Origin of the sequence: Streptomyces dioscori, from assembly GCF_003024195.1 — a bacterium.
Classification (GTDB): Bacteria; Actinomycetota; Actinomycetes; order Streptomycetales; family Streptomycetaceae; genus Streptomyces; species Streptomyces dioscori.
In genome coordinates, this window is the sequence record NZ_KZ679040.1 from 345,603 (window position 1) to 403,133 (window position 57,531).

Annotated in this window: 49 protein-coding genes (2 of these 49 running past the window's edge); 28 read left to right on the plus strand and 21 right to left on the minus strand. The window is 70.4% G+C overall.

Annotation, left to right across the window (positions count from 1 at the left end; all coding sequences use genetic code 11):
- Nucleotides 1-971, minus strand: partial view of an ArnT family glycosyltransferase gene (locus C6Y14_RS09510; protein WP_107016101.1) — the start only. 1,363 nt of this gene lie to the left of the window's left edge; only the first 971 of its 2,334 coding nucleotides appear in the window; the start codon lies at nt 969-971; its stop codon lies beyond the left edge, outside the window.
- 186 nt (nt 972-1,157) lie between these two features.
- Between C6Y14_RS09510 and C6Y14_RS09515 the strand changes: the two genes are divergently transcribed.
- From C6Y14_RS09515 to C6Y14_RS09525, 3 genes are all read left to right on the plus strand, one after another.
- Nucleotides 1,158-2,411, plus strand: a complete 1,254-nt coding sequence (locus C6Y14_RS09515; RefSeq protein WP_107016429.1) for an AAA family ATPase — start codon at nt 1,158-1,160, stop codon at nt 2,409-2,411.
- Entirely contained in the window at nt 2,411-3,088 is a 678-nt protein-coding gene (locus C6Y14_RS09520) for an RloB family protein (RefSeq protein WP_107016102.1), read from the plus strand. The genes C6Y14_RS09515 and C6Y14_RS09520 overlap by 1 nt, the downstream gene beginning before the upstream one ends.
- A 137-nt stretch (nt 3,089-3,225) precedes the next feature.
- Nucleotides 3,226-6,600, plus strand: coding sequence for an N-6 DNA methylase (locus C6Y14_RS09525; RefSeq protein ID WP_107016103.1), 3,375 nt, complete (start codon nt 3,226-3,228; stop codon nt 6,598-6,600).
- Here C6Y14_RS09525 and C6Y14_RS09530 read toward each other — a convergent pair.
- Nucleotides 6,581-6,838, minus strand: coding sequence for a DUF397 domain-containing protein (locus C6Y14_RS09530; protein ID WP_107016104.1), 258 nt, complete (start codon nt 6,836-6,838; stop codon nt 6,581-6,583). The two genes, C6Y14_RS09525 and C6Y14_RS09530, sit on opposite strands and share 20 nt — an antisense overlap.
- On the minus strand, nt 6,831-7,625 hold the full coding sequence (locus C6Y14_RS09535) for a helix-turn-helix domain-containing protein (RefSeq protein WP_107016105.1): 795 nt from the start codon (nt 7,623-7,625) through the stop codon (nt 6,831-6,833). The genes C6Y14_RS09530 and C6Y14_RS09535 overlap by 8 nt, the downstream gene beginning before the upstream one ends.
- 162 nt (nt 7,626-7,787) lie before the next feature.
- On the opposite strand from C6Y14_RS09535, the gene C6Y14_RS09540 reads away from it, so the two are divergent.
- The 6 genes from C6Y14_RS09540 (at nt 7,788) to C6Y14_RS09565 (ending at nt 15,627) form a co-directional block, all read left to right on the plus strand.
- Nucleotides 7,788-8,123, plus strand: coding sequence for a hypothetical protein (locus C6Y14_RS09540; protein ID WP_107016106.1), 336 nt, complete (start codon nt 7,788-7,790; stop codon nt 8,121-8,123).
- A gap of 29 nt (nt 8,124-8,152) precedes the next feature.
- A complete protein-coding gene (locus C6Y14_RS09545; RefSeq protein WP_107016430.1) occupies nt 8,153-8,464 on the plus strand; it encodes a hypothetical protein in 312 nt (103 codons plus the stop codon).
- An 89-nt stretch (nt 8,465-8,553) separates the two neighbouring features.
- Nucleotides 8,554-9,636 (plus strand): esterase-like activity of phytase family protein, encoded by a 1,083-nt coding sequence (locus tag C6Y14_RS09550; protein WP_107016107.1) that lies wholly within the window; start codon nt 8,554-8,556, stop codon nt 9,634-9,636.
- Between the two features lie 103 nt (nt 9,637-9,739).
- Nucleotides 9,740-13,477, plus strand: coding sequence for an ABC transporter ATP-binding protein (locus tag C6Y14_RS09555; protein ID WP_225890982.1), 3,738 nt, complete (start codon nt 9,740-9,742; stop codon nt 13,475-13,477).
- 196 nt (nt 13,478-13,673) lie between these two features.
- Nucleotides 13,674-14,057, plus strand: a complete 384-nt coding sequence (locus C6Y14_RS09560) for a hypothetical protein (protein ID WP_404828746.1) — start codon at nt 13,674-13,676, stop codon at nt 14,055-14,057.
- 118 nt (nt 14,058-14,175) lie between these two features.
- Complete coding sequence (locus C6Y14_RS09565; protein WP_107016110.1) at nt 14,176-15,627, plus strand: S28 family serine protease; 1,452 nt, start codon at nt 14,176-14,178, stop codon at nt 15,625-15,627.
- A gap of 79 nt (nt 15,628-15,706) precedes the next feature.
- On the opposite strand, the gene C6Y14_RS09570 is transcribed toward C6Y14_RS09565, so the two are convergent.
- From C6Y14_RS09570 to C6Y14_RS09590, 5 genes are all read right to left on the minus strand, one after another.
- The gene (locus tag C6Y14_RS09570) at nt 15,707-16,345 is read right to left on the minus strand and encodes a hypothetical protein (protein ID WP_107016431.1); all 639 of its coding nucleotides are present in this window, start codon (nt 16,343-16,345) and stop codon (nt 15,707-15,709) included.
- 273 nt (nt 16,346-16,618) lie between these two features.
- Nucleotides 16,619-18,436 carry a glycoside hydrolase family 3 protein gene (locus tag C6Y14_RS09575; RefSeq protein WP_107016111.1) on the minus strand — a complete coding sequence of 606 codons (1,818 nt, stop codon included), beginning with the start codon at nt 18,434-18,436 and terminating at the stop codon, nt 16,619-16,621.
- A 712-nt stretch (nt 18,437-19,148) separates the two neighbouring features.
- Complete coding sequence (locus tag C6Y14_RS09580) at nt 19,149-19,961, minus strand: sugar phosphate isomerase/epimerase family protein (protein ID WP_107016112.1); 813 nt, start codon at nt 19,959-19,961, stop codon at nt 19,149-19,151.
- Nucleotides 19,962-20,151: 190 nt separating this feature from the next.
- Nucleotides 20,152-21,090 carry a bifunctional helix-turn-helix transcriptional regulator/GNAT family N-acetyltransferase gene (locus C6Y14_RS09585; protein ID WP_107016113.1) on the minus strand — a complete coding sequence of 313 codons (939 nt, stop codon included), beginning with the start codon at nt 21,088-21,090 and terminating at the stop codon, nt 20,152-20,154.
- A 722-nt stretch (nt 21,091-21,812) separates the two neighbouring features.
- Entirely contained in the window at nt 21,813-22,865 is a 1,053-nt protein-coding gene (locus C6Y14_RS09590; protein ID WP_107016114.1) for a LacI family DNA-binding transcriptional regulator, read from the minus strand.
- A 478-nt stretch (nt 22,866-23,343) separates the two neighbouring features.
- Between C6Y14_RS09590 and C6Y14_RS09595 the strand changes: the two genes are divergently transcribed.
- The 3 genes from C6Y14_RS09595 to C6Y14_RS09605 all read left to right on the plus strand — a co-directional run bounded on the left by C6Y14_RS09595 (nt 23,344) and on the right by C6Y14_RS09605 (nt 26,548).
- Nucleotides 23,344-24,495 (plus strand): Gfo/Idh/MocA family protein, encoded by a 1,152-nt coding sequence (locus C6Y14_RS09595; protein WP_107016115.1) that lies wholly within the window; start codon nt 23,344-23,346, stop codon nt 24,493-24,495.
- Nucleotides 24,492-25,670, plus strand: a complete 1,179-nt coding sequence (locus tag C6Y14_RS09600; RefSeq protein WP_225890983.1) for a dihydrodipicolinate synthase family protein — start codon at nt 24,492-24,494, stop codon at nt 25,668-25,670. Before C6Y14_RS09595 ends, C6Y14_RS09600 begins: the two co-directional genes overlap by 4 nt.
- 80 nt (nt 25,671-25,750) lie before the next feature.
- Complete coding sequence (locus tag C6Y14_RS09605; RefSeq protein ID WP_107016433.1) at nt 25,751-26,548, plus strand: sugar phosphate isomerase/epimerase family protein; 798 nt, start codon at nt 25,751-25,753, stop codon at nt 26,546-26,548.
- Between the two features lie 90 nt (nt 26,549-26,638).
- On the opposite strand, the gene C6Y14_RS09610 is transcribed toward C6Y14_RS09605, so the two are convergent.
- The 6 genes from C6Y14_RS09610 to C6Y14_RS09635 all read right to left on the minus strand — a co-directional run bounded on the left by C6Y14_RS09610 (nt 26,639) and on the right by C6Y14_RS09635 (nt 33,541).
- Entirely contained in the window at nt 26,639-27,349 is a 711-nt protein-coding gene (locus C6Y14_RS09610; protein ID WP_107016116.1) for an AAA family ATPase, read from the minus strand.
- A gap of 243 nt (nt 27,350-27,592) precedes the next feature.
- Nucleotides 27,593-27,985, minus strand: coding sequence for a D-ribose pyranase (gene rbsD / locus C6Y14_RS09615; RefSeq protein WP_107016117.1), 393 nt, complete (start codon nt 27,983-27,985; stop codon nt 27,593-27,595).
- Nucleotides 27,982-28,887 (minus strand): ribokinase, encoded by a 906-nt coding sequence (locus tag C6Y14_RS09620; RefSeq protein ID WP_107016118.1) that lies wholly within the window; start codon nt 28,885-28,887, stop codon nt 27,982-27,984. The genes rbsD and C6Y14_RS09620 overlap by 4 nt, the downstream gene beginning before the upstream one ends.
- A gap of 40 nt (nt 28,888-28,927) precedes the next feature.
- Entirely contained in the window at nt 28,928-30,916 is a 1,989-nt protein-coding gene (locus C6Y14_RS09625) for an ABC transporter permease/substrate-binding protein (RefSeq protein WP_107016119.1), read from the minus strand.
- The gene (locus tag C6Y14_RS09630) at nt 30,906-32,489 is read right to left on the minus strand and encodes a sugar ABC transporter ATP-binding protein (RefSeq protein WP_225890984.1); all 1,584 of its coding nucleotides are present in this window, start codon (nt 32,487-32,489) and stop codon (nt 30,906-30,908) included. The genes C6Y14_RS09625 and C6Y14_RS09630 overlap by 11 nt, the downstream gene beginning before the upstream one ends.
- Entirely contained in the window at nt 32,486-33,541 is a 1,056-nt protein-coding gene (locus C6Y14_RS09635) for a LacI family DNA-binding transcriptional regulator (protein WP_107016120.1), read from the minus strand. The genes C6Y14_RS09630 and C6Y14_RS09635 overlap by 4 nt, the downstream gene beginning before the upstream one ends.
- Nucleotides 33,542-33,747: 206 nt before the next feature.
- Between C6Y14_RS09635 and C6Y14_RS09640 the strand changes: the two genes are divergently transcribed.
- From C6Y14_RS09640 to C6Y14_RS09650, 3 genes are all read left to right on the plus strand, one after another.
- On the plus strand, nt 33,748-34,944 hold the full coding sequence (locus C6Y14_RS09640) for a helix-turn-helix domain-containing protein (protein WP_199854685.1): 1,197 nt from the start codon (nt 33,748-33,750) through the stop codon (nt 34,942-34,944).
- Nucleotides 34,941-35,483: a hypothetical protein gene (locus tag C6Y14_RS09645; RefSeq protein ID WP_107016121.1), complete on the plus strand. Its 543-nt coding sequence runs from the start codon at nt 34,941-34,943 to the stop codon at nt 35,481-35,483. The genes C6Y14_RS09640 and C6Y14_RS09645 overlap by 4 nt, the downstream gene beginning before the upstream one ends.
- 236 nt (nt 35,484-35,719) lie before the next feature.
- The gene (locus C6Y14_RS09650; RefSeq protein ID WP_107016122.1) at nt 35,720-36,223 is read left to right on the plus strand and encodes a hypothetical protein; all 504 of its coding nucleotides are present in this window, start codon (nt 35,720-35,722) and stop codon (nt 36,221-36,223) included.
- A gap of 63 nt (nt 36,224-36,286) precedes the next feature.
- Here the strand turns inward: C6Y14_RS09650 and C6Y14_RS09655 are convergent, their stop codons facing one another.
- On the minus strand, nt 36,287-36,478 hold the full coding sequence (locus C6Y14_RS09655) for a hypothetical protein (RefSeq protein WP_107016123.1): 192 nt from the start codon (nt 36,476-36,478) through the stop codon (nt 36,287-36,289).
- A gap of 11 nt (nt 36,479-36,489) precedes the next feature.
- The gene (locus C6Y14_RS09660) at nt 36,490-37,341 is read right to left on the minus strand and encodes a helix-turn-helix domain-containing protein (protein ID WP_107016124.1); all 852 of its coding nucleotides are present in this window, start codon (nt 37,339-37,341) and stop codon (nt 36,490-36,492) included.
- A gap of 262 nt (nt 37,342-37,603) precedes the next feature.
- On the opposite strand from C6Y14_RS09660, the gene C6Y14_RS09665 reads away from it, so the two are divergent.
- From C6Y14_RS09665 to C6Y14_RS09685, 6 genes are all read left to right on the plus strand, one after another.
- Entirely contained in the window at nt 37,604-38,047 is a 444-nt protein-coding gene (locus tag C6Y14_RS09665; protein ID WP_225890985.1) for an ATP-binding protein, read from the plus strand.
- Between the two features lie 154 nt (nt 38,048-38,201).
- Nucleotides 38,202-39,071 carry a hypothetical protein gene (locus C6Y14_RS44020; protein ID WP_159074204.1) on the plus strand — a complete coding sequence of 290 codons (870 nt, stop codon included), beginning with the start codon at nt 38,202-38,204 and terminating at the stop codon, nt 39,069-39,071.
- Nucleotides 39,038-40,726, plus strand: coding sequence for an outer membrane protein assembly factor BamB family protein (locus C6Y14_RS44025; RefSeq protein WP_159074205.1), 1,689 nt, complete (start codon nt 39,038-39,040; stop codon nt 40,724-40,726). The genes C6Y14_RS44020 and C6Y14_RS44025 overlap by 34 nt, the downstream gene beginning before the upstream one ends.
- A gap of 161 nt (nt 40,727-40,887) precedes the next feature.
- Nucleotides 40,888-41,685, plus strand: coding sequence for an SAM-dependent methyltransferase (locus C6Y14_RS09675; RefSeq protein WP_107016127.1), 798 nt, complete (start codon nt 40,888-40,890; stop codon nt 41,683-41,685).
- 97 nt (nt 41,686-41,782) lie between these two features.
- Nucleotides 41,783-44,056, plus strand: coding sequence for an SF1B family DNA helicase RecD2 (gene recD2 / locus C6Y14_RS09680; protein WP_107016128.1), 2,274 nt, complete (start codon nt 41,783-41,785; stop codon nt 44,054-44,056).
- 541 nt (nt 44,057-44,597) lie between these two features.
- Nucleotides 44,598-45,887: a citrate synthase gene (locus C6Y14_RS09685; protein WP_107016129.1), complete on the plus strand. Its 1,290-nt coding sequence runs from the start codon at nt 44,598-44,600 to the stop codon at nt 45,885-45,887.
- Between the two features lie 685 nt (nt 45,888-46,572).
- On the opposite strand, the gene C6Y14_RS09690 is transcribed toward C6Y14_RS09685, so the two are convergent.
- Nucleotides 46,573-48,942, minus strand: coding sequence for a heavy metal translocating P-type ATPase (locus C6Y14_RS09690; RefSeq protein ID WP_107016130.1), 2,370 nt, complete (start codon nt 48,940-48,942; stop codon nt 46,573-46,575).
- An 85-nt stretch (nt 48,943-49,027) separates the two neighbouring features.
- Nucleotides 49,028-49,267, minus strand: coding sequence for a heavy-metal-associated domain-containing protein (locus C6Y14_RS09695; RefSeq protein WP_107016131.1), 240 nt, complete (start codon nt 49,265-49,267; stop codon nt 49,028-49,030).
- 151 nt (nt 49,268-49,418) lie between these two features.
- Here C6Y14_RS09695 and C6Y14_RS09700 point away from each other — a divergent pair, with 151 nt between their 5' ends.
- Nucleotides 49,419-50,453, plus strand: a complete 1,035-nt coding sequence (locus C6Y14_RS09700; protein WP_107016436.1) for a zinc-dependent alcohol dehydrogenase family protein — start codon at nt 49,419-49,421, stop codon at nt 50,451-50,453.
- A 213-nt stretch (nt 50,454-50,666) separates the two neighbouring features.
- Here the strand turns inward: C6Y14_RS09700 and C6Y14_RS09705 are convergent, their stop codons facing one another.
- Nucleotides 50,667-50,867, minus strand: coding sequence for a helix-turn-helix transcriptional regulator (locus C6Y14_RS09705; protein ID WP_107016132.1), 201 nt, complete (start codon nt 50,865-50,867; stop codon nt 50,667-50,669).
- A gap of 285 nt (nt 50,868-51,152) precedes the next feature.
- Between C6Y14_RS09705 and C6Y14_RS09710 the strand changes: the two genes are divergently transcribed.
- The 3 genes from C6Y14_RS09710 (at nt 51,153) to C6Y14_RS09720 (ending at nt 53,774) form a co-directional block, all read left to right on the plus strand.
- Entirely contained in the window at nt 51,153-51,821 is a 669-nt protein-coding gene (locus C6Y14_RS09710; protein ID WP_199854686.1) for a TetR/AcrR family transcriptional regulator, read from the plus strand.
- 7 nt (nt 51,822-51,828) lie between these two features.
- Nucleotides 51,829-52,650: an SDR family NAD(P)-dependent oxidoreductase gene (locus C6Y14_RS09715; RefSeq protein WP_107016134.1), complete on the plus strand. Its 822-nt coding sequence runs from the start codon at nt 51,829-51,831 to the stop codon at nt 52,648-52,650.
- Between the two features lie 83 nt (nt 52,651-52,733).
- Nucleotides 52,734-53,774 (plus strand): NAD(P)-dependent alcohol dehydrogenase, encoded by a 1,041-nt coding sequence (locus C6Y14_RS09720; protein WP_107016135.1) that lies wholly within the window; start codon nt 52,734-52,736, stop codon nt 53,772-53,774.
- A 46-nt stretch (nt 53,775-53,820) separates the two neighbouring features.
- Here C6Y14_RS09720 and C6Y14_RS09725 read toward each other — a convergent pair whose 3' ends face one another.
- Nucleotides 53,821-54,324: a putative immunity protein gene (locus C6Y14_RS09725; protein ID WP_107016136.1), complete on the minus strand. Its 504-nt coding sequence runs from the start codon at nt 54,322-54,324 to the stop codon at nt 53,821-53,823.
- Nucleotides 54,321-54,959, minus strand: coding sequence for a TetR/AcrR family transcriptional regulator (locus C6Y14_RS09730; RefSeq protein WP_107016137.1), 639 nt, complete (start codon nt 54,957-54,959; stop codon nt 54,321-54,323). The genes C6Y14_RS09725 and C6Y14_RS09730 overlap by 4 nt, the downstream gene beginning before the upstream one ends.
- A 180-nt stretch (nt 54,960-55,139) precedes the next feature.
- Here C6Y14_RS09730 and C6Y14_RS09735 point away from each other — a divergent pair, with 180 nt between their 5' ends.
- The 3 genes from C6Y14_RS09735 to iolD form a co-directional block, all read left to right on the plus strand.
- Nucleotides 55,140-55,910 carry an SDR family NAD(P)-dependent oxidoreductase gene (locus C6Y14_RS09735; RefSeq protein WP_107016138.1) on the plus strand — a complete coding sequence of 257 codons (771 nt, stop codon included), beginning with the start codon at nt 55,140-55,142 and terminating at the stop codon, nt 55,908-55,910.
- 180 nt (nt 55,911-56,090) lie between these two features.
- Entirely contained in the window at nt 56,091-57,065 is a 975-nt protein-coding gene (iolC, locus tag C6Y14_RS09740) for a 5-dehydro-2-deoxygluconokinase (protein WP_107016139.1), read from the plus strand.
- A gap of 372 nt (nt 57,066-57,437) precedes the next feature.
- A protein-coding gene (gene iolD, locus C6Y14_RS09750; protein ID WP_107016140.1) for a 3D-(3,5/4)-trihydroxycyclohexane-1,2-dione acylhydrolase (decyclizing) crosses the window boundary here: on the plus strand, nt 57,438-57,531 show its start. The gene runs 1,802 nt beyond the window's last position; the window shows 94 of its 1,896 coding nt (coding positions 1-94); it begins with the start codon at nt 57,438-57,440; the stop codon falls past the right edge of the window.

Sequence of the window (57,531 nt, forward strand, 5' to 3'; positions counted from 1 at the left end):
AGGAGCCAGGAGATCTGGCCGCCCAGCACGTCGTTGAACATGCGGCCGATCCCGGCGGTGCCGGAGAAGCCGCCCCCGCCGCCCCCTCCGCCCCCGCCGCCGTTGCCCTCGCCGCCGAGGACGCGGCCGAGGCCGTTGTAGCCCATGATCAGGTCCCAGGCGGTGCCGTCCGTGGAGCCGCCGATGTACGGCCGCTCGGAGGCGGGCACGAACGACACGGCGGCGGCCCACCAGAAGCTGGACACGGCCAGGGCGACAGCGGAGACGGCGAGGTTGCGTACGCGACGGAGGAGGCCGCCCCGGGCCGCGTACAGATACACGGCGAAGACGGCAGGGAGGGCGATGTACCCCTGGAGCATCTTGGTGTTGAAGGCGAACCCGAAGCACACGGCCGCGCCGACGAGCGGCAGCAGCTTGCCGTTGCGAACGGCGCGCAGGGCGAGGGCGGCACCTCCGACCATGAGCAGGACCAGCAACGTGTCGGGGTTGTTGTCGCGGTTGATGGCGACGGTGATCGGGGTGAGTGCGAGGACGAGCGCGGCGACGGCGGCCGGGGCGTGGCCCCAGACCCGCTTGACGGACGCGTGCAGGATCCAGATCGTGCCGAGGGCGGCGGCGACCAGCGGCAGCATCATCTGCCAGGTGCCGTACCCGAAGACGCGGCACGACAGGCCCATCACCATCAGGACGAAGGGCGGCTTGTCCACGGTCATGAAGTTCCCGGCGTCCAGCGAGCCGAAGAACCACGCCTTCCAGCTCTGCGTGCCGCTGAACACGGCGGCGCTGTAGAAGCTGTTCAGGCTGGAGGAGGAGAGGTTCCAGGAGTACAGCACGCCGGCCAGGACGAGGATCGCGGCCAGCACGGGCAGCGACCAGCGGGGCGCCTTGTCGGGCCGCGCGACCGGCTCGTCGGGAGGCGTCGAGGCGACGGCCTCGGGGGCGTGGGGGTACGGATCGGTGGCAGATGTCACGAGGTCATCGTGCGGGGCCGGTTTTGGCGGGACCTGTGCTGAACCTGGGCCTCACCTGTGAGCGGGGATCACTCGTTTGGCCGCCCGCCGCCTCCGGCGGACGATATGTTTCCCAAGGCCACAGCCATCCCCGGCCAGGCCACTGTCGGACCCGGCGACTACCCTGAGCCCGGAGAGGAGGACAGCGTGCTACTGAGGTTCCGTGTTGCGAACGTACGGTCGCTGCGTGATGAGCAGGAGCTGTCCTTCGTCGAGTCCGAGGACGAGGCGAGTGGGGCAGTTCGGCCGGTGGAGCTGGCCGGCGACCGGTCGGTGGGCGTGCTACCGCTGATCGGCATTTTCGGCGCCAACGCATCGGGAAAATCGAATGTGCTGACCGCGATGGTCGACATGCGTACCGCTGTCCTCAACTCCTACGCCCGCTGGGCTTCGTACGACGGCATTCCGCGCTCTGTCTTCGCACTCGACCCGAAAGGGCACAGCGAGCCGAGCTTTTTCGAGGTTGATCTCGTCATGGACGGCGTGCGCTGGACGTACGGATTCGAACTCGGCGGAACCCGCGTCGAAGCCGAATGGCTGCACAGTTATCCACGTGGTCATCGGCAGGTGTGGCTCGACCGCGATGCCTCCCGGGCAGAGGTGTACGAATGGCCGGGAAGCCGGGTCAAAGACCGGGCGCAACTCGTGCGGCGCACTCGACCGAACGCCTTGCTGCTCTCCACCGCGGGGACGGACAACCACCCGCAGCTGTCCCCCCTCTTTCACTGGTTCCGCCGCAACCTGTGGCTGATCAATCCTGAGGACGAACGGGGGCAGCGCGAAGCGTTCACCAGACAGGAACTCTCGGGAGCGCGGGCGCGCCGCATCGAGGAACTGTTGCGGGTGGCCGACCTCGGCATCACGGGCACCGAACTCGTCGATGACGGCAAGGGCCGGTCGACGGTGAAGCTGGTCCACCGCTCGACGACGGGCGAGGTTGCCTTCGACTGGCAGGCGGAGTCACTCGGCACCCGTTCCTGGTTCGCTCTGCTCGGCCCGTTGCTCCTGGCGCTCGACGAGGGCGCGGTACTGCTGGTCGACGAGCTGGACGCGAGCCTGCATCCGCGGTTCGCCGCCGAAGTCGTCCGACTCTTCCACGACCCCTACAGCAACCCCAATGGCGCGCAGTTGGTGTTCACCTCACACGACCCGTCGGTGCTGACCACGCCGAGCGGTGGGCGACTGCTGGAGCCCGGTCAGGTATGGCTGACTGAGAAGGACAAGGATGGGGCGACGGATCTCTATCCGCTGACAGCGGCGTCCCCGGGGGAGGGCGAGGACCTGATGAAGTCGTATCTCGCCGGGGCCTTCGGCGCGGTCCCGTCTCTCATGGAGGGGCAGATCGCCCGACGGCTGCTGGCCGCCGGTGAGTACGCCGAGGACGAGGTGGAACAGGTCTGATGGCGAGGACGAGGGGGAAGGACTCACTGGGTCCGGCACAGCGCCGCGGGCGGCGTAAGAGAGTCGTCCATGTCTTCACCGAAGGGCTGGTCACAGAACCCTCCTACATCGAGATCGTCAAACAGCACGGCGTCCCGGCTGACCCCGCGATGACCGTGGAGGTGCGCATCGCGAACGCCTCCGCCCCTGGCTCGCAGCGCAAGCCGCTCAAACTGGTAGAGGCAGCTGTCCGGCTGATGCGGGACGAGCAGCGGCAGGCGAAGCGCAGCGGACTGGAGAAGAAGTACCTGCCGCAGGTCTGGTGCGTCTTCGACCGGGACGAGCACGAGGGCATCGAGACCGCGTTGAAGCAGGCGCGGGAGGGTGACGTCAGAGTCGCCTTCTCCCATCCCTGCTTCGAGGTCTGGCGGCTGCTCCACCACAAGTCGGTCACCGGAACGTTCGCAGGGGTGTGCGGCCAGGTGACGGTGAGACTGCCTTTCGCGAAGACTCCGAAGGACGCGTCGAACATCAAGCTGGTGCTGCCGCACCAGGTCACCGGCGGCTACCTGGACGCCAGGAAGCGTGCCCTCCAGATGAACGCGCAACACGGTGACCACGTGGCTCTCGTCAACCGCGATCCGTACACCGACGTGCACGAATTCGTGGAGCAGGGGCTCGGAATCGCCTCGTACTGACCTACTTCTGCTCACCTTGGGCCGCTGTGCTTTCGGCGGACGTGAATCCCGGCCGACACCGGCAAGCGGATTTCGGCGGGAGCCGCAGCGGCCATAGGGTTCCTACGTCACTCGTCAGGTCGTAGGGAGTCGTTTACGTGGCCAAGCTCACGCTCGCGCAGTTGGAGCGGCATCTGTTCGCCGCAGCGGACATCCTCCGGGGGACGATGGACGCCTCCGAGTACAAGGACTACATCTTCGGTCTGCTGTTTCTGAAGCGGGCCAACGACGAGTTCGAGGCGGCGCGGGACGAGATCAGGGAGTACGCGGGCAGGGAACTGGGCCTGTCCGACGAGACGCTGCCCGGTTTCCTTGAGCAGGAGTCCGAGTACAGCGAGCGTGATGTGCTCTTCGTGCCGAAGAACGCCCGCTGGAAGTGGATCTCCTCGGCCACCCACAACATCACCGAGGACCGGCTGCGTCCGGCCCTGCAGGCGCTGGAAGGCCAGAACGCCAAGCTCCGGGGCCTCTTCGACCACCTCGACTTCAACCGCATCGGGGGCTCTGGAGCGGCTGCGGGCGCGGCCAAACTCGCCGACCAACGGCTGAAGTTGCTCATCGCACACTTCGGGCGCATCCGGCTCCGTACGAACGATTTCGAGTTCCCCGACCTGATCGGTGCCGCATACGAGTACCTGATCAAGGAGTTCGCGGACTCGGCCGGCCGCAAGGGCGGTGAGTTCTACACCCCGCGCGCGGTGGTCCGCATGATGGTCGAGTTGCTGGGCCCTCGGCAGGGGATGCGGATCTACGACCCGTGCGTCGGCTCGGGCGGCATGCTCATCCACGCCAAGGAGTACGTCGAGGAGCACGGCGGCGACACGTCGGACATGTTCTTCGCCGGCCAGGACGCGAACAGCGGCTCCTGGATCATGTCGACGATGAACATGGTCCTGCACGGGGTGCGCCGCTTCGACCTGCACACCGGTGACACGCTCGCCGAACCGGCACATGTGCCGAGGTCGGACGCGGACCGCTTCGACGGGGTGCTCAGCAACCCGCCGTTCTCCATGGACTACGTGCTCAACGATCTGGCGCACGGCGCGCAGCGCACGACGTATGGGGCGACCAGCGAGCGCGGCAAGGCCGACCTGATGTTCCTCCAGCACATGCTGTGGGAGACGAAGCGCGAGGGCCGCGGCGGCATGGTCATCACCGTCATGCCACACGGCGTACTGTTCCGCGGCGGCGGCGAGCAGGCGATCCGTACGAAAATGCTCGACGAGGATGCGGTCGAGGCGGTCATCGGCCTCGCTCCGAACATCTTCTACGGCACCGGCATCCCGGCCTGCATCCTGGTACTGCGCCCGCCGGGGAAAAAGGACCCGAAGCGGGCGGGAAAGGTGTTGTTCGTCAACGCGGACCGCGAGTTCCATTCGGAGCGGGCGCAGAACGTACTGCTGCCGGAGCACGCCGAGAAGATTACGTCGGCGTTCCACGAGTACGCGGAGGTGTCCAGTTTCTCGCGTGTGGTCAGCCGTGAGGAACTGCGGGCCAACGACGACAACCTCAACATCCGCCGCTACGTGGACAACACGCCGCCGCCGGAGCCGCAGGACGTGCGGGCGCACCTGGTGGGTGGCGTGCCGCGTGCGGAGATTGAAGCGAAGAAGGAACTGCTCGACTCGTACGAGCTCGTGCTGACCGACCTGTTCGTGGAGCGGGACCCGGCCGACGAGAAGTATGTGGACTTCCTGCCAGAGGGGCAGAGGCCGGATGCGGCGCGGCTGGGGGAGCTTGCCCGCCCGCGTGAGGACGCGTTGCGGACGGCGTTCGATGAGTGGTGGGCCGCCGAGGCGCGGCAGTTGGAGGCGGTCGCGGCTACGCCGGAGCGGTTGGCGGACCTGACGCCTTCGGAGCGCAAGGCCGCGCTGATGGCCGTGCGCGGCTCGCTGATCGGGTCGTTCGTGGAGCAACTGCGAGGGGTTGGCCTGCTGGACCGGTACGCGCTGGCGGGAGCGGTGGCGGGTTGGTGGTACGAGGCCAAGTACGACCTCCTCGCGCTGTCTGAGAACGGGTTCGCGGGCGTCGTGGACGGGTGGGTCGAGAACGTCGAGACGATGCTCGCACCTGAGCAGGACCCGAAGACACGGAAGTTGCGGAAGCGGACGGCTGCCGAGCGGCGGCAGGCGTACGACCACAAGGTTGTTGCGGCCATCGCGCCCGACTTCCTGGAGGAGCTGGCGGCGGCGGCCGCGCAGGATGCGGAATTGGACACGCTATGGAGAGAGCTCAATTCGGCGGCACGTGACGAAGGCGAAGGCGATGGCGACGAGGAGGAGGACCGTGATATTTCTGCACGGGAGAAAGTCTCGTTGCATGCACAACATAGAGCGGAACTGACGCGGCTAAATAAGGAACGCGTGAAAGTCAGGAGCATGATCGCGCGTCTTGAGACGGACTTTTGGTCCTCGCCCCCGAGGCAGACGGCGACTGAGGAGGAGACCGCACTCTCACGCCTTCAACGGGCGCGCGACGGGCTGGCTGCCGAAGGTGGGGAGCGGCGGGTGGTCCTGGAGGTTCTTCGGCACGGGCTGAGGAGCAGGCTCGACGCCCTTGTCCGGTACCGGCGCAGCGAGTTTGCCCGCGCTTATGATGGCTTGTGGGGGAAGTATGGGCTGTCCTTCCAGGAGATCGAGCACCAGCTGACGGGAACCGCACAGGGCGCCGCCGCGAGCAACCCTTGGTCGCAGCGGAGCGCATGGGAGATGATGGCGGACAGTGCAAGCGTTCTGGCCGACCGAAACGCTGTCGCCGAACTCATCCACTCTTTGATCGAGGCCGAGAAAGCTGTAGAGGCTGCGCTGGCAAAAATGAGCGTAGACGAAGTGTTGCTGTTGCTGCCGATGGTTGCCCCTGGCGGGGCGGAGCAGGCGCAGCGTCGTCCGTTGCGTGCGGTCGTCGCATCAGTGCGAGCTGGACGAGTCTCTGGCTCGAAGGAGCACTCTGGAGTGCCCGTTCTTCGCCCGGTCGACCTGACCGATCGCGAACTCGGGCAGCCTGAATACCGGTCGACCGCAGCCAAACTCGTGTTGCGTCCGGAAAACCACGAGGAAACGCTGGATACCGAAGACGTTCTGCTGGCCGCCGTGGATTCGGGAGGGCCAATATTTCGCGCCGCAGTCTGGCGGGGGGAGCGAGCGCATGCGACGTACAGCCATAACGTCATCCGTATCAGGCTCGATACCAATCACCTTGCCGCCGATTACTTCGTAGCCTGGTTGCTGCTCCCCGCAATCCAGAAGCGCATTTTCGCGGTAGCGAGGACGTACTCTGTGAGAGGTATCCACGGCATTGATCAGGTCCGGCTTCTCGACGTTGACATAGAAGTGCCGAGCATGACGGACCAAAAAGAATTCACCCGACGCCTGGCTATAATGAGCCGGGAAAGGCAGGTGCGTCGTGCTCAGCTAAAGAAACTTCGCCGTGTGAAGGACATCTTGGTGGAGAACCTCACTGGTTCAGGTGGGTGATCGGCCGCGAGGTTGGTGCGATCCGAAGGTCCGCCCGCCTGATAGCTGCGAGGAAGTGCGACCAACCCTCGGGGGAGAAGATCAGCGCGGAGCCGTGGGGTGTCTTCGAGTCCCGCACGGGAACGCCAGCCGGGTGACCGTCGAGGACTTCGAGACAGCTGCCGCCCTCGCTGTTGCTGTACGAGGACTTGCGCCAGCCTCGCAGGGGCGGGATGCCGGTGGTTATCCGGTCAGTCATGGTGTTCGTAACCCTTCGCTGTCGCCCTCAGCAGGGCCAATGACTCCGTGAGCGGCATCGCGTCGCTCAACGCGAGAGCGTAGCGGTGGTCCAACTCGCGTACCACGGAGGGCGAGTCGTGCAGCTTGCCCATGTGGAAGCCCTCGCTGTACGCCACCGGCGGCTGGTCCTCGAAAGACATGATGCTGAGCATGCCCTCCATCAGCGGATGGGACCCCAGGACGAACGGCACAACGTGCACGCGGACCCGTTCGCTCTCCACCAGGTGGACGAGGTGGCGGAGCTGCTCCGCCATGACATCCGGGCCGCCCACGACGCGGCGTAGCACGGCCTCGTCGAGCAGGACCCAGACCACCGGGCTCACCGGGTCCGTGAGGATCTTGGCGCGCTCAAGGCGTGTGACAACGAGCCTGTCACATTCCTGTTCACCCACCGGAGGGAACGACGTGCCCAGAACCGCACGTGCGTACCTTTCCGTCTGGAGGATGCCCGGGACGAACGACAGGGCGAACTCCCGGATCATCACCGCCTGTTGTTCGAGCAGGCGGGCCGCCTCGAAGTAGTCGGCGACCGCCGCGTCCTCGGCCGGCAGGAAGCTGCTCAGCACATTTCCCGTGTTCAGGACCCTGTCGAGCCGCCGCGCGTCCTCCTTCGTCGGAATACGACGCCCCGCCTCGATGTGCGAGATGTGCGAACGCGTCATCACCGCCGCGTCCGCCAACTCCTGCTGCGTCAGCCCCGCCGTCTCGCGCTGCTGCTTGAGCCAGTCACCGTACGTGCTGGTCATGGCCACTCCTTTGTGACAAATGCCTGGTCACATCGCACCCCCTGGCGAGGCTAGCCGAGCAGGCGTCACGCTGTGACGAGTTCGCTACACACAGCGATACCCCCGCGACCGTGCGACCGGTCCGGGGGCGTGGTCACCAACCCGGACAAGGAAGTTGATGACGTGAAGCACCGTATCGGCCGGCTCGTCGAGCCGTTGCTGCGATTGCTTTTTCCGGGCAAGGGGCGCCATCGGCTGCCGGCGGTCGGGGTGACGTCCGGGCGCGGCCGTCACCGCGCTCCCGCGGGCGCGCAAGGGGCGACGGCCCACCGCGTCGGCTGTCGCCCCCTGCGCGGCGAGGACCACGTGATGGTCCGCCCCTACCTCGTGGAGCACGAGCAGCACGTGCGACGCGAAGAAGCACGGCAGCAACGGGCCCGCCGACGCGAGCTGTGGCTCGCAACGCGTGGCGTCGACATCGGGCCCCGGCTGATCCACGGCGTGGAGGTGTCCGCGTGACCGGCGACCGGACGGGAACGGCCCCGTCGATGCGGCTGCTGCCGTGGGCCGGTGACGACGGCAAGCCCTGCTATCTCATCGGGGACGGGAAGGGCCACCTCTCCCGTACGGCAGACCGCATCGAGAGCCTTCAGCTCGGTATGTCGGCCGGTCTCCTCGATCACGCGGCCGACCTGCTCGCCGACCGCCGGGCCACCGCCGATCAACTCCGCTACCTGGCCGCCCGCCTGGCCGAAGCGCTGACGGACGTGCACCGCATCGCGGAGAGCCGGGGCGCCCGTGTTCCTCCGCCCCTCCATGCGGACGCCCGCGACGGCGCAGGTCACCCACACATCGAGTGACTGGCCCCGGTGGCCGGATTCAGCCCACTTCGGCGAAGGTTCACGGCCCGTACCCTTCCCCTCAACCGGCCTCCCCCTACCGTGACGCCATGCGTCTGAGATCCGTACTCGCTCCCCTCGCAGCCACCCTCACCGCCGGCCTGGCGGCGGCCACGTGCGTCACCGCCGCCGGGCCCGCCACGGCCCACAGCGGTCCCGCCGACCCGCCGCGCGGCCACGCCTGCTCGCCCGCAGTCTCCATCGAGCGTTTCTCCGACGCCCTCGACAAGACGACGTACGAGGGCACGTTCGTCGGTAATTTCTCCGCGCTGGCCGTGGACCGCGACGGGGCGATCGCCGCGCTGTCCGACCGGTCCTCGCTCTTCACCCTCGACCCGAAGACCCTGAGCCCACGCTCCGTCGTCCCGCTGGCCGACGAGGGCGGGGCCGCGCTCGACTCCGAGGGGCTCGTCGTCGACCGCGACGGCACCCGGCTGGTGTCGTCCGAGACCGAGCCGTCGGTACGCCGGTACGGAAGGGACGGCACCCTTCTCGGGCGCCTCCCCGTGCCGGACGCCCTGCGCGTCGCCCCGGCCGGCCGCGCCACCTCGAACCAGACCTTCGAGGCGCTGACCCTCCTGCCCGGCGGCCGAACCCTGCTGGCCGGCATGGAGGGCTCCCTCTCCGGCGACACCCTCGGCGTCGTACGCCTCCAGACCTGGCAGCGCCAGAGCGGCCAGAGCGGCCACGTGCACCGCGACTTCCGGCTGGCCGCCCAGTACGGCTACCGCACCGACACCGGTCTCGGGCTCGTCGAGGCCGCCGCGACCCCCGACGGCCGCCTCCTCGTCCTGGAGCGCGGTTTCACCGTGGGCGTCGGCAACACCGTCCGCCTCTACCTGGCCGACCTCCGCCGCGCCACGGACACCTCCCGCATCGATACCTTGACCGGCACTCTGACCGGCCATGACGGCGTACGCCTCGTCCGTAAGACCCTCCTCGCCGACCTCGCGGACTGCCCCTCCCTCGGCGCGACCGCCAAGCAGCCGCAGCCCAATCCGCTGCTCGACAACATCGAGGGCATGGCCGTCACCGGCACCACCCGGGGCGCCCTGCGTGTCCTCCTCGTCAGCGACGACAACCAGGGCGCCACCCAGACCACCCGCTTCTACTCCCTCCGGGTGCGCCCCTGATCCCTCCGCGCACGCCCCCGATTGTTGCGGAGGGATGAAATCCGCTTCGATCCGTGTTGGTGCCTTCCGGACGATCAGGGCCGGACGAGGGAAGGCATCAGGAGTGACAACGCAGCGGGGATGGGCACGGCGGCTGGCCGGGTACGCGTGGCGGTACCCGAAGGACGTCGTGCTCTCGCTGGGCGCCTCGCTCGTCGGCATGGCCGTGATGGCGCTCGTGCCGCTCATCACCAAGGTGATCATCGACGATGTCGTCGGGGACCACAGTCGCGACATGGGCCCCTGGGCCGGCGCGCTCATCGGCGCCGGCGTTCTCGTCTACGTCCTCACCTACATCCGCCGCTACTACGGCGGCCGGCTCGCGCTCGACGTCCAGCACGACCTGCGCACCGACATGTACGAGACGATCGTCCGCCTCGACGGCCGACGCCAGGACGAGCTGTCGACCGGCCAGGTCGTGGGCCGCGCGACCAGCGACCTCCAGCTCATCCAGGGCCTGCTCTTCATGCTCCCGATGACCGTCGGGAACGTCCTGCTCTTCCTGATCTCGCTCGGCATCATGGCCTGGCTGTCCCTCCCGCTCACCCTGGTCGCGCTCGCCGTTGCCCCCGCCATCTGGTTCATCGCCCGGCGCAGCCGCTCCAAGCTGCACCCGGCGACCTGGTACGCGCAGGCGCAGGCCGCCGCGGTGGCCGGTGTCGTCGACGGCGCGGTCAGCGGCGTACGGGTGGTGAAGGGCTTCGGGCAGGAGGATCAGGAGACCGGGAAGCTCCGGGAGATCGGGCGGCGGCTCTTCGCGGGGCGGCTGCGTACGATCCGGCTCAATTCCAAGTACACCCCGGCGCTCCAGGCCGTTCCGGCGCTCGGGCAGGTCGCCATGCTGGCGCTCGGCGGCTGGCTGGCGGTGCGGGGTGAGGTCACCCTCGGTACGTTCGTCGCCTTCTCCTCCTATCTCGCCCAGCTCGTGGGGCCCGTGCGCATGCTCGCCATGGTCCTCACCGTCGGCCAGCAGGCCCGCGCCGGCGCCGAGCGCGTACTGGAGCTGATCGACACCCGGCCGTCGATGGAGGACGGCACGAAGGACCTGCCGGCCGACGCGCCCGCGACCGTCGAGTTCGACGGCGTGTCCTTCGCCTACGACGACGACCGCCCGGTCCTCGACGGCCTCAGCTTCGAGATCCGCGCCGGCGAGACCCTCGCCGTCGTCGGCTCCTCCGGCTCCGGCAAGTCCACGGTCTCCCTGCTCCTGCCCCGCTTCTACGACGTGACCGGCGGCGCGGTCCTCATCGGCGGCCTCGACGTGCGCGAGCTGACCCTCGACTCGCTGCGGGCCGCCATCGGACTCGTACCCGAGGACTCCTTCCTCTTCTCCGACACCGTCTCGTCCAACATCGCGTACGGCCGCCCCGAGGCCACCCGCGAGGAGATCGAGACCGCCGCCCGCGCCGCCCAGGCGCACGGCTTCATCTCCGCGCTGCCCGACGGCTACGACACCAAGGTCGGCGAGCACGGCCTCACCCTCTCCGGCGGCCAGCGCCAGCGCGTCGCCCTGGCCCGCGCGATCCTCACCGACCCGCGCCTGCTGGTCCTCGACGACGCGACCTCCGCGGTCGACGCCAGGGTCGAGCACGAGATCCACGAGGCCCTGCGCGGAGTCATGGCGGGCCGCACCACCCTCCTCATCGCCCACCGCCGCTCCACCCTCAACCTCGCCGACCGCATCGCCGTCCTCGAAGACGGCCGACTCGCCGACCTCGGCACCCACGAGGAGCTGACCGGGCGCTCGCCGCTCTACCGCCGACTGCTCACCGACCCGGACGAACTGGGCGGAACCTCGCCCGGCCACCCCGAGCTGACCTGCCCGCCGTCCTGTCCGCCCGAGGACACGTCCGTACGGGACGAGCTGGACGCCGAGTTCGACGCCGAGCGCGGTGTCACCCCGCGCCTGTGGACCGGCGACCGCGAGCCGAAGGACACCGCGCTGGCCGGGATGCCCGCGACCCCCGGCCTCCTCGCCCAGGTCGACGCCCTGCCGCCCGCCACCGACACCCCCGCCATCGACGAGGCGCGCGCGGTCACCCCGGAGGAGTCCTACGGGCTGCGGCGCCTGCTGCGGGGCTTCGGGCTGCCTCTCCTCGTCAGCCTCGGGCTCGTCGCCGTCGACGCCGGCATGGGCCTGCTGCTGCCGGTCCTGATCCGGCACGGCATCGACGAGGGCGTCTCCGAGATGGCGATCGGCGGGGTGTGGGCGGCCTCGGTGATCGCCCTGATCAGCGTGTTCGTCCAGTGGGCGGCGCAGATCGGCGAGACCCGGATGACCGGCCGCACGGGCGAACGGGTCCTGTACTCGCTGCGGCTGAAGATCTTCGCGCAGCTCCAGCGGCTCGGGCTCGACTACTACGAGCGCGAGCTGACCGGCCGGATCATGACCCGGATGACGACGGACGTGGACGCGCTGTCCACCTTCCTCCAGACGGGCCTGGTCACCGCCTTCGTCTCGGTCGTCACCTTCTTCGGCATCATGGCCGCGCTGCTCGTCATCGACGTACAGCTCGCGCTCGTCGTCTTCCTGACGCTGCCGCCGCTGATCGTCGGCACGTTCTTCTTCCGCAGGTCCAGCGTGAAGGCGTACGAACTGGCCCGTGAGCGGGTGTCCGTGGTGAACGCCGACCTCCAGGAGTCGGTGTCGGGGCTGCGGATCCTCCAGGCGTTCCGGCGCGAGGGCTCGGGCGGACGGCGCTTCGCCGAGGGCAGCGACAGCTACCGCCAGGCGCGGATCCGCGGGCAGTGGCTGATCTCCATCTACTTCCCGTTCGTGCAGCTGCTGTCCTCGGTGGCCGCCGCCTCCGTGCTCGTCGTGGGCGCCGGGCGCGTCGACGCGGGCACCCTCACCACCGGCGCGCTGGTGGCCTATCTCCTCTACATCGACCTGTTCTTCGCCCCCGTGCAGCAGCTGTCGCAGGTCTTCGACGGCTACCAGCAGGCGACCGTCTCCCTCGGCCGGATCCAGGAGCTGCTCCAGGAGCCGACGTCGACGAAGGCCGCCGCCGAGCCCCTTGAGGTGCTGTCCCTGCGGGGCGAGATCGCCTTCGAGGACGTCGACTTCGCGTACGGGCCCACTGGCGAAGGTGAAGCGGAGGAGGCGCTCAGCGGGGTGCGGCTGAGCATCCCCGCCGGGCAGACCGTCGCGTTCGTCGGCGAGACCGGCGCGGGCAAGTCGACCCTCGTCAAGCTGGTGGCCCGCTTCTACGACCCCACCGGCGGCCGGGTCACGGTCGACGGCACGGATCTGCGCTCGCTGGACCTGACCTCGTACCGGCACCGTCTCGGCGTCGTCCCGCAGGAGGCGTACCTCTTCCAGGGCACCGTCCGCGACGCCATCGCGTACGGCCGTCCCGACGCCACGGACGCGCAGGTGGAGGCGGCGGCCCGCGCGGTCGGCGCGCACGACATGATCGCCACGCTGGACGGCGGCTACCTCCACGAGGTCGCCGAGCGCGGCCGCAACCTCTCGGCCGGCCAGCGCCAGCTGATCGCGCTGGCCCGCGCCGAACTCGTCGACCCGGACATCCTCCTCCTCGACGAGGCCACCGCCGCGCTCGACCTGGCCACCGAGGCCCAGGTCAACCAGGCCACCGACCGCATCGCGGGCCGCCGCACGACCCTGGTCGTCGCCCACCGGCTGACCACCGCCGCGCGGGCGGACCGGGTCGTGGTGATGGCCGACGGCCGGGTCGCGGAGGACGGCACCCACGACGAACTGCTCGCCCTCGACGGCCGGTACGCGCGGCTGTGGCGGACGTTCGTGGGGGAGCCGGACCCGGTCCGCAGCGCCACCTGACAGCTCCGGATGTCCGGCGAATGTGCCATGAACACGCAAAAAAGCCGCAACCGACGGGTAGGGCAACCGTTCCCCGTACGCCATGCGTCCGTACAGCAGTACGTCAAAGCGCCGTGCGTCGAAGCGCAGTAGGTCGAAGCGCGATAGGTCGAAGCAGGCATCAGTCGTCGGGGGCCGTGGAGGGACACCAGTGGACATGGGCGCGATACGCCGACGCCTCACGCTCGGTACCGCCGTGCTGACGGCGTCCGGACTGCTGGCCCTCGCGGGCCCGGTGGGCGAGGCCTCCGCCGCGTCCCCGTGCGCCGGGCGGAAGGTGCGCACGCTGCCCTTCTCCACCGGCCACGTGGACGTCCACAAGAAGCGCGGTTACGTGTGCGCGGTGACCTACCCCAAGAAGGTGGGCGCCCGCCGCTACATGATGGTGAGCGTGCAGGCCCGGGGGAGCGAGCGCGTGCCGAACGCGGGCCGGTTCGTGCGGTACGCGGGTCCGGTACGGGTGCACGCCGGGCACCGCTGCGTACGGATCAAGGGGGCCGTCGGCTCGGGCTCGGTCAGCACGGGCTGGATCCTCTGCTGAACCCCCAAGTCGTGCAGTCTTCGTACCGACCTGACGGTAATGTCCACAACATCCCCTGGTGTGGCAGCTGTTGCTGAGCTAAGTTCCGGCGGACATCTGCGTATTCAGGGGAGAACGCATGCGCAAGACGCTCAGATGGCTGTTGTCCCTCACGGTGCTCATAGGCACCGTGAGCACGGCCGGGGCGGCCACCGCCGCCCAGCCGGACGCCGCCACCGCAACCCACGTCGTCACGGACGAGTCGGCGGACATCAAGGACCGCCTCCTCGCGATACCGGGCATGAGCCTGATCGAGGAGAAGCCCTACACGGGCTACCGCTTCTTCGTCCTCAACTACACCCAGCCGGTCGACCACCGGCACCCGTCCAAGGGCACCTTCCAGCAGCGCATCACCGTGCTGCACAAGGACACCGCCCGTCCGACGGTCTTCTACACCGGCGGCTACAACGTCTCCACGACGCCGAGCCGCCGCGAGCCGACCCAGATCGTGGACGGCAACCAGATCTCGATGGAGTACCGCTACTTCACTCCGTCCCGGCCCGCGCCGGCCGACTGGTCGAAGCTCGACATCTGGCAGGCGGCCAGCGACCAGCACCGCATCTTCAAGGCCCTCAAGCCGGTCTACGACAAGAAGTGGGTCTCCACGGGCGGTTCGAAGGGCGGCATGACCGCCACCTACTTCGAGCGCTTCTACCCGCGTGACATGGACGGCGTCGTCGCGTACGTCGCCCCCAACGACGTGGTGAACAAGGAGGACTCGGCGTACGACCGGTTCTTCGCCAAGGTCGGCACCAAGGAGTGCCGCGACCGGCTGAACGCGGTGCAGCGCGAGGCTCTCGTCCGCCGGACCGCGCTGGAGAAGAAGTACAAGGACGTGGCCGCCGCCGAGGGCTACACCTTCAACACCATCGGCAGCCTGGACCGGGCGTACGAGGCGGTCGTCCTCGACTACGTGTGGGGCTTCTGGCAGTACAGCCTGCTCGCCGACTGCGACACGATCCCGGCGGACGCGAAGAACGCCACGGACGACGAGATCTGGACGTCCATCGACACGATCTCCGGCTTCTCGTTCTACACGGACCAGGGCCTGTCGCCCTACACGCCGTACTACTACCAGGCGGGCACGCAGCTCGGTGCGCCGACCATCGTCTTCCCGCACATCGAGAAGAAGTACATCCGCTACGGCTACCAGCCGCCGCGGAACTTCGTGCCGCGCGACATCGAGATGAAGTTCCAGCCCGGTGTCATGCGCAGCGTCGACTCCTGGGTCAAGCACAACGCGAACCACATGCTGTTCGTGTACGGGCAGAACGACCCGTGGGGCGCCGAGCCGTTCCGCCTCGGCAAGGGTGCCCGTGACTCGTACGTCTTCACGGCCCCGGGTCTGAACCACGGCGCCAACGTCGCGGGTCTCGTCCCCGACCAGAAGGCGCTCGCCACGGCCCGCATCCTGGAGTGGGCGGGCGTCGCCACGGCCGCGGTCCAGGCGGACCCGGAGAAGGCGAAGCCGCTGGCCAAGTACGACTCGAAGCTGGACAAGCGCACGGTCGAGCGTCAGCTCCGCCCGTAGCGGTTCCGGTCACGCATTCGGTGCCGCGCCCGTCCGTCGAACCCCCGGGCCACGAGCCTCCGGGCTACGAGCCTCCGGGCTACAACGGGCGGGCGCAGCCCACCGGATACGGTCCGCCGAGCTGGACGTACAGCTCGGTGGACGCGGGGCAGTCGGAGCGCCGCTCCACGGCCCCGGTCACCTGGTACTCGGGGGCCCTGCCGCCGTTCTCGCCCTCGCCCTCGCTGTCGCACGAGGTCTCGCGGACCTCGCCCGCGCCCGCGCTGTAGACGCAGTCGCCGACGATCGTGCGCGGACCTCCGCCGCCGCCCGGGTCGCCGGGGTGCGGGGGCTCCAGGTTGCGCATACAGGCGTACCCCTGCGGGACCGCGCCGTCGCCGTCCTCGTCGGCGGAGGGCCGCTGCTCACTGATGTGCAGCACGAAGTCCGTGGTGGCGGGGCACGGCGGCCCCTCGCCCGCCCTGCCGTCGTGCCGCGCGATCACGCGCGCCGCCGCCCTCTCGCTGGTGCACGGCACCTCGGTGAACGACTCGCGCCCGAACGAACTGCACTCGTCGATCCCGAGGAACACCACCCCGTACCCCGAGGCCCGGGTCGGCACCGGAGCGGGAGTCGTCCGCCGCGCATCACCGTTCCCGTCCCCGTCGCCGCCGCCCCCGGACGGCTGCTGGCACCCCGCGAGAACCGCCAGCACCAGCATGAGCAGCGCGCACAGCATGGCCGCCGTCGCGTCGGTCGAGCTCGCGTGGGTCGACCTCGCGTCGGCGGACCTCGCGCGGTGTGCGCCCGCGCGATGTGCGCCCGCGCCGCGTGCGTCGCGCATGGCAGCTCCCCCCCGATCATCCCCAGCCCAGCGTGACCCGCCGGGGCGGACCCCGCCAGGCGTACCGGACGCTTTGCGTCACTTGGGGATGCGGAACGGGGCGCACGTCGTAGGCCCGGTACGCCAGGCCGGGGCGCGCGCCCCGATGCGGGGGCCCGGGTGGGGGCCTCAGTACGTCAGGCCGTGCCCCACGGGATACAGGACCACCGCCGGATCGTCCGCGCGCTGCACCGGCACCGGCAGTCCGCCGCGCGGGCCGACCCGTCCGGCGAGCACCCGTACCGCTGCGCGCAGCTCGACGTCCGTCCAGGAGTACGACGCCAAGTAGGCCTTGACGTCCGGCAGTTGCGCCACGTCGTACGGGTTGCGGATGGCGAGCGCGACCACCGGGCGGCCCGTGGCGAGGAGTTGGTTCACGAGGGCGCGCTGCGTCGAGGCCGCGGTGACGTTGTACGTGCCCACGAGTACCGCGTCCACGTCCTGGGCCGCCGCGACGGCCTTCGCGATGGTCGCGGCCGAGGGTGCCGTGCCCGTGGACAGCACGGTCGGGGTGAACCCCAGCTCGGTGAGGGCGTTCGCCAGGACGGTCGTCGGCGGGCCCGTGGTGCCGGACGGCGAGGCCGGATCGGCGCCGACGACGAGCACCTTCGTGTGCGTACGCCGTGACAGCGGCAGCAGCCCGCCGGAGTTGACCAGCAGAGTCGTCGTCCGCTCGGCGACCCGGTCCGCGGATTTCAGATGCGAGGGAATCCCGACCGTCCGGTCGACCCCCCGCCCCGTGACGTACGGGTCCTTGAACAACCCCAGCTTCGCCTTCAGCCGCAGGACGCGCAGGATCGATTCGTCGAGGCGGGCCTCCGTCAGCTCGCCGCCGCGGACGGCCGCCAGGACGGCGTTCCAGGCGATGTCCAGCTTCGGCGGGTTGAGGAGCTGGTCGACACCGGCCTTCAGCGCGAGTACGGGCACACGGTCGTCGCCGTACTTCGTGCGGACGCCCTCCATGCCGAGCGAGTCCGTCACCACGACCCCGTCGTAGCCGAGCTTCTCGCGCAGGATGCCGGTGAGGATCGGACGCGAGAGGGTGGCCGGATCACCGGCCGGGTCGAGCGCCGGGACCATGATGTGCGCGGTCATGATCGAGTCGATGCCGGCGGCGATCGCCGCCTTGAACGGGGGCGCGTCCAGCTCGGCCCACTGCGCCTCGGTGTGCTCGATGACCGGGAAGCCGTAATGGCTGTCCGTCTCGGTGTCGCCGTGCCCCGGGAAGTGCTTGGAGGTGGCCGCGACCCCGGCGCCCTGATAGCCCTTCACCTGCGCGGCGACCAGACCCGCCACGGCCTGGGGGTCGGCGCCGAAGGAACGTACGCCGATGACCGGGTTGGCCGGGTTCACGTTCACGTCGGCGACCGGGGCGTAGTCCTGCAGGATGCCCATCGCGCGCAGCTCCGCGCCGGCGATGCGCCCGGCGGTACGGGCGTCGGTACGCGAGCCCCCGGCGCCGAGTGCCATCGCACCGGGGAAGAGCGTCGCGGGCGTGCCCACCCGTGCCACTATCCCGTGCTCCTGATCGGTGGAGACGAGCACGGGCAGGCCGCGGGGCTGTCCCAGCGAAGCCTTCTGGATGCCGTTGCTCAGGTCCGCGATCTGGTGCGGTTCGCGGGTGTTGTGCGCCCACCCGAAGTAGATGATCCCGCCGACGCGGTACTTGGCGATCAGCTCGGCGGCCGTCCGTACGCCGATCTCCGCCAGGTTCGCGTCGACGTCGGCCTGGTCGGGCTCGGTCGCCGAGTGCCCGTACACCCGCATCACGAAGAGCTGCCCGACCTTCTCTTCGAGCGTCATACGGGAGATGAGGGCCCGGAGCCGCTTGTCGCCGCGGTTCCCGTCCTCGTGCTTCGCGCTGCCGGCGAGTGCGGGGGCGGCGCCGGCGACGGCTGCGGCGGCACCGGCGGTGGCCGCGAGCAGCGTACGTCTGGAGGTGTGCACGTGCGCTCCTTCCGGAGAGGGCCCGGGGGCCCGTGGAGGGGCGAGCTGAACGAACCCCTGCGGGAGCCTCTTACAGGGTTCCCTCGGGGGATCCTTGAAGAAAACTGCCAAGGAGTCACGGATATCCGGGAAATTTCTGCCAGTCAATAGCGCGGACGGACGACGCGGGGGAGGTGCCGCCACCGGCGCTGTTGGAGGGGGGCGCGCCGGTGACGGCGTGCTGCCGGCCGCAGGCGGCGGAGAGGGTGGTCAGCAATCGCAGCCAGCAGCGAGGCCGACACCGCACTGCGGAGACTCATCCGACAGCATGCGAATTGGACGAGGGTCGGTGGGGATGGGTTCCCCGGAATCCTTGAATTCCGACAAGTCGGTACGAGGGGGGACGCGAGTGCACGCGGTGCCCTGAGGGACTCGGCACACCGCGTCGCCCTCCCCGCACCCCGGCGGGGACGGACCGCGCAGTTCCCCGCGCCCCTAAGGACAAAAGATTGCGCCGTTCCCCGCGCCCCTATGGGTGGGTGGCGGAGCACCGTTGCTGTCTTCAGGTTCACGGGGAACGCCATGCCCAGCCACAACGCGCCCCTTAAGGGGCGCGGGGAACTGCGCGGGCAACCACGGCGGACCCGCACCCGATGACGGGCCTCTCAAGGGGCGCGGGGAACTGCGCGGGCAGTTGCCGTGGACCCCAGCCGGACGGCTGAGGTCTTAGCCGCTACGCCGCATCGTTCAGCAGCCGTGAAAGATAGTCGTGGCCCCCGCCCAACAACCCCTCCAGCGGAGGCGCCGCCTCATACCACCGCTTCTCGTACTCCCAGCACAACCACCCGTCCCACCCCTCCCGGGAGAGCAGTTCCACACACTCGGTGAGCGGCAGGACCCCCGCCCCCAGCCCCAGCGGAGTCGTGTCGTCCGCGGAAGCGATGTCCTTGACCTGGACATACCCGAGGAACGGAGACAGCGCCGCGTAACTCGCCGAGGGCTGCTCCCCACCGAGCCACGTGTGCATGACGTCCCAGAGCGCCCCCGCCTGCCGGTGCCCGACGGGCCCGAGGACGCGGATCGCGTCGGCGCCGGTGCGATGCGAGTCGTGGGTCTCCAGCAGGATCCGTACATCGAGGTCGGCCGCGTACTCGGCCGCCGTGCCCAGCCGCCGCGCGGCCGTCGCGTCGGCCTCCTCGGGCGTCTGGTCGGGGGCCTGGCCGGAGCCGCCGCCGGGGAAGACCCGGATGAAGGGTGCGCCCAAGTCCCGCGCCAGGTCGAGGAGTTCGCGGATCTCGGCGAGCACGGGCTCGTCGTCGCCCGGCGCAGCCACCCGCGCGTACCCGGCCACGCCCAGGATCTCGACGCCCGCCGCCTTGAACTCGGCGGCCACGTCGGCCCGTGCGGCGGGGTCGAGCCCGGTGTGCACGGGCTCCTCGGGATGCGTACGCAACTCGACGCCGTGATAGCCGTGGGTGGCGGCGAGCCGCACCACGTCACTGATCGGGAGTCCGGGTACGCCGAGGGTGGAGAAGGCCAGTTTCACGAGATCGCACCTTCGCTGTCGATCGGGTCGGGCGAGTCAGGACTACGGGCGCGGAGCTGTCCGCAGATCGTTCCGGCTGTGACTACCGGAAGTACCGGAAGTACCGGGAGCACCGGGGGTACCGGGAGCCCCGGGGGCGGCGCGCCACGAAACGGACCCTACCCGCCGTTCGCGTTCTCTCACTTCCGCGTCACTCCTGTGTTCCGAGCAGGTCCAGCCGCCAGTCCTGCCCGACGAGGTCGGCGCCGAAGGAGCGGTGCGGTTTCTCGTCGACGAGGACGAAACCGTGCCGCTGGTAGATGCGGCGGGCGGACGACAGCACGTCGTTCGTCCACAGGACCATCTCCCGGTAGCCGACCCCCCGGGCGAACTCGACGCAGGCGCTCACCAGCCGGTCGCCGATACCGAGCCCGCGCGCGTCCGGCTCGACGAGCAGCAGGCGCAGCCGGGCGGCGCCGGGTGCCTCGTCCCGTACGCACATCACGCTGCCCACCTGGCGGCCGTCCAGCTCCGCGATCCACACCCGCTCCAGGATCGGGTCGTGGTCCTCGGCGAAGTCGGCGACGATGCGGGCGACGAGCCCTTCGTAGTCCGTGTTCCAGCCGTACTCGGCGGTGTAGAGCGCCGCGTTGCGCTGCACGATCCAGCCGAGGTCGCCCGGACGGGGTTCGTGCAGCAGGACGTCCTCGCGGCGCGGTGGCCGGCGCCCGGCGTCGGAGAGGATCGCGCGGATGTCCCGCATCGCCTCGGCGAGCCGGGGCCTGTCCCCGGGCGGCACGCTCGACAGCAGCGAGCCGACCGATTCCCGCGAACGCTCGTCCAGCAGGTCGGCGGTGCCTCGCCCCCGGGCCGTGAGCGAGACGCGGCGGCGCCGGGTGTCCTTCGCCGAAGGGCCCCGCTCGATCAGCCCGTCCTTCTCGAACTTCGCCAGCAACCTGCTCAGGTAGCCGGAGTCCAGGGAGAGTTCGGTACGGAGGTCGGCGGCGTCCGTACGGGGGGAGTGGGCCAGCTCGTACAGCACGCGGGACTCCGTGAGCGTGTACGGGGCGTGGAGCTGGCGGCTGTAGTCCAGCGCCCCGATGAGGTTGGTGTAGAAGCGGTTGAAGGCGCGGATTTCCTGAACGGTCATGACACGTGACACCTGTCTCGCAACGACGAAGAGAATGAAATGAGTGGTGGATAGAAATACCTGACTCAGTCAGAGATTAATCCCGTCGTGGGCGATTGTCGACACGGCTTCGGCCGGTTTCCGGCACTGGGGTCGACAAGGCCCGTCATGGCCGACCGCGCAGTTCCCCACGCCCCTGAGCGTGCGGACGCCTCGGGTCGGGCGTCAGCGTGCGGGCCGGTGGTGGCTGGTCGCGCAGTTCCCCGCGCCCCTGGGGGTTGGGGGTCTTGGGTCGGGTGTCAGTCTGCGGGCCTGTCGTGGCTGGTCGCGCAGTTCCTCGCGCCCCTGAGCGTGCGGACGCCTCGGGTCGGGCGTCAGCGTGCGGGCCGGTGGTGGCTGGTCGCGCAGTTCCTCGCGCCCCTGGGGTGCCCTGGGGTGGTCGTGGTTGGCCGTGCCGTTTCTCGCGACCCTGACGGGGCGTGGCATCATGCGGGCGCCGGGCCCGTCTTGAGGGGCGCGGGGAACTGCGCGCTCAGCCACGACGCACCCGCAGCCGACGTCCGGCCCCAACCCCCACCCACCCAGGGGCGCGGGGAACGGCGCGGCCGGCCACGACGGCGCCGCACCCGACGATCCGGCCGAAGGCCCCACCCCCGTCAGGGGCGCGGGGAACTGCGCAACCAGCCACCATCAGCCACCACCGGCCCGCACCCGAAAAGCGACCCCCAGCCCCCCAGCCCCCCTTACGCCCCCTTGGGAACCCCCGTAGACCCCCGCACCATCAACTCCCCCCGAATCGTCGCGATCCCCCCAGGCGGAACCTCCTCCCGCCCCATCGCGATCCGCCCCGCCCGCGCCCCCGCATCAGCCAGCGGCAACCGCACCGTCGTCAGCGCCGGCACCGCGTCGATGCTGAACGGCAGGTCGTCGAAGCCGGCCACGGACACGTCGTCCGGAATGCGCAGTCCCGAGTCCCGCAACGCCGCACACGCCCCCAACGCCACCGTGTCGTTCGCGGCCACGACAGCCGTCAAGTCGGGTTCGCGGCGGAGGAGTTCGATGGTGGCCTCGTACCCCGCCCGCCGGTCGTACCGCCCATGAACCGTCCGCGCCGGTTCGTCCGCGATCCCGTGCGCGGTGAGCGCGTCCCGATGCCCCTCCAGCCGGTGACGTGTGGTCGTCCGCTCCTCCGGCCCCGCGATGTACCCCATGCGCCGGTGCCCGAGCCCGATCAGGTGCTCGGTCAGCTCCCGGCCGCCACCACGGTTGTCGAAGGTGAGCGCCACCGCGTCGGTGTCGGCCGGTGCGGGCGGCCGTCCGCACAGCACCACCCGCGTCCCCGCCTCCCCGAGCTTGCGCAGTTTCGTCGCGACGGCTGTCGCGTGCGCGGTGTTCTCCACGGCCCCACCGGTCAGGACGACGGCCGCCGCACGCTGCCGCTGCAGGAGGGTGAGGTAGGTGAGTTCGCGCTCTGGGGAGCCGCCGGTGTTGCACACGACGGCGAGCCGTTCCCCGCCGGCGCGTCCGCCGGGCCCTCCGATCTCGGACTGGATCGCCCCCGCCATGATTCCGAAGAACGGGTCGGCGATGTCGTTGACCAGGATTCCGACCAGGTCGGAGGTGGCGGCCGCGAGCGCGCTCGCGGGGCCGTTCAGTACGTAGTCCAGGTCGTCCACGGCCCGCAGCACCCGTTCACGGGTGGAGGCCGCCACGGGGTAGTTGCCGTTCAGTACGCGCGACACCGTCGCGGGCGAGACCTGCGCGCGAGCTGCCACGTCCGCCAGGGTCACCGTCATCTCGAAGTCCTCCGGTCGCGCATCTCGTCATCGTCCTCAGAGCCGTACTACTCCAGTGCCGGCCCGCTGTCGCCGTCCCGGCCATCAGCATCACCGTCGCGACCGCCATCGCGACCGCCATCGCGACCGCCATCGCGACAGCCGTCGCGACCGCCGTCACTGCGCTGTCACCATCACCATCACCCTCGCCGCCGCCCCGTCCGGCACAAAAGCCCGCCAGGCAACCCCAGCGACCCCAGCAGCCCTGGCCGGAAGTCACCCGAGTCGCGCGAACGAATGGTGCAGACCTTACGTCCGGCCGCGACGCCGTACGACCTTAAGGCCGCGCACCCCTCCCGTTCGCCCCCTCGAACAACTCACCACCCTCGCGGTCTTGTCCGATCCGCTGCACAGAGGCTAGCTTCTTCTTACATAGAAAGCGCTTGCTGCGACGCTCGCCAGTTCGTACGCGGCGCGGGACGCGTACGAAAGGAATGACGTGACACGCAAGACGGTGCGCATCGCCATGAACGGCGTGACGGGACGCATGGGCTACCGCCAGCACCTCGTCCGCTCGATCCTCGCCCTGCGCGAGCAGGGCGGTCTCGACCTCGGCGACGGTGACGTGCTGTGGCCCGAACCGGTCCTCGTCGGCCGCCGCGAGCACGCCCTGAAGGCGCTCGCCGACCAGCACGGCATCGAGCACTGGTCCACCGACCTGGACGCGGTCCTAGCCGACCCGACCATCGACATCTACTTCGACGCGCAGGTCACCTCGGCCCGCGAGGAGGCGCTCAAGAAGGCGATCGCGGCCGGCAAGCACATCTACACGGAGAAGCCGACCGCGACGGGCCTCGACGGCGCCCTCGCGCTGGCCCGCCAGGCGAACGAGGCCGGCATCAAGCACGGCGTCGTGCAGGACAAACTCTTCCTCCCGGGCCTGCTCAAGCTCAAGCGGCTCATCGACGGCGGCTTCTTCGGCCGTGTCCTGTCCATCCGCGGCGAGTTCGGCTACTGGGTCTTCGAGGGCGACTGGCAGTCCGCCCAGCGCCCCTCGTGGAACTACCGGACCGAGGACGGCGGCGGCATCGTCGTCGACATGTTCCCGCACTGGGAGTATGTGCTGCACGAGCTGTTCGGCCGCGTGAAGTCGGTCCAGGCGCTCACCGCCACGCACATCCCGCAGCGCTGGGACGAGGGCGACAAGCCCTACGACGCCACCGCCGACGACGCCGCGTACGGCGTCTTCGAACTCGACGGCGGCGCGATCGCCCAGATCAACTCCTCCTGGGCGGTCCGCGTCAACCGCGACGAACTCGTGGAGTTCCAGGTCGACGGCACCGAGGGCTCGGCCGTCGCCGGACTGCGCAACTGCCGCGTCCAGCACCGCTCGGCGACCCCCAAGCCGGTCTGGAACCCGGACATCCCCGCCACCGAGGTCTTCCGTGACCAGTGGCAGGAGGTGCCGGACAACGGCGAGTTCGACAACGGCTTCAAGGCCCAGTGGGAGCTGTTCCTCCGGCACGTCTACGCCGACGCCCCGTACCACTGGGACCTGCTGGCCGGCGCCCGCGGCGTCCAGCTCGCCGAGCTGGGCCTGAAGTCCTCCGCCGAGGGCCGCCGCTTCGACGTCCCGGAGATCTCCCTGTGACGTACGGAAGAATCCAGCTCCCCGGCGCCGACGGCAGCCTGCGCACCTACACCCCCCGCGCCACCCCTCTCCAGGTCACCGCAGGCGCCCCTTTCGCTGCCCGTACGGTCTTCTCCGCGGCGCACGTGGTCGCCGACCCGTACGCCGATGTGTCGCCCGACTCGCCCGCCGCCGTCGACTGGGACGCCACCCTCGCCTTCCGCCGCCATCTGTGGTCCCACGGACTGGGTGTCGCCGAGGCGATGGACACCGCACAGCGGGGGATGGGCCTCGACTGGGCGGGCGCGGCCGAGCTGATCCGCCGCTCGTCGGCGGAGGCGAAGTCGGTCGGCGGCCTGATCGCCTGCGGCGTCGGCACCGACCAGCTGCCCGTCACCGAGATCGGCCACCCGTACAGCCTGGACGAGGTGCGGGCGGCGTACGAGGAACAGCTGGCCCTGGTCGAGGAGTCCGGCTCCCAGGCCATCCTGATGGCCTCGCGCGCCCTCGCCGCCGTCGCCAAGGGCCCCGAGGACTACCTGGAGGTCTACGGCCACCTGCTGCGCCAGGCCGCCGAACCGGTGGTCCTGCACTGGCTGGGCCCGATGTTCGACCCGGCCCTGGAGGGCTACTGGGGCAGCACCGACCTGGACGCCGCCACCAACACCTTCCTCCAGGTCATCGCCGCCCACCCCGACAAGGTCGACGGCATCAAGGTCTCGCTGCTGGACGCGCGGCGCGAGATCGACCTGCGCCGCAAGCTCCCGGACGGGGTGCGCTGCTACACCGGCGACGACTTCAACTACCCCGAGCTGATCGCGGGCGACGACCAGGGCTTCAGCCACGCCCTGCTCGGCATCTTCGACCCGCTGGGCCCGCTGGCGGCCGAGGCGGTACGCGTCCTGGACACCGGTGACGTACGCGGCTTCCGCGCGCTCCTCGACCCCACCGTCGAACTCTCCCGCCACCTCTTCCAGACCCCCACCCGCTTCTACAAGACGGGCGTGGTGTTCCTGGCCTGGCTCGCGGGCCACCAGTCCCACTTCACGATGGTCGGCGGCCTGCAGTCGGCCCGCTCGCTCCCGCACCTGTCCCGGGCGTACGAACTCGCCGACGGCCTGGGCCTGTTCCCCGATCCGGCACTGGCCGAGACCCGTATGAAGAACCTGCTCTCCCTGTACGGAGTGAACCAGTGACCACGAGCCCGAGCCCGAGCCCGAGCCCGAGCCCGAGCACGAGCGCTCCCGGACCCCTCTCCCGCTTCAGCATCAACCAGATGACGGTCAAGCAGCTGTCGATGCCGGAACTGGTCGACACCTGCGTGCAGTTGGGCATCCCGGGCGTGGGCCTGTGGCGGGCCCCGGTCCAGTCGTACGGCCTGGAGCGGACGGCCGAGCTGATCCGCGGCGCGGGCCTGACCGTCACGACCCTCTGCCGCGGCGGTTTCTTCACGGCGATCGACCCGGCCGAGCGGGCGGCGGCGCTCGACGACAACCGCTTGGCGATCGACGAGGCGGCCACCCTCGGCACGGACACGCTCGTCCTGGTCTCGGGCGGTCTCCCGGCGGGCTCCAAGGACCTCCACGGCGCCCGCGAACGCATCGCGGACGCACTGGCCGAACTGGGCCCGTACGCCGAGGAGCGGGGCGTACGTCTCGCCATCGAACCGCTCCACCCGATGTACGCCGCCGACCGCTGCGTGGTGTCCACGCTCACCCAGGCCCTCGACATCGCGGAGCGCTTCCCCGCGCACCAGGTCGGCGTGACGGTCGACACGTACCACCTCTGGTGGGACGACCAGGCCCCGGCGCAGATCGCCCGCGCGGGCGCCGGCGGCCGTATCCACACCTTCCAGCTCGCCGACTGGACGACCCCGCTCCCCGAGGGCGTCCTCAACGGCCGCGGCCAGATCGGCGACGGCTCGATCGACATGCGCGAGTGGAAGGCGTACGTCGAGGCGGCGGGCTACACGGGCCCCATCGAGGTCGAACTCTTCAACGACGCCCTGTGGGCCAGGGACGGCCGCGAGGTCCTGGCGGAGACGGCGACACGGTTCGTGGAACACACGACCTGACGGACTGACGGCCCAGGGAGGACACCGCACGACGCCATCGGGCCCACGCCGCCACCGCACGGCGCGGGCCCGATACCTGTCCACACCTGTCTACGCGTCGAGGATGTGCCGCAGATAGGCGTGCGGGTCGGCGAGATAGCGGCGCCAGTGGTCCACGACGCCGAGCTCCCGCCAGGCGACCCTGCGCATACCGTGGTCGCCGACCTCGACGATGTCCGCGCCGGGCAGGGCGGTCAGCAGGGGTGAGTGAGTGGCACAGACGACCTGGCCGCCCTCCTTGGCCAACCGGTCGATGTGCCCGATCAGTTCGAGGCACGAGGCAAAGGAGAGGGCGGCCTCCGGCTCGTCCAGGACGTAGAGCCCGGTGTGCAGGAACTTCCCGCGGAACGCCGCGAGAAAGCCCTCGCCATGGCTGACCGAGTCCGGCGACAGCCCCTCCCGGCCCAGGGCGTCCAGCGCGGTCTCGGCCCGCAGGAAGAAGCCCTTGCGGGCCGCCCAGCTGGTGGCCATCCGGCGCCCGCGCGGGGCCGCGTCGAACCGCATCCGCTCGCCGAGCGCCGACTTGCCCCGCGGGGAGGCGTAGCGCCAGTCGTGGGAGCCGCCGTAGGAGTCCAGCCCGAACCCCTCCGCCAGCGCCTCGACCAGGGTCGACTTCCCCGAGCCGTTCTCCCCGACCAGAAAGGTCACCGGCGCGGTGAACCGCAGTCCCTCCTCGATCAGCTGCCGGACGCAGGGCACGGACCAGGGCCAGACGTCCTCGTCGTACGAGGAGAGGTGGGCATACGCGCGTTCGACGATCACCCGCCCAGTGTCGCGCAACACGAGCGCCCGCCCCCGCTCGAAAAAAGCTCAAAAAAATCTCAAGCAACCGTGCAACCCTCCCCCCACCTCGCGGGTCGTACGTGGCATCAGAACCTTTGGAGGGGGATCCGGGGGGATCGCGGGGGTTCTGATCTGGGGGAGGGGAACCGAGGGGCCCGGTCGACGGACCGGGCCCCTCGAAATATGTGCGGAGACCCCGGTATATGTGGGGAGACCCCGGTGCTAGAAGAACACTCCGCACCGCAGCAGCACATTCGCGTACGGGCGCGCCTCGCCGGTCCGGACGATCAGGCGGGCGCCGGCCGACAGGGTCTTCAGCTCCTCGTGGGTGACGTGGGTCAGCGTGGTCGGGAAGCGGGCGGTCAGGAGCGCGGATGCCTCCGGGTTGGACGCGCGTACCTCCGTCGCCGCCGTCGCCCCCTCCACCACCAGTTCTTCCAGCAGGCCCTCCAGGACCTCCTGGAACGACGGCACCCCGGCCCGGAAGGCGAGGTCCACGACCCGTGGGCCGGCCGGGATCGGCATGCCCGCGTCGCAGATCAGTACGCCGTCGCCGTGGCCCAGTTCAGCTGTCGCGCCTGCCAGGTGGCGGTTCAGTATTCCGGTCCTCTTCATACGGCGGCGACCTCTTCGGCAGTGGGGAAGGACGCCTGCGCGCCCTGGCGGGTGACGGCGACGGCGCCCACGCGGGCCGCGTACGCCGCCGAGTCCGCGAGGGACTCGCCCGTGCCGAGGCGCCAGGCCAGCGCCGCGGTGAAGGAGTCGCCCGCGCCGGTCGTGTCCACGGCGGTCACCTCGACGGCGGGGACCCGGGCCGTGCCCGACGCGTCGGCGACCAGCGCGCCCTCCTCGCCCAGGGTGACGACCACCGAGCGCGGGCCGAGAGCCAGCAGCGCGCCGGCCCACTCCTCGGGGGTCGCGCCCGCGTCGGCGCCGAGCACCACCCGCGCCTCGTGCTCGTTCACGATCAGCGGGTCGCAGGCGGCGAGGACCGGGGCGGGCAACTCCCGGGGCGGGGAGGGGTTGAGGACGAAGCGGGTGCCGGGGCGCAGGCCTCGTACGACCTCCTCGACCGTCTCCAGCGGGATCTCCAGCTGGGTGGAGACCACCCGGGAAGCCGCGAGCAGGGTCGAGGCCGAAGGCTCGCGGATGTCGTCCGGGGTGAGGCGGCCGTTCGCACCCGGCGACACCACGATGCTGTTGTCGCCGGACGGGTCCACGGTGATGAGCGCGACCCCGGTGGGCGCGCCGCCGACGAGGACGCCGGACGTGTCGACCCCGGCCGCCCGCTGCGAGTCGAGCAGCAGCCGGCCGTGCGCGTCGTCGCCGACCCGGGCCAGGAGCGCCGTACGCGCCCCGAGCCGGGCGGCGGCGACGGCCTGGTTGGCGCCCTTGCCGCCCGGGTGCAGGGCCAGGTCGGAGCCGAGCACGGTCTCCCCGGCGCCCGGCCGCCGCTCGACGCCGACGACCAGGTCGGCGTTGGCCGACCCGACGACCAGCAGGTCGTACTCGAACATGAACTGTCTCCCTGGAAAGGTGAATACGGGGCGGTCGGTGTCAGCCCGTGAAGTCGGCCACGTTCTTCGACGTGACCACCTTCACCGGGACCTTCACCGTCTGCTCGGTCTTCTTGCCGTCGGCCGCCCGCAGCGCGTTCTCCACGGCGATCCTGCCCAGTTCCTTCGGCTGCTGGGCCACGGACGCGTACATCGTGCCGTCCGCGACGGCCTTCAGTCCGTCCGGCGTGCCGTCGAAGCCGATGACCTGGACCGACTTCCCGGCCTTGGAGCCGAGCGCCTTGATCGCGCCGAGCGCCATCTCGTCGTTCTCGGCGAAGACGCCCTGGACGTCCGGGTGGGCCTGGAGCAGGTTCGTCATGACGTCGAGACCCTTGGTGCGGTCGAAGTCGGCGGGCTGCCTGGCGACCACCTCGATGCCCGGGTAGGCCTTCAGGCCCTCTTCGAAGCCCGCGCCGCGCTCACGGCTCGCGGACGTACCGGCCAGGCCCTGCAGGATGACGATCTTGCCCTTGCCGCCCAGCTTCTCGGCCAGCGCCTTGGCGCCGAGCTGTCCGCCCTCGACGTTGTCGGAGGCCACGAGCGCGGCCGTCCTCGCCTTGTTGACGCCCCGGTCGACGCCGACGACGGGGATGTCGGACTTGTTGGCGGAGCGCACCGAGGGGCCCGCCGCGTCCGAGTCCACCGGGTTGACGATGATCGAGTCGACGCCCTCGCTGGTGAAGTTCTGCAGCTGGTTGGCCTGCTGCGAGGCGTCGTTCTGCGCGTCGGTGACGGTCAGATCGGCCCCGAGCTTCTTCGCCTCGGCCTGCGCACCCGCCTTGATCTGTACGAAGAAGGGGTTGTTCAGGGTGGAGAGGGACAGGCCGACCTTCGGTTTCTCGGACGACGACGAGCCGTTGTTGAAGATGCTCAGGCCGCCCACGACCGCCGCCACGAGGACGACGGCGAGCCCGTACTTGACCGCCTGCGGGCCCTTGCCCTTCAGGCCCGCCGCGCCCCCGGCCCCGGACGTCACCGGGGTCGCCCCGGCCTTGCGGCGCACGGTGTCGAGCAGCACCGCCAGCGCGATGACCACACCGATGACGACCTGCTGCCAGAACGCCGACACGGACAGGAGGTTGAGGCCGTTGCGCAGCACCGCGAGGATCAGCGCGCCGATCAGCGTCCCGGACGCCTTGCCGGTACCGCCCGCGAGGGAGGCGCCACCGATGACGACAGCGGCGATCGCGTCCAGCTCGTACCCCTGCGCGGCCTGGGGCTGCGCGGAGGAGAGCCGGGAGGCGAGCACGATGCCCGCGGCGGCGGCGAAGAGCCCGGACAGCGCGTAGATGGCGAGCTTCTGCCGCTTCACCCGCAGCCCGGACAGGCGGGCCGCCTCCTCGTTGCCGCCGATCGCGTACATGGAACGCCCGATGTACGTACGTCCGAGGATCACGGCCGTGATCAGGCCGAGGACGATCATCACGAGGACCGGGACCGGCAGCCAGCCGCCGAGCGTGTCACCGAGGTGCGAGACCGAGTCGGGGAAGGCGATGGGGGAGCCCTGCGAGATCACCAGGGACAGACCGCGGCCCACCGACAGCATGGCGAGCGTCGCGATGAACGGCGGCAGCTTCCCGTACGAGATCAGGACGCCGTTGACGAGGCCGCACGCTATGCCGGTGGCGATGGCGAGGATCACCGCGATCCAGACCGGTACGCCCTCCGAAGTCGCCGTCCAGGCAAGGACGGTGGCGGAGAGGGCGGCGACCGAGCCGACGGACAGGTCGATGCCCGCCGAGACGATCACGAAGGTCACACCGAAGGCGAGGATGGCGGTCACGGCCGCCTGGACGCCGATGTTGAGCAGGTTGTCCGTGGTCAGGAAGTCGCCGGACAGGGCCGACATCGCGATGACGAGGATGATGAGCGCGGTGAGCGCGCCGTTGTCGAGCAGGAGCCGGCGCAGGCCGCCGGAGGCACCCGAGGCGCCACCGCCCGGAGCGCCACTCGCGCCCGTTGTGCTCTTGAGCGTGTCAGTGGCCACGGGGGTCCTCCACAGCGGTAGCAGGGGTTACAGGGGTAACGGAGTCGGTGAGTGATGCGGTGGTCGGTGTGCTGACGGCCAGTGCCATCACGGAGTCCTGGGTCGCCTCGTCGGCGGAGAGCTCACCGGCGATCCGGCCCTGGGCCATCACCAGCACCCGGTCGCTCATACCGAGCACCTCGGGCAGATCACTGGAGATCATCAGGACGGCGTGGCCGGCGGCCGTGAGCGCGTTGACCAGCTGGTAGATCTCGACCTTGGCGCCCACGTCGATACCGCGGGTCGGCTCGTCGAGGATCAGCACCTTGGTGTCGGCGAGCAGCCACTTGCCGATGACGACCTTCTGCTGGTTGCCGCCGGAGAGCGTGCGCACGTGCTGGCCGAGCCCGGCCATCCGTACGCCCAGCTGCTCGGCGATCTTCGCGGCGGCCGTCCGCTGCCCCTTGAGGTCGACGAGCCCGCCGCGGGTGGCCGCCCGCAGGGTGACGAGCCCGAGGTTCTCCTCCACGGAGGCGTCGAGCAGCAGACCCTGGCCTTTGCGGTCCTCGGGGACCAGCCCGATCCCGGCGGTCATCGCCGCGTTGACGTCGTGGCGGGGAAGCGGGCTGCCCGCGACGGCCACCGATCCCCTGTCGTACGGGTCGGCGCCGAAGACGGCTCGCACGACCTCGGTCCGGCCGGCTCCGACCAGACCGGCGATACCGACGACCTCACCGGCCCGCACCTCGAAGGTCACATCGTGGAAGACACCGTTGCGGGTGAGCCCGTCGACGGTGAGCAGCGCCGGCGGGGTGTCGCTCTCCTGGTTGCTGTCGGGGCGTTCACGCGGGTACTGCAGCTCGATGGAACGGCCCACCATCATGCGTACGAGCTCGTCCTCGGGCGTGGAGGCGGGCACCTGGCCGACGCTCCGGCCGTCCCGGATGACCGTGACGCGGTCGCCGAGAGCGGCGATCTCCTCCAGGTGGTGGGTGATGAAGACGACGCCCACGCCGTCCTCGCGCAGCGTGCGCACGATCCGGAAGAGCTTCTCCACCTCCCCTGAGGTGAGCACCGCGGTCGGCTCGTCCATGATCAGCACGCGGGCGTCCAGGCTCAGCGCCTTCGCGATCTCGACCATCTGGAGGCGGGCGATGCCGAGTTCGCGGACCCGCGCGCGGGGGGAGACACTGACGCCGACCCGCTCCAGGAGCACGGCGGCGTCGGCCTCCATCCTCTTCCGGTCGATCATCCCGAGGCGGCGCGGCTGGCGGCCCAGGAAGATGTTCTCGGCGACGGTGAGGTCGGGGACCAGGTTGAACTCCTGGTAGATGGTCGCGATCCCGAGGCGCGCGGCGTCCTGCGCCCCGTGGATGCGGACCTTCTCGCCGTCGACGACGATCTTCCCCGCGTCGGGGCGGTAGGCGCCGGACAGCATCTTGATGAGGGTGCTCTTGCCGGCACCGTTCTCACCGAGCAGTACGTGCACCTCGCCGCGGCGCAGATCGAAGTCGACACTGTCGAGCGCGACCACACCGGGGAAGGTCTTGCGTATCCCTTCGATACGCAGCAACTCGTCCGGGCTGCTGCTCACGGGTTGCTCCTTTGAGTGACGTTCACGGGTGCGCTGTCCATGGGAGCGCTGTCCATGGGGGGCGGTTCGCCGCAGGAGCGGCGGACGACGAGGGCGGCGGGGAGGGTGACCGACTGCGGGGGCCGCCCCTCGATGAGGTCGACGACGGCGCGTACGGCGGCGCGGCCCAGTTCGGGGGTCGGCTGGGCGATCGCCGTGACCGGCGGATCGGTGTGCACGAACCACGGGATGTCGTCGAACGCGGCGAGCGCGATGTCGTCGGGCACGCGGAGACCACGCGCCCGTACGGCGTCCAGGGCGCCCAGGGCCATCAGGTTGTCGGCCGCGAAGACGACCTCGGGCGGCTCGGCCAGGTCGAGGAACTCCTCGGTGGCCCGCCGGCCGCTGGCCGCCTGGAAGTCGCCCTGCCCGATGTAGGCGTCGGGGAGCGGGAGCCCGTAAGCGCGCAGGGCCTCCCGGAAGGCGTCGACGCGCTCGCTGCCGGTGGTGGTGGCGGCCGGGCCCGCGATGATCGCGAGCCTGCGGTGGCCGAGGCCGTACAGGTGGGCGACGAGATCGCGCACGGCGGCGCGGCCGTCGGCCCGGACGACGGGCACGTCCAGGCCCGGTATCCACCGGTCGACGAAGACCATCGGCGTACCCGAGCGCGCGGCGTCCAGCATCAGCGGGGAGCCGCCGTCCGTGGGGGACACGAGCAGGCCGTCGATACGGCGGTCGAGGAGCGTACGGACGTGATGGTCCTGCAGCTCGGGCCGCTCGTCGGCGTTGCCGATGATGACGCTGTAACCGAGGGCGCGGGCCTCCTCCTCGACGGAGCGGGCCAGTTCGGTGAAGTACGGGTTCAGTACGTCGCTGATGACCAGGCCGAGGGTGTGGGTCTGGTCGGTGCGCAGGGAGCGGGCGACGGCGTTCGGGCGGTAGCCCAGCGCCCCAACGGCGGCCAGTACGCGGGCGCGGGCGTCGGCGCTGACCGACGGGTGGTCGTTCAGGACCCGCGACACCGTGGCGACGGACACGCCCGCCTCGGCGGCGACGTCCTTGATGCTCGCCATCGACGCTCCACCTCCTTGTGGATCATCCCGGATGTTCTTGAAACAGCTTATGGAAACGATTACATGCGTGATGCTGAAGCGATTGGAATCGATTACATCGAACTTTGGCAAGCCCCTGAGACCGGATCGTGATGATGGCTGGGTGCGCCTCGCGATGCCATGGCCAGTGCGTTGCGATATTCGCAAGGCGCGGTTACGGTGGGTGCATGTCTGATTCTGTGATCGATCGTGTGCGCAGAGTGATAGAGGCGACTTCGGTGAGTCAGGCCGCCTTCGCCGAGAAGGTGGGGCTCACGCCCGACAAGTTGTCCAAGTCCCTGGCGGGGGTCCGCCGTTTCACCTCGCTCGACCTGGCGTTGATCGCCGAGGCGGGCGGCAGGACCGTGGACTGGCTGCTCACGGGACGTGAGCCGCTGCGTCCGGCGTTCGCGGCCCGGACCACCGCCGAGGCGACTCCCCGGCGGGGCCGCGTCAGCGATGCCGCGGACCGTTTCACGGCGGCGTACGAGGTGTTGGAGCTGCTGGGCAGGCCGCCGAAGCTGCCACCGATGCCCTCGGTGCGTCCGGACATCAAGCGTTTCGTCGACCAGGGGCGGCAGTTGGCCCAGGACGCCGTCGGTGTGCTCACCGCGGCGGACGGCCACCGGACCGTGGCCGGACTGGAGACCGACGTGCTGATCACGGCCTGTACGCAGGCGTTCGGCGTGGACGTCGCGGTCACGTGTCTGCCCGACGCCGTGGACGGGCTCACCTGGCAGACGGACACGTTCCGGCTCATCCTCATCGGGCCCACGGAGACCTGGACCCGACAGAGGTTCACCCTCGCTCACGAACTCGGTCACATCCTGGCCCGCGACGCCCAGGAGCTCGTCGTCGAGTCGCATGTCGCCCCCGGGCGGCAGAAGGACCTGACCGAGGTGCGGGCCAACGTCTTCGCCGCCAACCTCCTGATGCCCGCGCCCGAGATCCGTGACCGGTTCCGCCAGGTGGCGGACCGGCACGGCAGACTCACCGTCGAGGCGTTCTCCGAGCTGGTCGTGGCCTTCAAGGTCTCGCCCAGCGCGCTGAGCGCACGGTTGAGTCAACTGCGCCTCATCGACGCGAAGTCGGAGCCGGCGGTCCACCACAGGGGTCTGACCACGGAGATCTGCCATCTGCTCGCGGGTGCGACAGACGCCTTCCAGCGACAGCTCGCCTGGGCCGCGGCCCAGCGCTTCCCCGTACGTCTCGTGGCCGCCCTGTACAAGTGCTACGCAGAGGGGGAGACGACGCTCCGGCCTCTCGCGTCACTGCTGGGCATGGACGTGGACCAGCTGCACGACCTGCTCGACCCGGCCGAGCCCGACATCCCGGAAGCCGCCGTCGGGGAAGTGGAAGAAGGGGACCTGATCTTCCAGCCATGAGACTCTGCTGGTTTCCGGACAACACTGTCCTGTGCAACTTCGCGGTCGTCGACCGTGTGCCCCTGCTGGAGAAGGTGCTCGACGGGCGTGGCCGCTGGACCGAGGCCGTGGCCCACGAGGCCGAGCAATCCGCCCGGTACCTCCCTCGATTACGGGAGGTCATGTCGCTCGGCATGCTCGGCGAGCCGATCGCGATCACGGACGTCGAGGAGATCGCCGCGGTCGACCGCCTGCGCCGGGCGGTCTTCGGTGGCGTCGCGTCACTGCCCACCAAGCACCTCGGCGAGGCCGAGACCTGTGTCCTCATCACCATGCGCCCGGATTTCCGTGATGCGGTGTGGATCACCGACGACCGGTCGGCCGGCACGTACGCGCGGCGGAAAGGCATCACCACCAAGGAAACCTTCGACCTCATGAACGAGGCCGTGGTCGGTGGGCTGATCGGTGCCGTGGACGGTCATGACCTGCTCCACCGGATGGTGGCAGCCGATCGCCATCTGCATCGCGTTTCCGTACGTCCCGACGAGTTGATGCGCTGAGTGTGTCCGGCCGGCGTATCGGGTGGGCGGCTGCGCCGGTGCCGGCATCGGGGTGGGTGGGCCGGGCCCCGGCCCCTCCTTAGCCCTGGAGCCTCCGGGGGGGGCTCGCAGCGTGACGGCCGGGTGAATTTCGTCGGAATGGGGAATTGTTGGCGCGTTTACCATTTCGCGCCGCGGATTTATCAGCGAGTTGGTGCACAACTAAGCGGCCTTATCGCCGCGGTGGTCTTCGTCCTGTGCGCGCCCTATCGCTTCTGGCGCCGATTGTCGGCATCGGACTGGCTCTCCCGCTTTCCCTCGCCGGAACGGCGGGTGCGGCGGAATCGACGGCCACGGCCGTGGTCAACGAGTACGGCTGGCAGTTCGCGTACACGGCCGCCCCTGGTCAGGCCAATCAGGTGGCCGTCACGCAGTCGTACAGCGACGACCGCACGCAATACATTTACGTAATCGACGATGTCGTCCCGATAGCCGCCGGAAACGGATGCAGCTATCCCGACGGTGCGGACCTGGCAAAGGTCACCCGCGCGGTTGAGAATATCGAGAGTCAGTCCTCGTGCGCGGCTCTGGAGGCGGACCTCGGTGACGGGAACGACACTGGATCCGCCGAGAATCGAACTGATCAGGTCTTCTCCTGCAACTCCGTCGAGTTGGGTCTTGGCAACGACAAGCTGTACGGCGGGGCGGGCACGGACACGATCTCCGGGGGAGCGGGCACGAATGTGATCGTGCAGGACTGACGATCGCGCACGATCAGGGGGCCGCGCGGATGCTTCGCGCGGCGCCCTGTGGTGACGCGAGCCTCAGAGGAGGTGGTCGGCTTTGCCGGCTTTGATGTCGAGGATGAGGGTGCGGAGGGCTTCGCGGGTGTCGGTGAGGGGGGTGTCTTCGGCGCCGGTGACGGCTATGTAGGCGGCGCCGTCCTGGTCGGTGCCGAGGCGGAAACAGCTTGCTCCCTCGCCGCAGAAGGGGTCTTCCCACGTGATGTCGGCCATGTGAATGCTCCTCACAGTTCGCGGGCGATGTCGCGGATGAAGTCGCGTGACGCGTCCGGTGTCATAGCGAGCCGCTCCATCCAGTCGAGGTGGGCTCGGTACTTGGTCAACTGCGCCTCGCCGCACAGGAATTCCGGGCCGTGCGAGCTGTCGATCTGCGCGGTGTCCAACTGCTGCACCGGGCCTTCGAGGTAGTTGACTGTCTGCCCGGCCCCGGGAAACGTGCCCGCGGCGAACGGGAGTACCAACAGCCGCACGGCCGGGCGCTCGCAGATGCCGAGCAGGTGGTCGAGTTGAGCGCGCGCGACCTTGCGGCCGCCGAACTGCATGCGCAACGCCGCCTCATGGACGATGCCCACGTATTCGGCAGGGTTCTCGCCCGCCAATACCTGCTGCCGCTCGGCGCGGTAGGCGAGACGCAGCGCGATCTCGTGATCGGGGAGCGGGGGCAGCACGGCCCTGAAGAGTTCGAGCGCGTGATCGCTGGTCTGGAACAGGCCCGGAATGTGTGCGGTGTGCGCCGTGCGCATGCGGACCGCGTGGAACTCCAACTCGGCGATGTCCAAGAGGCCAGCGGAGAGGGACCCGCGGTACCGCTCCCACCACCCGCGCCCGTTGGGTCGGGTCATGCTCACCAAGGCCTCGACATACGTCTGGTCCGAGCAGTCGCAGTTGCAGGCGAGGGTGCGCAGCCTCTCCGGGCTGATGGTGCGGATGCCGGTTTCGATGTTGGAGATCTTTGCCCGGTCGAGACCGAGCAGGCCGGCCGCCTGGTCAGCCGTTATCCCTGCCGCCATCCGCATCTTGCGCAGCTCGCTGCCCAGGCGCCGTTGGCGCTCCGTGGTGGCTGTCCTCGGTGGCATGGCCGTCCTTCCGCGATCGTGGTGAGCAGTCTGCCGCCTTACAGATCCGCCGGACCACGAACGGGTTGATTTCAGCAAGTTCGTGGCAATGAAACCATGCTGTGCTCTACTTTGAGTGACGCATCAGCTACGTACAGCGGTCGGCAGTGCATCACCCGAGCCCACCCGCACCCCCTCCCCGGAGGGGTCGGCCCGCGTCAGGGAGACGAGCCACCGGTCGCCGTAACGGCATTCACGAGTCGAGTCCATGAGGGAGTACCCCGTGCCCGAAACCACCTCCGCCTGCCCCGTCCCACCCCCGCCCGCCGCCTGGGGCTGTCACCTGCATCTCACCAACGACCCCCGCGCCCCACACATCGCCCGCCACACCATCCGTACCGCCCTCCGTGGCTACGGATGTGCGTCGGAACTGACCGACACCGCCGAGCTGTTGACCTCCGAGCTGGTCTCGAACGCCGTGCAGCACTCCGACGGCCCCGTCACCGTCAGACTCCGTACCCGCCGCGGAGTCGTCCGGATCGGGGTCATGGACAACCACCCGGAACTCCCCGACCCCTTGCCCTGCACCACCGGCCAGGACTTCGGCCGGGGCCTGTTCCTCGTCGACGCCCTGGCCGACGCCTGGGGGCGCTATCCCCTTGCCGCCCGCTCCAGGGCCACCGGCTGGAAAGTGGTGTGGTTCGAACTGGACGCCGTACCCGCGTGACGTACCGGGGCGGCCCGCGTTGGGGCCGCCGTCCCAAGCCGGGCCGCTTCACTCGATCGCATGACTGACCTGCTGTTTTGTCCTGGGCCGTGCGTTGGGTTCGAGATTGTCGGGGAAACGGTGCGGGGCAGTGCGATCCAGGAGCGGGATGACCTTGCGGGCACGAATGGGACGGCACCAGGGACCAGGCGCCCGGCAGCATCCGCCCGACGACCCCCGACAGCGACGGCTTCTCTGGTTCAAGCGGGCCGTCGGCAGCGCGTTCGCTCTCGTCCTCGCTCCCGTTCTCGTGCTGGTCGTCGGGGAATGGCTGTCGTCGGACGCCGACGGCAACTCCGTCGAGGCGCCGGGGCCGTCACCGTCCAAGCCGGCGGGGCCCGACTTCGACGTGCTGCCCCGGCTGATGGACGAGCCCGGCTGCACGGCCTTCGCCGACGCCCTCACCTCTCCCGAGGACCGGGCGGAACTCAGTACACAGCCCGACGTCGGCGCGGTGAGCAGGAGGAACAACGGCGTCCGCGCCGCGGAGCTGAACGTCAGCGTCACCTTGCAGGGCGGCGACCGCGCGCTCACCATCGAGTCGATCGACATCGAGCCGCAGACCCCCCGCCCGACGGCCCCGCTCAACGGGAGCCTCATCTGCGAGCCCACCTCGGGAGGAGTGCCGAAGATCGAGTTGCACGCCGACATGGATGCCGTGAAGCCGGCGTTTCGCAGCAAGGACTCCGGTGGCGCACCGTACTTCCGCGACAACGCCATCACGCTCACCCCGCACGAACAGGTGCCGCTGCACGTGACGTTCAGCGCTCGGCGGGGCTACCGCGCCTTCGAACTGGTCGTCCACTACACGATCGCGGGCAAACACGGGAAGCGTGTCGTTCCCGCACCCGAAGGCAGCCGGTGGGCCGTGACGGCCCTGAACAAGACATACGGATCGGTCTACGACGGCACCCTCGGCGGCCCGTTCCAGTTCTCCGAGGAGGCCGACCAGTGCGGACGGGCACCGAAACCGGTGGGCTGCTGATGCGCCGCCCCGCTCCCGCCCCCTGGGCCGTGGCGGCGCTCGCCCTCCTCACTTTCGCCGCGTGCACCGGAACCGGAACCAACGGTTCGGGCGGGGCCGCCGGGGGCGGGAAACCGGGGTCGTCCGTGCGCGCGGACGCGTTCGAGACCGTCTGGTCGCGGTCGGTCCGCGGCGAGCCGGGAGTTCCGGCAGTGACGGACGACGTGGTGCTCGTCCCGCACGGCCACCTGATCGATGTACGTGACCCGCGCACGGGGAAGAGCCGCCGGACCGTGCGGGCGGACCCGGTGGACCGGATCGCGAGCGTCGGCCTCAGCGGTGACGTGATCGTGGCCCGTGCCGAGCGGTACGCCTCCGTCGCCCTTCAGGGTTTCGACCTGCGTACCGGCAGAAAGTTGTGGGCGAAGTGGTACGGGACCGGCGCGATCGTCCGGCCGGGGGACGGGCCCGAGCTGCCCGTCCAGGGGCCGGTCGTCGTCACCGGGCGCGGTATCGCGATCCACGCCCATGACGGTCGCGTCACCGGTCTGAACCCCAGGACCGGGGACCCCGCCTGGCAGCAGCAGGCGGGGTGCGACAGCGAGGACTACGTGGCGGACTACACGGTGGCCGCCACCACCCGTTACTCCGTCATGCTCTGCTCGAAGGGCACCCGACACGTGCTCACGGCGCTGGACCCGCGCGACGGTCACCGCGTCTGGCGGGCGGACATGACGGACCGCGGTGGCCGCAGGACGTTCTCCACCCAAGAGGACGTCATCGGCGTGCGGTCCCCTGACGCGCACAACCACAGAGCCGCCTTCACCCTCTTCGACGAGTCCGGTGACCGCCTGGCCACCGGCACGGTGAAGGACCCGGTGGGGGACATCCGGACCGTGGGCCGGGTCGGTGACACGGTGTACTTCCATGACGGACGGCACCTGCGCGCGTTCCGGACCGACGGGTCGCAGCTGTGGCGCCAGACGGCCCCCCAGGACCTGGTGGCGACCGCCCGGGCCGTCGTCTCCGACGGCGAGAACCGCGAACCGGACATGGTGACGCGCACAGGCGTGAGCGTGGTCATCGGCCTGTCCGGCAAGGAGCGGGCCATTCTGCCGTGGCCACTGCGCGGCGAACTCGTGGGCGCGAGCGGCGAACACTTCATCATCCGCGGCCGTGAGGAGGACGGCGCCCGTTACACGGCGCTGCGCCTGACACGGCGGGACTTCGAGGAACCGGCCCTGGGCGGGGTCGCGCCCTCGGACTGGCCGGACGCCTGCTCCCTGATCTCGGACGAACAGCTCGAAGGGCTGGGCGGGGACTATGTGCGGCTTCCGGTCGGCAGCAGTCGCACCGTCTTCGGCGTTCGGCTGCCGCATGCGACACGGTGCCGGTTCGTCCCGGAGTCGGGACCCGACAAGGACATCTTCGTGGTCACCCTGCGGTGGGTGTCCGCCGACGCCGACACGGCCCGGGAGCTCTCCGTGAGCGACCTCTCCTGGGACACCGGAGTGCGGCGACTGAACCCGAGCGGCCATCTCGTCACGGACCCCGGGGTGATCGGGCTGGCACTGGGATGGCCCGCTGTCGTGGCCTCCGGGCGCAACCTCATCGAGGTCGACGCGGCGAAGAACGAGAAACTGGTCCGAAGGATCGCCTCGATGCTGACCGGCTGACCAGCTGACCGGCTGAACGCCGCACGGTGAGCGGGGCCGAGCCGCAACTGCCGCGCCGGTCAGTCGAGTTGAGTGTCGAGTGGAGTGGCGGTCGTGTGGGAGGCTGTGGCCAGCCGTACGCAGACAACCGGCTGTGGCGGTGGTCGAAAGGAGTGCGCAGCGTGAGTCAGGACGGTTTCCGTGCCGGGGAGATCGACACCAGCAGGCCGCATCCCGCGCGGATCTACGACTACCTGCTGGGCGGCAAGGACCACTACGAGGTCGACCAGCAGGCCGGGGACCGACTCGCTGCCGTCGCACCCGAGGTGTTCATCGGCGTACGGGCCAACCGCGACTTCCTGCGGCGCGCCGTCCAGCACATCGTCGGCGGCGGAGTCCGTCAGATCCTCGACATCGGCACCGGGCTGCCCACCTCACCGAACGTGCACGAGATCGCCCACGCGGTCGCGCCGGACGTGCGTGTCGCGTACGTCGACAACGACCCGATCGTGAAGGCGCACGCCGACGCGCTGCTCGGCCGCACCGGCGAGACCAGCGTCGTGCTCGCCGACCTGCGCGACCCGCGGGCCATCGTGGACCATCCCGATGTCCGCCGGGTCATCGACTTCGACGAACCGGTCGCCGTGCTCCTGGTGGCGATCTTCCACTTCCTCACCGACGCGGAGCAGCCCGCACAGGTCGTCGCCACCCTGCGCGACGCGCTGCCGGCCGGAAGCTTCCTGGTGCTCTCGCACGCCACCGGCGACTTCGCCGACCGCACTGAAGCCCAGGCCGTCTACCGCGACGCGACCGCCACCATGAACCTGCGGTCCCGCGCCGAGGTCGAACGGCTCTTCGCCGGCTTCGAACTGGTCGAGCCCGGTGTGGTGCAGGTCCCGTACTGGCGCCCGGACACCGAGCCGCCGACCGGGTCCGACACGATCGGCTTCTACGGAGGCGTGGCCCGCAAGACGGACTGAGCCGCCGGTGCCGGTGACGGTGACAATGCCCCGTTACCGGTGTCCGCCGGTGCCGATGTCGGTCCGCGGTGTCAGACGTGGGCGGTAGCGTCGGATCATGTCCAATCAAGGGGCGGGACAAGGGGCGGGGGGCGAGGTCCGGAACCTCGCGGTACTCGAAGGCGTACTGGAACGGATCACGTACGCCAACGAGGAGAACGGGTACACGGTCGCGCGCGTCGACACCGGTCGCGGCGGCGGTGATCTCCTCACGGTCGTCGGCGCGCTGCTCGGCGCCCAGGTGGGGGAGTCCCTGCGGATGGAGGGCCGTTGGGGCTCCCATCAGCAGTACGGGAAGCAGTTCACCGTCGAGAACTACACGACCGTGCTGCCCGCCACGGTGCAGGGCATACGCCGCTACCTCGGATCCGGCCTGGTCAAAGGCATCGGGCCGGTCTTCGCCGACCGCATCACCACGCACTTCGGGCTGGACACGCTCCAGATCATCGAGGAGGAGCCGAAGCGGCTCATCGAGGTGCCCGGCCTCGGCCCCAAGCGCACCAAGAAGATCGCCGAAGCCTGGGAGGAACAGAAGGCGATCAAAGAGGTCATGCTCTTCCTCCAGACCGTCGAGGTGTCCACGTCCATCGCGGTGCGGATCTACAAGAAGTACGGCGACGCGTCGATCTCCGTCGTCAAGAACCAGCCCTACCGCCTCGCGTCCGACGTCTGGGGCATCGGCTTCCTCACTGCCGACAAGATCGCCCAGTCCGTGGGCATCCCGCGCGACAGCCCGGAACGGGTGAAGGCCGGTCTGCAGTACGCACTTTCGCAGTCCAGCGACCAGGGCCACTGCTTCCTCCCGGAGGAGCGGCTGATCGCGGACGCGGTGAAACTCCTCCAGGTGGACACGGGCCTGGTCATCGAGTGCCTGGCGGAACTGGCGGCTCCCGCCGAGGAGGGCGAGGACCCCGGAGTCGTACGGGAGCGGGTGCCGGGGCCGGACGGCGGGGAGCCCGTGACGGCCGTCTACCTCGTCCCCTTCCACCGGGCCGAACTGTCCCTGTCCGCCCAGTTGCTGCGGCTCCTGCGCACCGACGAGGACCGGATGCCGGGGTTCCGGGACGTGGCCTGGGACAAGGCCCTGGCCTGGCTCAAGGGGCGTACGGGGACGGAACTGGCCCCCGAGCAGGAACAGGCCGTGCGGCTCGCCCTCACCGAGAAGGTCGCGGTGCTCACGGGCGGGCCCGGCTGCGGCAAATCCTTCACGGTCCGGTCGATCGTCGAGCTGGCCCGCGCGAAGAAGGCGAAGGTGGTCCTCGCGGCACCGACCGGCCGGGCCGCCAAACGGCTCGCCGAACTGACCGGCGCGGAGGCCTCCACCGTCCACCGGCTCCTTGAGCTACGGCCCGGGGGCGACGCGGCCTACGACAGGGACCGTCCGCTGGACGCCGACCTCGTCGTCGTGGACGAGGCGTCCATGCTGGACCTGCTGCTGGCCAACAAACTGGTCAAGGCGGTACCGCCGGGCGCGCACCTGCTGTTCGTCGGGGACGTGGACCAGTTGCCGAGCGTCGGGGCGGGCGAGGTGCTGCGCGATCTGCTGGCGGCGGGCGGGCCGGTGCCGGCGGTCCGGCTGACCCGGGTCTTCCGGCAGGCCCAGCAGTCCGGGGTCGTCATGAACGCCCACCGCATCAACGCGGGACAGCAGCCGGTCACGGACCAGCTCAAGGACTTCTTCCTCTTCGCGGAGGACGAGACGGAGGAGGCCGGGCGGCTCACGGTGGATGTGGCGGCGCGGCGCATCCCGGCGAAGTTCGGACTCGATCCGCGGCGTGACGTGCAGGTGCTGGCGCCGATGCACCGGGGACCGGCGGGCGCTGCCGCGCTCAACGGACTGCTCCAGCAGGCCATCACCCCTGCCCGGCCCGACCTGCCCGAGAAGCGGTTCGGCGGGCGGGTCTTCCGGGTCGGCGACAAGGTCACGCAGATCCGCAACAACTACGAGAAGGGCGAGAACGGGGTCTTCAACGGCACGGTGGGCGTGGTGACCTCGCTCAACCTCGACGACCAGCGGCTGACGGTCCTCACGGACGAGGACGAGGAGGTCCCGTACGAGTTCGACGAACTGGACGAGCTGGCGCACGCGTACGCGGTGACGATCCACCGCTCGCAGGGGAGCGAGTACCCCGCCGTCGTCATCCCGGTGACGACGGGGGCGTGGATGATGCTCCAGCGCAACCTCCTCTACACGGCGGTCACGCGGGCGAAGCGGCTGGTGGTGCTGGTGGGTTCGCGCAAGGCCCTGGGCCAGGCGGTTCGCACGGTGTCGGCGGGTCGGCGGTGCACGGCCCTGGCGTTTCGCCTGACCGGCACCCGCGTCCCTGCGTGAGCCTGTCCGCGGCTCCGGTGGGGGCTGGTCGCGCCGTTCCCCGCGCCCCTTGAGGGGGTGGGACCGGCGGTCGTATACCGAGTGCGGGCCGGTGGGGGTCGCCCGCGCAGTTCCCCGCGCCCCTCAAAAGCGGGGCTGCGCCCCGGCCTTTGCCCCTCAAGGGGCGCGGGGAACGGCGCAGTCTTTGTCTTGAGGGGCGCGGGGAACGGCGCAGTCTTTTAGGGGCGCGGGGAACTGCGCGATCAGCCCCCACCGGCCCGCACCCGACCGACCCGTCCAGCCGACCCGTCCAGCCGACCGGGCCATCTGGCCGACCAGGCCGTCCGGTCAGCCAGGAAAAATGATCGATCAAACGAGTCGGAAACGTCACAGGGCACTTTCGGAAGGCCGGGGAAGCGGGCAGGATGAACAGGTTGGCGGCACTGAGTGCCGCCAATAGGCCCAATGGTCGACCCCGAGTGCACTCTCCTGCGCCAAATGGGGGATGGTAGAGACAGTCAGGGCACCTCGAAGAAGAGGCACAACGTCGGTGAGGGATGACGTGAGCGACAACTCTGTAGTACTGCGGTACGGCGACGGCGAGTACACCTACCCGGTGATCGACAGCACCGTCGGCGACAAGGGCTTCGACATCGGGAAGCTCCGCGCCCAGACCGGTCTGGTGACGCTGGACAGCGGTTACGGGAACACCGCCGCCTATAAATCCGCCATCACCTATCTCGACGGCGAGCAGGGCATCCTCCGCTACCGCGGGTACCCGATCGAGCAGCTCGCCGAGAGCTCCACCTTCCTCGAAGTGGCCTCGCTGCTGATCAACGGCGAGCTGCCCACGGTCGACGAGCTCTCCACCTTCCAGAACGAGATCACGCAGCACACCCTGCTGCACGAGGACGTCAAGCGGTTCTTCCAGGGCTTCCCCCGTGACGCCCACCCGATGGCGATGCTGTCGTCGGTGGTCTCCGCGCTGTCGACGTTCTACCAGGACAGCCACAACCCGTTCGACGAGCAGCAGCGCCACCTCTCGACGATCCGGCTGCTCGCGAAGCTTCCGACCATCGCCGCGTACGCGTACAAGAAGTCGATCGGTCACCCCTTCGTCTACCCGCGCAACGACCTGGGCTACGTCGAGAACTTCCTGCGCATGACCTTCTCGGTCCCCGCGCAGGAGTACGAGCTCGACCCGGTCGTCGTCTCCGCGCTCGACAAGCTGCTCATCCTGCACGCGGACCACGAGCAGAACTGTTCGACCTCCACCGTCCGTCTGGTGGGCTCGTCGCAGGCGAACATGTTCGCCTCGATCTCCGCCGGCATCAGCGCCCTCTGGGGTCCGCTGCACGGCGGCGCCAACCAGTCGGTCCTGGAGATGCTCGAAGGCATCAAGGCCAACGGCGGCGATGTCGACTCCTTCATCCGCAAGGTGAAGAACAAGGAGGACGGCGTCCGCCTGATGGGCTTCGGCCACCGGGTGTACAAGTCCTTCGACCCGCGCGCGAAGATCATCAAGGCTGCCGCGCACGACGTCCTCTCGGCGCTCGGCAAGTCCGACGAGCTGCTGGACATCGCGCTCAAGCTGGAGGAGCACGCGCTCTCCGACGACTACTTCGTCTCGCGCAACCTCTACCCGAACGTCGACTTCTACACCGGTCTGATCTACCGGGCCATGGGCTTCCCGACCGAGATGTTCACGGTCCTGTTCGCCCTCGGCCGGCTGCCGGGCTGGATCGCCCAGTGGCACGAGATGATCAAGGAGCCCGGGTCCCGGATCGGGCGTCCGCGACAGATCTACACGGGTGTTGTCGAGCGGGACTTCAAGCCCGTCGAGGAGCGCTGAGCGCTCCTCGGTGCCGCGGGTTCTCGACTGCGGGTCCGTCGTGGCGGGCCGCGCAGTTCCCCGCGCCCCTTACGGGGCCGGGGGCCGTCCCGCCCCGCAGATGACGAAGAGCGATGTCCCGTAAGGGATGACGCGCAATAAAGAAGGCGCCCCGCTGCCGGTCCCCCCACGGGCCGGAGTCGGGGCGCCTTCCCATGTCCCGGTGCGGATTCCCCCCACGGGATCCGGCCGGGCGTCTGAAGGCAGCGCCTGAATCGCTGCGAGCAAAACGAGCAGAATGAACAAGAACTCTGCCTACTGCGTACTACCTACCGCGTACTGCCTACCAGGTACTGCCGTACTGCCTCCTGCTGGTGCGGTCTGCCGGGACCCGTACGTACGGGAGGGCCGCTCAAAGCTCCCCGTCGTACGTGCCCCGGCAACGCATTTCCAGGAACGTCCCCCAAGACATCCCCAGATGTCAGAAACGCCCCCCAAGACGTGTCTGACATCGTCAATCTAGACTCACGAACCCCTTCGATGGTTACGTTCACATCACTGTGACCTGCGTCTCTTGCGTATGTCCTGAAGATACGCAAGAGCCCCGATATGACTATCGGAGCCCTAGCGTAAGGATGATGCGCGAGCCTTGTGAAGAGCTTATGTGAAGAGGTGTGCCGGACTCTAGGGGAGTCCTACCTCTTCGTCATGAAAATGCCCGCAGACGCAGGCTGTTCGTCACCACGAACACCGAGGAGAACGCCATGGCGGCTCCCGCGATCATCGGGTTCAGCAGTCCCGCCGCGGCGAGGGGCAGTGCCGCCACGTTGTATCCGAAGGCCCACACGAGGTTCCCCTTGATCGTGGACAGGGTTCTGCGGGACAGCCGGATCGCGTCCGGCGCCGCCCGCAGGTCCCCGCGGACCAGCGTCAGATCGCTCGCCTCGATCGCGGCGTCCGTGCCGGTGCCCATCGCCAGGCCCAGATCGGCGGTGGCGAGCGCGGCCGCGTCGTTGACGCCGTCGCCCACCATCGCGACCGACCGCCCCTCGGCCTGAAGCCGCCTGATCACGTCGACCTTGCCCTCGGGCAGCACCTCGGCGATCACCTGGGCGGGGTCGATGCCCACGGACCGGGCCACGGATTCGGCGACGGTCCGGTTGTCCCCGGTCAGCAGCACCGGGGTGAGCCCCAGGGCGCGCAGCGCGCGGACGGCCTCCGCGCTGGTCTCCTTGACCGCGTCGGCGACGGTCACGACCCCGCGCGCGGTGCCGTCCCAGGCGACGGCCACGGCGGTACGCCCGTCCTCCTCGGCCCGCGTCCGCAGCGCGGCGAGGGCGTCGGGCAGCGCGATCCCGGCCTCTTCGAGGAGACGGGCGCGGCCCACGAGCACCGCGTGGCCCTCGACCGTGCCGCGGACGCCGAGTCCGGGCACGTTCTCGAAGCCGTCCACGGCCGGCAGAGCCCCGGTCCGCTCCTCGGCGCCCGCCGCGACGGCCCGGGCGATCGGATGCTCCGAGGCGTGCTCCAGGGCCCCCGCGAGCCGCAGTACGCGCGCCGTGTCGGTGCCGTCGGCCGCGTACACCTCCTGGAGGGTCATACGGCCGGTCGTCACCGTGCCGGTCTTGTCCAGGACGATCGTGTCGACGCGGCGGGTGGACTCCAGGACCTCGGGGCCCTTGATGAGGATGCCGAGCTGGGCGCCGCGGCCCGTGCCGACCATGAGGGCGGTCGGGGTGGCGAGGCCCAGGGCGCACGGGCAGGCGATGATCAGCACGGCGACGGCCGCGGTGAACGCGGCGGCCGTGTCGCCGGTGACGCCGAGCCAGACCCCGAAGGTGGCGACCGCGATGAGCAGCACCACGGGTACGAAGATTCCGGAGATCCGGTCGGCGAGGCGCTGCACCCGGGCCTTGCCGTTCTGGGCGTCCTCGACCAGCCGTGCCATCCGGGCGAGCTGGGTGTCGGTGCCGACCCGGGTCGCCTCGACGAGCAGCCGCCCGCCGGCGTTCACGGTCGCCCCGGTGACGGCCGACCCCACCGTCACGTCGACCGGCACGGACTCGCCCGTCAGCATCGACGCGTCGACGGCCGAGGTCCCCTCGACGACCGTGCCGTCGGTGGCGACCTTCTCCCCGGGCCGTACGACGAAGTGGTCGCCCACGGCCAGCGCGCCCACCGGGACGCGGACCTCACGGCCGTCCCGTACGACGGAGACGTCCTTGGCGCCCAGTTCCATCAGGGAGCGCAGGGCGGCGCCCGCCTGCCGCTTGGAGCGGGCCTCCAGGTAGCGGCCGAGGAGGATGAGGGCGATGACCCCGGCGGCGACTTCGAGGTAGATCGCCGAGGCGCCCTGCTCACGGGAGACGGTGAGGGAGAAGCCCTCGTCCCGCATGCCCTCCATGCCCGCGTCGCCGAAGAACAGCGCCCACAGGGACCAGCCGAACGCGGCCAGCGTGCCCGTCGAGACGAGGGTGTCCATGGTGGCGGCGCCGTGCCGGGCGTTCGTGTACGCGGCCCGGTGGAAGGGCAGCCCGCCCCAGACGACGACCGGCGCGGCCAGCGTCAGCACGAGCCACTGCCAGTTGTCGAACTGCAGCGCCGGAATCATCGACAGCAGGACGACGGGCGTGGCGAGGAGCGCGGAGACGACGAGGCGTTCGCGCAGCGCGGCCAGCTCGGGGTCGCGCTTGCGGGTCGCGTCCTCGTCGGCGGAGGAATCCCGGCCCACCGAGGATTCCGTGGGCTCAGGGGGCGGCGGCGGGGGTTCCTCGGCCGTGTAGCCCGTCCTGACCACGGTGGCGATCAGGTCGGCGACCTGGACCCCGTCCGCGTACGCGACCTTCGCCTTCTCCGTCGCGTAGTTGACCGTGGCGGTCACGCCGTCCATGCGGTTGAGCTTCTTCTCGACCCGGGCCGCGCAGGAGGCACAGGTCATCCCGCCAATGGTCAGCTCGACCTGTGCGGCGGCCTGCGAGTCGACCTGCGAGGCGGCCTGTGACGCCGGGTCGGCCGGAAGGGCTGCGGTGCTGGTGCTGCTGGTGCTGGTCGTGGCACTGGTACCGGTGCTGGTCATGTCCTGCTCCAGGGAATGAACCGGGCCGTACGGAGCCAGTATCAGCTGGTCGGTACGGCCCGGTGTGGAGTGGGGGAAGGCGTCCTCAGGCCTGGCCGGCGAGCTCGAAGCCCGCCTCGTCGACGGCGGCGCGGACGGCCTCCTCGTCGAGCGGGGCGTCGGAGATCACGGTCACCTCGCCGGTGGAGGCGACGGCCTTCACCGAGGTGACACCCGCGATCCCGGAGATCTCGCCGGAGACCGAGCCTTCACAGTGTCCGCAGCTCATCCCGCTCACCCGGTAGACGGTGGTGACGGAGCCGGGGGTGTCGGTGTGGGCGGTCATGTCGTTCTCCTCGTCGAGACGTATGGGGCGTGTGCGGCGCGTGCGTCGTGGGATACATGAGGCGTGTGTGGCCCACGGGCTTCCACGGTACTCACAGTATACCCCTAGGGGGTACTTTCAAAGGGCTGGGGACAGCGGAGGGGTGGCGGGCGTGCGGGCAGTGGTGTTCGAGCGGTTCGGGGAGCCGGCCGGGGTACGGGAGGTGCCGGACCCGGCACCCGCGCCGCACGGCGTGGTCGTGCGCGTCGAGGCGACCGGGCTCTGCCGCAGCGACTGGCACGGCTGGCAGGGTCACGACCCGGGCATCGAGCTGCCGCACGTGCCCGGCCATGAACTCGCCGGAACCGTCGAGGCCGTGGGCACCCTGGTGACCCGCCACCGCCCCGGCGACCGCGTCACCGTGCCCTTCGTCTGCGCCTGCGGAAGCTGCGCCTCCTGCGCGGCGGGCGACCAGCAGGTGTGCGAGCGCCAGACCCAGCCCGGGTTCACGCACTGGGGGTCCTTCGCCGAGTACGTCGCCCTGGACCACGCCGATGTGAACCTCGTCGCCGTGGCGGACGAACTGTCCTTCGGCACGGCCGCCTCGCTGGGCTGCCGGTTCGCCACGGCGTTCCGCGCGGTGGTCGCGCAGGGGCGGGTGGCGCCGGGGGAGTGGGTGGCCGTGCACGGCTGCGGAGGGGTCGGACTGTCCGCGGTGATGATCGCCGCGGCGGCCGGGGCGCGGGTCGTCGCCGTCGACCTCTCGCCGCGGGCGCTGGACCTCGCGCGGCGGTTCGGCGCCGCGCACTGCGTGGACGCGTCCCGGACCGGCGACACGGCGGAGGCGGTCCGCGACCTCACCGGCGGCGGCGCCCACCTCTCCCTCGACGCCCTCGGCTCCCCGGTCACCTGCGCGGCCTCGGTCGCCGGACTGCGCCGCCGCGGCCGGCACGTCCAGGTGGGCCTGATGCCCGAGGACCCGAAGGTGCCGATGTCCCGGGTGATCGGCCTCGAACTCGAACTCCTCGGCAGCCACGGCATGCCCGCGCACGCCTACCCGCCGATGCTGGAGTCCGTACGGGCCGGACTGCTGCGCCCCGACCTCCTGGTGACCTCCACGATCCCCCTGGCGGCGGCTCCCGCGGCCCTGGAGGCGATGGGGACTGCACCGGGGGCGGGCGTCACGGTGGTCGAGCCCTGGGCGTGAGGACGGCCGGCCGCGGGCGTGAGGGCGGCGGGCCGCGCGCCGGCGCGGACGGGAACGACGGGAACGACGGGAACGACGGGAACGACGGGAGCGAGGGGGCACCGCACGCTGCACGTGCGGTGCCCCCTCGCGTGCCGGGCGTCGTGACGGGCGTCGTGACGGGCGTGGCGACGGGCGTGGCGACGGGCGGTCGGCCGGCGGCGCGTCGGGCGGTCAGTCGCCCTTGCGGCCCCGGTTGCCCGGCCGGGAGGCGACCCACGCGCGGACGGTGTCGGCGTACCAGTACGGTTTGCCGCTCTCCACGTGGTCGGGCGCGGGCAGCAGTCCGTGTTTGCGGTAGGACCGCACAGTGTCCGGCTGCACCTTGATGTGCGCCGCGATCTCCTTGTACGACCAGAGCCTTCGGTCGGTCATCCGTAGCACCTCCCTGCGCGCGCCGCGGCGCGGCCGAGGGGCGGCCGTCGGGGGAGCCGGGCACTGCGCTGGCGATCACAAGCCTGTGCTCGGTGAACGACACAGAGTGACAACGCGGCTGGGGCTGTCGCGCGGGTGTGACGCAAGACCCGCGTACGCGTGACATGTGTGACAGAAGGGGGTCTTTTGTGACACGGGTGACGCATTGGGTCCCATGGAGCCCGACATGAACATGTCCCAGTGGGAAATATGTCCCACTGGGACATGAAGGAGTATTCTGAGGGCATGGAGGCAACGGAGCCCAGCACCACCACCGAGGACCGCCGGCAGCGCAAGGCCCGGCAGACCCGCAACGCCCTCGCGACCGCCGCCGTCGACCTGATCCTGGAGCGCGGACTCGCCGCCACCACGGTCGAGGCGATCGCGGAGCGGGCGGACGTCACCCGCCGTACCTTCAGCCGGCTCTTCGCCGGCAAGGAGGACGCGGCCCTCGACTTCGTACGAGGTGACGGCGACCGCATCAACGCGCTGCTGCGCGAGCGGCCCGCCGCCGAACCGCCGCTGCTCGCCTACCGCAGGGCCGTGCGCGACTGGCTCGCCGACCGGGACGACCCGGCCTGGCACCTGCGCCCCCGGATGCGGCGGCTGCTGGCCCTCCTCGACAGCGAGCCGGCCCTGTTCGCGGCGTACGAACGCATCCGCGTCGACGCGCAGGAGGAGTCGATCCGCATCCTCGCCGACCGGCTCGGCACCGACGACGTGCTGGACGTGCGCCCCGCCGTCGTGGTCGACGCCGCCGCCGGAGTCCTCACCGCCGCGCTGCGCATCTGGGCGCGCGGCGCGTCCGGCCCCGACTCGGCGGCCGAGGACCTCGCCGCCCTGGTCGAGCGGGCCTACGACGCCCTGACCCACGAGGCCGCGTCCGCGGTCTCGTACGACACCCCCGAAAAGTGAGAGCACCATGAGCACCACCGGCACCACTCCCGTCACCGGCACCACTCCTGCCACCGGCAACGCACCCGTCACCGACTACGCCACCGAGTTCGCCGGGAGGACCGCGCTCGTCACCGGCGCCGCCTCCGGCATCGGCCTGGCCACCGCCCGCCGCCTCGGCGCGGGCGGCGCGAACGTCGTGATCGCCGACTACAACGCCGAGGGTGCCGAGAAGGCCGCCGCCGACCTGCGCGCCGAGGGCTTCGAGGCCGCCGCGGTCGCCGTGGACGTGACGAGCCCCGACTCGGTGGCGGCGGCCGTCGCCTTCGCCGTCGAGACCTTCGGTGGACTGCACCTGGCCGTGAACAACGCCGGCATCGGCGGCCCGAGCGCGCCGACGGGCGAGTACGACATCGAGGCCTACGACCGGGTGATCGCCACCAACCTCAACGGCGTCTTCTACTCCCTGCGCCACGAGCTGCCCGCCATCGAGGCGGCCGGCGGCGGTGCCGTGGTGAACGTCGCCTCCATCCTCGGCTCGGTCGGCTTCGCGGGCTCCTCCGCGTACGTGGCCGCCAAGCACGGCGTGGTGGGCCTGACCAAGACCACGGCCGCCGAGTACGCCGCCAAGGGCATCCGCGTCAACGTGGTCGGCCCCGGCTTCATCGAGACCCCGCTGCTGCGGACCATGGACAAGGAGGCCTACGACGGTCTGGTCGCGCTGCACCCCGCCGGCCGCCTCGGCAGCCCCGACGAGGTCGCCGAACTGATCGCCTTCCTGCTGTCCGCGCGCGCCTCGTTCGTGACCGGCGGCTACCACCTGGTCGACGGCGCCTACACCGCCGTCTGAGCACCACGGAAGCGCAGGAAGCAGCAGAGCAGCAGAGCGAAACAGACGGACACAGAGACAGAGACAGAGAAAGAAGCAAGGCCATGAAGGCACTGCAGTACCGCTCCATCGGCGCCGCTCCCGAGGTCGTGGTCGTCCCCGACCCCGAACCCGGCCCCGGTCAGGTCCTGTTGAAGGTCACCGCCGCCGGCGTGTGCCACTCCGACATCGCCGTGATGAGCTGGCCCGCCGAGGGATTCCCGTACGAGCTGCCGCTCACCCTCGGCCACGAGGGCGTGGGCACGGTCGCCGCGCTCGGCGCGGGGGTGACCGGTGTGCGCGAGGGCGACGCGGTCGCCGTCTACGGCCCCTGGGGCTGCGGCAGTTGCGCCAAGTGCGCGGAGGGCAAGGAGAACTACTGCCTGCGCGCCGACGAGCTCGGTATCCGTCCGCCGGGGCTCGGGGCGCCGGGTTCGATGGCGGAGTACCTGCTGGTGGACGATGCCCGGCACCTGGTGCCGCTGGACGGCCTCGACCCGGCCGCGGCGGTCTCGCTGACGGACGCGGGCCTGACGCCGTACCACGCGATCAAGCGCTCGCTGCCGAAGCTGGTACCCGGTTCCACCGCCGTGGTCATCGGCACGGGCGGGCTCGGGCACGTCGCCATCCAGCTGCTGCGGGCCATGACCCCGGCCCGCGTGGTCGCCCTCGACGTGACCGAGGAGAAGCTGCGGCTGGCCCGCGAGGTGGGCGCCCACGAGGCGGTCCTGTCCGACGCGCAGGCCGCCGCCAAGGTCCGTGAACTCACCGGCGGTGTCGGGGCGGAGGCGGTCTTCGACTTCGTCGGGGCGCAGCCCACGCTGGCCACCGCGGGAGCCGTCGCGGCGGTCGAGGGCGACATCACGATCGTCGGCATCGGCGGCGGAACGCTCCCCGTCGGCTTCGGGCAGCTCCCCTTCGAGGTGTCGGTCAGCGCCCCCTACTGGGGCACCCGCGGCGAACTCGTCGAGGTCCTCGCACTGGCCCGCTCCGGCGCCGTGTCGGTGCACACCGAGACCTTCTCCCTGGACGAGGCACCGCTGGCCTACGAGCGCCTGCACGAAGGCAGGATCAACGGCCGAGCGGTGATCCTCCCGCACGGCTGAACGGGCTCAGGGGGGCTGAGCGGGAGCGTCGGCGCGGACAGGTCGGTCACGGGGTGAAGACCGACCAGCAGATGTCGTTGCGCAGTCGCTGGTCGTCGAGTACGAGTTCGCGGATCTCCGGCGGGAGTTGCTCGCGCTGCCAGCGGCACTCACGTCGGCCCGCGGACTCGCCCTCGGCGGCGCGGGCGGCCTTGATCGCGTAGGCGGCGGCCCCTAGTTCATGGGCGGCGACGTGGGCGACGGCACCGGCCTGCCCGGCGGCGTACGCGGCATGGCGTGCCGCCCCGCGCAGCTCTCTGGCCGCTCCCATCGCATGGCCGCCCGCCGCGCGCGCCCGCATCATGGCCACCTCGCCGCGGACCCAGGCCCGGGCGTGCGCGATCGCCTCGCGCGGGCGCGGGTCCTCGGGCCGGGCCGCCTCGAAGAGGTGAAGGACGTGTTCCGCGCACTCGGCGGCCCACAGGGCCAGGAGACGGTGATCCGCGTCGGTGAGGGTCCCGCCCCGGCGGATCGTCGTGAAGCGGGGGTCGCGGACCTTCGGGAGGATCATGAACGCGCCTCCTCGGGCGGCACGGGGCGGACGGCAGCGGGCGCCGCCGCCCGCAGATGGTCGATCCCGGTGTCCAGCGCCGCTTTCAGATGGGCCGAGTCGCCCGTGGACATCATGATGGCCACACCTCCCTGGACGCCCGCCAGCAGCGCGGCGGCCTCCCTGTCCACGTCGAGGGCCGGCGACACCAGTCCGTTCGTCTGCAGGGCGCGCATACCGCGGGCGAGCTGCCCCTGCCACTGGCGCATCAGCTCCGTCACGATCGCCCGGGCGCCGGGGCGGTCCCGCCCCACCTGGAGGAACAGCGACCCCAACGGACAGTGGTCGCCCTGGCGTTCGTACCGCTCCACCACCACGTCCCGCCACCGCTGCCAGGACTCCCACGAGTCCAGGCGCCCCAGATGCGGCTGCTGGTCCGCCAGGACACGGTCCGCCTCGAACTGGGCCACCGCCAGCAGCAGTTCGTCCTTGCCGGCCGGGAAATAGTGGAACAGCTGGCTCTTGCTCGTGCCGGTGCGGTCACGGATGTCGTCGAGCGTCGTCGACGCCACGCCCTGTTCGCGCAGCACCCCGGCCGCCCCTTCGACGATACGGGCCCGGGTCGCCCGGCCCTTCACGGTCGCCGCTCCCGGCATTCCGGCCTCCTCGTGTTCCCTGTCCCGCCGCGTTCCGCCCGCCGTCCGGCCGACCGTACCGACGGTACTCCCTTTCTGGACTTGCCGGTCCATTTTCTGCGGCGCACAGTGGTCCGCGCAAGCCGGGGACGACTCCGGGGAGCGTCCGGCGAACGCGCCGAAGACAAGGGAGATCACGTCATGAGTGAGCGGCTGCGGAACAGGACAGCGCTGGTCACGGGCTCGACCAGCAACATCGGACAGGCGATCGCCGAGGCGTTCGCCGCCGAGGGGGCCCACGTCGTCGTGTCCGGGCGCAACGCCGAACGGGGCGCGCGGGTGGTCGAAGGGATCCGCGCGGCGGGCGGCCGGGCCGACTTCGTCGCGGCGGACCTCGACGGCAGCCCAGAGGCCTCCCAGGACCTGGCCGGGCGGGCCCGTCAGGCCCTGGGCGGGCGGATCGACATCCTGGTCAACAACGCCGGGATCTATCCGTCCCCCGGTACCGCCGACACCGACGAGAAGACCTTCGACCAGGTCTACGGCGTGAACGTGAAGGCGCCCTTCTTCCTCACCGCCGCCGTCGTCCCGGTCATGGCGGACTCCGGCGGCGGGGTGATCGTCAACCTGGGTTCGTGGATCGCGCGTCTCGGCGTCCCCCGCGGGGCGCTCTACAGCTCCACCAAGGGCGCCATGGAGACGCTCACGCGGGCGTGGGCCGCGGAGTTCGCCCCGCTGGGCGTGCGGGTCAACGCCGTGTCGCCGGGTGTGATCCTGCCCCCGGCCCCGGCGGGCGCCGAGCCGGGGCCGGGCGAAGTCATGATGAAGGGGACCCCGGCCGGCGGCGTCGGCACGCCCGAGGCCATCGCGTCCGCCGTGCTCTGGCTGGCGAGCGACGAGGCGTCCTTCGTGCACGGAACCGTGGTGGACGTCGACGGAGGCAGGACCGGGGTCGCCGTCGTCGCCGCGTAGAGGTCGCGCGACCGGCCCCCACGCACCCGCACCCGACCCGTTCCCGACCCGCACCCGACCCCGCCCCGCGTCCGATCCGTCCGGTCTGGCCTCTCGCTTCGTCCGAATGTCCGGACAACCAATTGACAGGGCTCTATCGGCGCCGCTAGACCTGGGGTCCACCGATGCGGAGGGAACTCGATGGTCGAGTCAGCGGAGTCCAGTGCGTACGACCTCATCACCATGGGGCGCATCGGCGTGGACCTCTACCCGCTGCAGACCGGCGTGCCCCTCCCGCAGGTGACGTCCTTCGGGAAGTTCCTCGGCGGCTCGGCCACCAACGTGGCGGTCGCGGCGGCCCGGCTCGGCCGGCGTACGGCCGTGGTGTCGCGGACCGGGGACGACCCCTTCGGCACGTATCTGCACGAGGCGCTGCGGGACTTCGGCGTCGACGACCGCTGGGTGACGCCGGTGCGCGGGCTGCCCACGCCGGTCACCTTCTGCGAGGTGTTCCCGCCGGACGACTTCCCGCTGTACTTCTACCGGCAGCCGAAGGCCCCCGACCTGGAGATCGACGCCCACGAGCTGGACCTGGACGCCATCCGGGACGCCCGCGTCTTCTGGGTCACGGGTACGGGCCTGTGCGAGGAGCCCAGCCGCACGGCCACGCTCGCGGCGCTCGCCCACCGCGCCAGGTCGGGCCCGACGGTCTTCGACCTGGACTGGCGGCCGATGTTCTGGACCGACCCCTCCGCGGCCCGCCCCTTCTACACCGAGGCCCTGCGCCACACCACCGTCGCCGTCGGCAACCTCGACGAGGTGGAGGTCGCGACAGGCCTGCGCGAACCGCACGCGGCGGCCCGCGCCCTCCTCGACGCGGGCGTGGAACTGGCCGTGGTCAAACAGGGCCCCAAGGGCGTCCTGGCCGTGCACCGCGACGGCGACTTCGCGGAGGTCCCGCCACTGCCGGTCACGGTCCTCAACGGCCTCGGCGCCGGTGACGCCTTCGGTGGCGCCCTCTGCCACGGCCTGCTGGCCGGCTGGGACCTGGAGCGCGTCATGCGCCACGCCAACGCCGCGGGCGCCATCGTCGCCTCCCGGCTGGAGTGCTCCTCCGCCATGCCGACGCTCCCCGAGGTCGAGGAAGCCCTCGCGGCCGGGGCGGTGCCTCGGTGAGCGGGAGTGCCCTGCTTCCACCGGACGGTGGTTGTACGGTGCGCACAGAGGGGAATAAAGAGGGCAAAGTGTTTGAACACCTGGGCGGGGAGCGCGTGTTCGCCGGAGCCACCGGCTCCGGTCACGCCCCCGTGGTGCCCGGGCACAGATCGCCTCCGGCGCGGAAGTCCGCTTCGCCCTGGCAGGAGCGAAGTGCGAGCGACGACTCCCCGCCCGCTACGGCTCCGCGCCGGAGGTTCCCCTTCCCGTTCGCGCGGTTCGGATTGACGGGCGGACCGTAGAGACGCAGGGCCCGTTCGGACGTATGACGTGGCGGATCAGCTTCCATCCGTGATTCCACCCGTGACACGTAGAGAGCACAGAGGGCTACCGATGACAGAGCCGAGGTCAACGACGACAAGGCTGACGGTCGCACAGGCGCTGGTGCGGTTCCTCACCGTCCAGTACACCGAGCGCGACGGTGTGC

What these genes read in the sequence shown, in the direction of transcription:
- C6Y14_RS09520 (WP_107016102.1), top strand. Translation starts at nt 2,411, where the DNA reads ATGGCGAGGACGAGGGGGAAGGACTCACTGGGTCCGGCACAGCGCCGC.
- C6Y14_RS09530 (WP_107016104.1), bottom strand. Translation starts at nt 6,838, where the DNA reads ATGACTGACCGGATAACCACCGGCATCCCGCCCCTGCGAGGCTGGCGC.
- C6Y14_RS09535 (WP_107016105.1), bottom strand. Translation starts at nt 7,625, where the DNA reads ATGACCAGCACGTACGGTGACTGGCTCAAGCAGCAGCGCGAGACGGCG.
- C6Y14_RS09545 (WP_107016430.1), top strand. Translation starts at nt 8,153, where the DNA reads ATGCGGCTGCTGCCGTGGGCCGGTGACGACGGCAAGCCCTGCTATCTC.
- C6Y14_RS09550 (WP_107016107.1), top strand. Translation starts at nt 8,554, where the DNA reads ATGCGTCTGAGATCCGTACTCGCTCCCCTCGCAGCCACCCTCACCGCC.
- C6Y14_RS09560 (WP_404828746.1), top strand. Translation starts at nt 13,674, where the DNA reads ATGGGCGCGATACGCCGACGCCTCACGCTCGGTACCGCCGTGCTGACG.
- C6Y14_RS09565 (WP_107016110.1), top strand. Translation starts at nt 14,176, where the DNA reads ATGCGCAAGACGCTCAGATGGCTGTTGTCCCTCACGGTGCTCATAGGC.
- C6Y14_RS09570 (WP_107016431.1), bottom strand. Translation starts at nt 16,345, where the DNA reads ATGCTGTGCGCGCTGCTCATGCTGGTGCTGGCGGTTCTCGCGGGGTGC.
- C6Y14_RS09585 (WP_107016113.1), bottom strand. Translation starts at nt 21,090, where the DNA reads ATGACCGTTCAGGAAATCCGCGCCTTCAACCGCTTCTACACCAACCTC.
- C6Y14_RS09590 (WP_107016114.1), bottom strand. Translation starts at nt 22,865, where the DNA reads ATGACGGTGACCCTGGCGGACGTGGCAGCTCGCGCGCAGGTCTCGCCC.
- C6Y14_RS09605 (WP_107016433.1), top strand. Translation starts at nt 25,751, where the DNA reads ATGACGGTCAAGCAGCTGTCGATGCCGGAACTGGTCGACACCTGCGTG.
- rbsD (WP_107016117.1), bottom strand. Translation starts at nt 27,985, where the DNA reads ATGAAGAGGACCGGAATACTGAACCGCCACCTGGCAGGCGCGACAGCT.
- C6Y14_RS09620 (WP_107016118.1), bottom strand. Translation starts at nt 28,887, where the DNA reads ATGTTCGAGTACGACCTGCTGGTCGTCGGGTCGGCCAACGCCGACCTG.
- C6Y14_RS09635 (WP_107016120.1), bottom strand. Translation starts at nt 33,541, where the DNA reads ATGGCGAGCATCAAGGACGTCGCCGCCGAGGCGGGCGTGTCCGTCGCC.
- C6Y14_RS09640 (WP_199854685.1), top strand. Translation starts at nt 33,748, where the DNA reads ATGTCTGATTCTGTGATCGATCGTGTGCGCAGAGTGATAGAGGCGACT.
- C6Y14_RS09645 (WP_107016121.1), top strand. Translation starts at nt 34,941, where the DNA reads ATGAGACTCTGCTGGTTTCCGGACAACACTGTCCTGTGCAACTTCGCG.
- C6Y14_RS09655 (WP_107016123.1), bottom strand. Translation starts at nt 36,478, where the DNA reads ATGGCCGACATCACGTGGGAAGACCCCTTCTGCGGCGAGGGAGCAAGC.
- C6Y14_RS09660 (WP_107016124.1), bottom strand. Translation starts at nt 37,341, where the DNA reads ATGCCACCGAGGACAGCCACCACGGAGCGCCAACGGCGCCTGGGCAGC.
- recD2 (WP_107016128.1), top strand. Translation starts at nt 41,783, where the DNA reads ATGTCCAATCAAGGGGCGGGACAAGGGGCGGGGGGCGAGGTCCGGAAC.
- C6Y14_RS09690 (WP_107016130.1), bottom strand. Translation starts at nt 48,942, where the DNA reads ATGACCAGCACCGGTACCAGTGCCACGACCAGCACCAGCAGCACCAGC.
- C6Y14_RS09695 (WP_107016131.1), bottom strand. Translation starts at nt 49,267, where the DNA reads ATGACCGCCCACACCGACACCCCCGGCTCCGTCACCACCGTCTACCGG.
- C6Y14_RS09705 (WP_107016132.1), bottom strand. Translation starts at nt 50,867, where the DNA reads ATGACCGACCGAAGGCTCTGGTCGTACAAGGAGATCGCGGCGCACATC.
- C6Y14_RS09710 (WP_199854686.1), top strand. Translation starts at nt 51,153, where the DNA reads ATGGAGGCAACGGAGCCCAGCACCACCACCGAGGACCGCCGGCAGCGC.
- C6Y14_RS09715 (WP_107016134.1), top strand. Translation starts at nt 51,829, where the DNA reads ATGAGCACCACCGGCACCACTCCCGTCACCGGCACCACTCCTGCCACC.
- C6Y14_RS09720 (WP_107016135.1), top strand. Translation starts at nt 52,734, where the DNA reads ATGAAGGCACTGCAGTACCGCTCCATCGGCGCCGCTCCCGAGGTCGTG.
- C6Y14_RS09725 (WP_107016136.1), bottom strand. Translation starts at nt 54,324, where the DNA reads ATGATCCTCCCGAAGGTCCGCGACCCCCGCTTCACGACGATCCGCCGG.
- C6Y14_RS09730 (WP_107016137.1), bottom strand. Translation starts at nt 54,959, where the DNA reads ATGCCGGGAGCGGCGACCGTGAAGGGCCGGGCGACCCGGGCCCGTATC.
- C6Y14_RS09735 (WP_107016138.1), top strand. Translation starts at nt 55,140, where the DNA reads ATGAGTGAGCGGCTGCGGAACAGGACAGCGCTGGTCACGGGCTCGACC.
- iolC (WP_107016139.1), top strand. Translation starts at nt 56,091, where the DNA reads ATGGTCGAGTCAGCGGAGTCCAGTGCGTACGACCTCATCACCATGGGG.